Origin of the sequence: Thermodesulforhabdus norvegica, assembly GCF_900114975.1 — a bacterium.
Classification (GTDB): domain Bacteria; phylum Desulfobacterota; class Syntrophobacteria; order Syntrophobacterales; family Thermodesulforhabdaceae; genus Thermodesulforhabdus; species Thermodesulforhabdus norvegica.
The window spans coordinates 1-57,671 of record NZ_FOUU01000008.1 but is presented as its reverse complement, the minus strand read 5'-3'; the positions used below and the strand labels follow the sequence as shown (position 1 = coordinate 57,671).

Genomic DNA, 57,671 nt, shown 5'->3' with positions numbered 1-57,671 from the left:
AGTTATCGCAGGCCGTGATATAATCATTTTCGGAGTTCTTCGGGGAATGGCCCATGCCGGCGCTATGGGAAACCGAAATGCCAAAATATGGGCGCTATCGATTGAACCCAATCAAATTCGAATAGCCGACCTCGTGGCCGTGCCCCCTCATGGAGACCGCCACGCACCGAAGCGGTATGAGGTGGCGGAAATTAGGGATGATAGAATAGAGGTGATAACGTACTGAGCGAGGTGAATATGGCCGGTATAACCTTAGTAGTTACTTCTGGCAAAGGCGGAGTGGGCAAAACCACTACCGTTGCCAATCTCGGGACGGCTCTGGCCCTGAGGGGCAGATCCGTTGTGATGATCGATGCCGACATAGGCCTGAGGAACCTCGATGTGGTCATGGGGCTGGAAAATCGCATAGTTTATAATCTCGTGGACGTCATCGAGGGACGGTGCAGGCTGGAACAGGCCATGATAAGAGACAGGAAGGTAACTTCCCTGTTCCTGATCCCCGCCGCACAGACAAGAGAAAAGGATGCCGTACACCCGGAACAGATGAAAGAACTCTGCGCAAAACTGGAGCAGGAGTTTGACTATATCCTGGTGGATTGTCCCGCAGGTATAGAAAGGGGCTTCAGAAACGCAATCGCCGGGGCTCAAAAGGCGCTGGTTGTGACGACTCCGGAAGTTTCGGCAATTCGTGATGCAGATCGTGTAATAGGCCTGCTTGAGGCGGAAATGATGAAGGACATTCATCTGATAATAAACAGGCTCAATCACAAAATGGTCAGGCGAGGAGACATGATGTCCACAGAGGACATCTGCTCCCTACTGGCTGTGCCTCTTATAGGAGTGGTGCCTGAAAGCGAGGAAGTCGTAATATCCACCAACAGAGGTGTCCCTCTGGTTCACAATAACCGAAGTCAAATAGCCGAAGCATTCCGGCGAATCGCTGCGAGAATCGAAGGAGAAGAGGTACCGGTTCCTCTCGACAACGATCAGGGCGAAGGATTGTTGAGCAAGTTCAAAAGGCTGTTGTGGAGTTCCTGAGGAGGAGGGGAATATGTTTGACACTATTCGACGCTTTTTTGGAGAAAAAAAGAGCGGTGAGGTGGCCAAGAAAAGAATGCAGATAGTGCTACTCCACGACCGCCTTAGCATCGCACCGGAAGTGCTCGACGAGATAAAAAACGAAATTCTAAAGGTACTCAGCCGCTACATGGAAATAGACGACCGAACCATAAAGGTAAGCATAGAACAATGCGAACACTACGCCGCTCTCGTGTCTAACGTACATGTAAAAAGGGTTTACCGGCACGCACAGCAATCAACAACAGGATCGGCATAAAAAAGGGGGTAACTGAAGCGAAATGGCCGTTTCGGTATTCATAGCTGCAACTCTAAGACGCTACTATCCGGACTATGATCCGCTTAAGGGAATATCGATAGAAGTCCCCGAAGGGGCAAGTGTGGAGGAACTTCTGAAGTTACTTGGGATTCCGTCATCGGAAGTAAAAATTATCATGGTCGACGGAACCCATGCCCGCACGGACACCCGATTGAAAGGAAACGAACGGGTTGCCCTTTTTCCTGCAGTTGGAGGCGGTTAGGGAATTGAGCTCAGCCACCTATCTACGGCCCTCTGAAGGATCTCGTAATATTTCTGGTTTCCTCCAAGACCGGTGCGCCCAAAAAAGTAGTTTATTTCCAGAAAGAGTGGATTCCTTCGCTCCAAGTCCTTTTGGGAAAAGATTATATCGAATCCGGCAAGGTTAATTCCCGTTCTTCTGACCAGATAGCTCACCAGGTTGTATGCGCTGATTACCTCACGGCGATCGGCCGGGTATTCTATCCTGCTACCACAGGCCAGGTTGTACCGGAATTCGGTCTCCGATCTCCCCACCCGCCAGTAACAAAAAAATTCATGTCCGACGACAACCACTCTTAGATCCCGACCTTCGGCTTCAACATAGTCCTGAACCAAAAAACCGGGCCAGCCCGCCCTTTCCATACGGTAAAGTTCTTCCAGAATCTTATCTGCATCATCAGGTGATTTGAGGAGATACACATTGCTACCCTCCCCTCCCCAGGACGACTTGACGACGACCGGGTATTCAAGACCCCTCCAGAACCATTTCGGGCACAGCGAAAGTGAACCGAAAATTCGGCTTTTCGGATGAGGCACTCCCAAAAGCCTGAAAAGACGTATCTGGCCCGTCTTGCCCGGATATAAGAACCTGGCGCGGTAATCCGGAAAAACGTTGGGGCAATACCTCAGGGCCGTAAAATACAATTCCGGTCGACAGCCCTGAGGTAATATCACAGCTTTTGCGCGTCTTAACCAGTAAATATCTTCTTCACCAATGGATCTGTCTGCAAGGATGAGATTCACATCTCCTTCGATGACCGGATGATAAGATACGACAACACTACGGCGTACAGTCATGGAGCACAGGAAATCAATCTCTGTCCTTGCCGGCAATAAACACCTGGGGATTTACATTTCCCGACTGCTCACCACCACATTCCGGAATATAACAGGTTACATCAACGAACTCACATTTCTCTTTACAAGACGGACATGAGTCAGGTGCGACGTCGGCATCAATCAGGTAATTGCACTTGGTACATTTCCATTTAGGCATACCTTTCTCCTTTCACTTCGAGACCAGTTCTTTCAATCTTGCTATGATATTACTAATCATTACCCACTAGGGCAAGTAACGGTAACAGGAGAAAACTAACTTAAAGACCGCAGCCGATCGATAATCCTTCGCTCTATTTCACGGTAGAGCTTCTCGTCGTAAAGCTTCTGGCCTTCCGAATCGGTGACGTAAAAGACATCTGCAACCTGAGCTCCGGGAGTACTTATCTTGGCAAGCTGGATGGATATTCCAAGTTTGTACAGTTCGTCGGTTATGGCATACAAAACGCCGGGTCGATCCCATGTGTAAACCTCGACAATGGTAAAGAAGTCAGAGGAACTTTCGTCAACCAAAACCCGATCAGGCCGTTTTGGGACAAACTCCGTCTTAATGAAACGAGAGGGCTTTCGAGACTCAATAAGGTGCTGAAGATAGGCTTCATCCAATATAGCCTTCTGGAGATCGTCTCTTATAGTAGAAAAAATACGCTCCGGATTAACGGGGTCGGCGACCCTGTTCACGGTGATTATGTCAACGGCAATACCGTTGCTTCTGGTATAGATATCGGCAGAGAGAACGTTGACACCGTGGGCCCATAGAACCCCGGCAATTATCGAAAAGAGTCCTCTGCGATCACCGGTTACCACGTTGATCTCCCATAAGGTGGAGTCAACAAGCGTGGATCTTCCATCGTCATCGGAAAATTCCTCTGCAGGCATGGGATGATTGGATGTACGGGCATCAAAGACCACTCCACGGGTTTTCAAAAATTCCCGTTCCATAAAATAGTGCCGCAATATTCTTTCGGGAGGCTGAGAAGCCAGATACCGGTACGACAGTTCATTAAGCCAGCGAGAGATCTCCTGCCTCTGATGTTCCTCACAAAGGGCAAGCACCGTATCTTTTTTCACCTTGATTCTTTCCGCAATGTCCTCCGTCCAGTCTTTCTGCGTTAGCAGGCGTTTTACCTTGCCGTAGAGATCGCTCAGGAGGGCCGCTTTCCAGGCATTCCATGCATGAGGGCCTGTAGCCCTTGAGTCTGCTATCGTAAGCAAATAGAGAAGGTCAAGGCGCCTTAGGCTCCCGATGGTGGCCGCACAATTTGCCACCGGTTTTTCGTCCTCCAGATCCCGTTTGAGGGCCGTCTCCGCCATAAGCAGATGATGCTTGACGAGAAAAACCAGATCCTCAAGCTCCGACTCCTCCAGGTTCATCCGCTCCCCAATCTGCCTCACCATTTCAGCACCTCGAAGTGCATGTCCTTTTCCCTTACCTTTGCCTATGTCGTGAAGCAGGCCGGCAAGATAAAGAACTTTTCTATCCCCTGACGGCAGGTCGTACTCGGTAGCAAGATGGTAAAGCTCCCTGACGGTCCTCAATAGATGCTCATCCACGGTGTAAACGTGATATGCGTCATATTGAACACGATAACGGACGCCGGAAAACTCCGGTATAAACCTGCTTAATAATCCCGTTTCCATCATGATCTTCAGCGCTTCGAAACCATGTCTTTCGCAGGTGAGAACATCAAAAAAACCATCAACCCACCGTGGATCGCTCAACGCACTTCCATCAACCAGATGAAGGTTTTCCCTTACAAGCTTCCCCACCTCATGGTGAAAGTGAAGCCCTCTCGACGCCATAAGGGCGAACAGCTTCATGAGAAGATAGGGCTCATCGTGAACGAACCCGGGATCGACGAAACGGATATGATCTCTTTCGACCACGAAACACCCGTCAATTACCCTGGCTTTATCCGATTTTTTCCTTTTTTCGGGCTCAATCGACCACTCCACCCGTTCCAGAAAAAAACGGAGTACCCGCCTTACACGGGCTGTATGCCTGTAAAGCTCCTGCATGAATTGTTCGACGCGGCCGTGTTCGGCATGAAAACCGTCTCCAACCCCTTTAAAATTCGGATCTCTCCACAGATCGGCAACCTCTTTCTGCTCTGCCAGCGAAAGGCGATCCTGATGTTTTCTGGCTACCCGGTGAAGGCAGAGCCGGACTTTCCATAAGAAATTCTCGGCATCAAGTAACCACTGCAGTTCGTCAGATGACAGAAACCCTTCCGGAAGCCTCTTAATGTCCTTTTCTCTGCCGAAGACAACCGATGTCCACAATATTGCATGAATGTCCCTGAGTCCTCCAGGGCCCTCCTTTATGTCAGGTTCGAGCACGTAGGAACTGTCTCCGAAACGGGCATACCGTCCACTTATGTGTTCTTTAAGCCTTTTCAGAAAAGCCCGTCTGGCCCTTAAGGTGCGAAAATTTTCGAAAAGTGCATTCTTCCATCGCAAATAGAGCTCCCTACTTCCGGCTATGAAACAGGAAGTAAGGTGGCTGGTTAGAACCGAGAAGTCTTCTCGAGCCAGTTTCAGAAGTGAGTTAACGGAAGCCGTGTTATGACCTAATTCAAAACCGGCATCCCACATTCCGTATGTGAGGTCCCTGAGATATTCGTGGAAGATCCTTCCAAGCTTCCTCCGATAGATAAAAAGTATATCCACGTCCGAGAAAAAACTCATTTCGCCTCTTCCCAGCCCTCCGACGCCGACAACCGCCCAGGAACCGGAATGCTCCATTGTTTCAAAATAATCGTGTAGAAGACTTCGAACCTGCCGGGCATACCTGAGGGCGTCGCTTTTCCCGGAAACCCCACACTGAAGCTCTTCCCGAAAACAAGCCCGAATACGGCTGAGCTGATCGACGACCTGAAGGGAAGAAGGACGACTTTTACAGTGCATTCTCACCCCACTCACCCGTGCGAATGCGTACACACTCTTCAATGGGCAGCACGAAAATCTTCCCATCCCCTATTTTGCCGGTCCTGGCCGACTCTCTTATTGCCTCAACAACCTCTCTAACCTGATCATCCGTACAGGCCACTTCAATACGAACCTTGGGCAGAAAATCCACAACATATTCGGCCCCACGATAAATTTCCGTCCGACCTTTTTGCCGACCAAAACCCTTAACCTCCGTTATGGTCATGCCTTTTACGCCGACTTCCGTTAAACGCTCTTTAACGTCGTCCAGCTTGAAGGGTTTAATGACCGCAATCACCATCTTCATGACGAATGTCCTCCTGAGTGTCCTGGTTTATAACCATGAGCTATCGGAATGCGTCGTCCGATCCCAAAGGCTTTCGTCGTGACCTTCAGAACCGGCGGGGCCTGTCTCCTCTTGTATTCATTTCGTTCAACCATTCTGATTATCTCATGAACCGTTGCTTCGTCATAACCAAGAGAGACTATTTCACGCAGGGATTTATTTTCTTCCAGATAGAGCTCAAGGACGGCGTCGAGGAGTTCATAGGGCGGTAAGGTATCCTGATCCCGCTGATTGGGGCGCAACTCTGCCGAAGGCGGTTTTGTTATCACCCGCTCCGGAATCCAGCCGAATTTTTCTTTTAACCTCCTGGCTATCGCATAAACAAAGGTTTTGGGAACATCGCCGAGAACTGCAAGACCGCCGTTCATGTCACCGTAGAGGGTACAATAACCCACTGCAAGCTCCGACTTATTGCCCGTACTCAGCAAAAGCCGCCCAAGTTTGTTAGATATGGCCATGAGCACCAGCCCGCGGAGCCGAGCCTGCACGTTTTCCTCCGTAACGTCGGGAGAAAGCCCGGAAAACACCTCGGCCATGGATGACACGACGGCCTCGTAAAGACCCGTTATAGGGATTACCGCCCAGTCTATCCCGAGCCTCCTGGCAACTTCGTAAGCATCTTCCAGGCTCTCCTTTGAACTGTAAGGACCAGGCAGTCCAACACCCATTACCTTCTCACGACCTATGCTCATTGCCGCAATACAGGCAGTTACGGCAGAATCCACACCGCCGCTCATACCGATCACGGCCCTGTCAAAGCCGCACTTACGCATGTAGTCCCTCAGTCCCAAACACAAAGCATCTATTACCTCGTCAACATCGTCATCGTGGGCGTCCCGGAAATCCCCCATGAGGTTTGCCGTGTTAAAAACCACGAGATCTTCCTCGAAAGAACGGGCCTGTACCACTATATCACCGTAAGGAAGGCAGACCATGCTCCGCCCCTGAAAGATCAGCTCATCGTTTCCACCAACCTGATTGACAAAAACGACGGGTGCGTTAACCTCCCGGGCAACACTCTTCAGAAGGGGTATCATAACGTTTTTCATCTTTCCGTGATAATAGGGCGAAGCCGCAATGTTTATAAGAACGTCCACTCCTATTGTTTTTAAATCGACTACCGGGTCACAGGGATAATAGCGCCGCGGTAAAATTCCATCTCTATTCCAAATATCTTCACATATCGTCAGTCCCAGACGAACTCCACGCCACTCTGCATAGCCCGGTTCCTTACCCGGCTCGAAATACCTTTCTTCGTCGAAAACATCATAAAAAGGAAGAAGCCTTTTATTAACCAGGGCAATTAAACGGCCGTTCTGAAAGAAAAGAAGGGAATTGTGATAACACTTACCCTCCTTTGCTTCATTTTTACTAACGGCACCGGCAATAAGGCCAATCCCCTCACTCATGCGCTCAAGCGCATCCCACCACCGTATGCTTTCCTCAACAAAAGCCGGTCTGTCCAGAAGATCCAGCGGCGGGTAGCCTATAAATGAAAGTTCGGGAAAAATGATCAGATCACAGCCCTTGGTTTTGGCCAGATCGACCATTCGACTCATCTTTTCGATATTTCCCCGAAAATCTCCTATCAAAGGATTTATCTGTCCCATCGCCACACGCATAGGCCATTCCTCTGCCGTTGAATTGGGTTGTTTGCTATGATCGGATTTTATATGATGCAACGGGCGTAAAAAGACAAGGAAAGATAACCCCGGGAGTCCTGATATGGGAGCGATTACGTGCACTCACCACCACGGGGGTCATCACGTCAGCACAGATGAGGCAACCAGAAACAAAAAGCGCTTACTCGTTGCAATGTTTATTAACCTGGTGATTCCCGTTCTTCAGATAGCGGGCGGGCTTTACGCCGGAAGTATGGCCCTGGTCGCCGACGCCACACATAACCTCAGTGACTTTGCGTCGCTGATAATCTCTTACGTAGCCCTGATAATTGCATCCAGAGGAGCAAGCGCAACACATACTTTTGGCTTCAAAAGAGCTGAAGTCCTTGCGGCCTGTGCAAACGTCATTCTGCTCCTGCTGGCCTGCACTTTCATAGTAAAGGAAGCCTTTGAACGATTCATGCAAGGCGGCGTCGTGCTTGGTTCTCTGGTAATCTGGCTGGCTCTTCTCGGAATTGTCGGAAACGGATTATCGGCCTGGATTCTCAGCAGAGGTGCCGAAGGCAACATTAACATCAGAGGAGCCTTTCTCCACATGGTTGCGGACATGCTCACCTCTGTGGGAGTTCTGATCGTGGGCCTGACAATTACAATCCGACCCTGGTTCTGGCTCGACCCTTTAATATCTCTGGTTATCGTCATTTTCATTTTGCGGAACTGCTGGCAAATTCTCAAAGAATCGATTCAGGTCCTCATGGATGCCGTGCCGTTACACATAGACCTTAAAGAAGTAAAGAGGGCTATAGAAAACGTCCCGGGCGTGATAAGTGCCCATTACCTTCATGCCTGGTCGATAAGTCCCGGTGTGACGGCCTTTTCATGCCATGTTGTAGTTCCCGATACCAGAATAAGTGAGCTTCGAGAGACCAAAGAGCGCATTGAGAATATGCTGGCATCAAGGTTCGCCATTAACCACCCGGTATTGCAGTTTGAAGCGGAAGAGTGCGGAAATGGAAGTCTTCTCTGCGAACTTTCCTGCACCTCTGCGCCCGGAAACCCGGATGAACTCGAAAACGAGGAGCCCAAATCGCCGAGGAGTAAAGGGTTTCGTATATTCGGAACCCTTATGAGGATCGCCTTTGGGGGAGTATTCGTATGGGCGTCCTATGATAAGATCCTTAATCCCAGGGAATTTGCAGAGGTGGTTTACAACTACATGATACTTCCTGATGAATTTATCAACATCGTGGCAATCATACTTCCCTGGATTGAGCTCTTTACAGGGTTGAGCCTCATTTTCGGCATCTTCACGAGAGGCAGTTTGCTGATTTCCATTGCCCTTCTGATCGTTTTCACGGGGGCGATTGTAGCCAACATAATCCGCGGGATCGATATAAGCTGTGGGTGTTTCACGACCGACCAGAGTGAGGCATCACAATTAGAAATGTGGCTCGATGTGTTGCGGGACATTGGCCTCATAATATGGGCCGGCTGGCTTTTCCGCCAGGCTTGTCTCGCAAAAGAAATGCCAAAAGAATCTGCTCGAGGGAAAAGTGATAATTAGGAAAAGCTTCCTGGCCCTGATTGTTTATGATAGCATAAAACCGGCGTGAGTGCCGGGCTAAAAGGCGAAATAGCAGGAGGAGACAGTGAAGAGAATCTTAAAATTATCCGGTTTTATATCCATCGTGGGGGCAGTTGTTTTTTCGCTTCTTCCGGTCTGCCTTGCGGCCCAATCGGCAAAGTCGGTCGCCGTGAGCCGTTTCGTAATGCAGGCGCCGGAGGACATGTCCTACCTGCAAAGGGGTGTACAGAATCTACTTGTTTCGCGGCTAACCCTCCCGGGAAAGACCGTTGCCCTACCACTGGATGAGGTTGTTAAACTTCCTGTAACCCCGGGTCTGGAACTGGATGAGACCTCCAGATCTGAACTGAAATCGCGACTGGGAACAGATTATCTTCTGGTAGGAAGCATAACAGGTATAGGAAAATCTGTCAGCATTGATGGATGGCTCTACAATCTGACAGCAGGCGGTCCTCCACAAAAATACACCGCTCAGGGACTCAGTCTGGACGACGTCATTCCCCAGATAAACTTGATGGCTTCCAATATAACCTCCGCAATATCGGGCCTTGCAACGGCAGGTCAAAACAATGCTGCAATAGCCCAGGCAGCAGCAGAATCACAAAAACCAGCATCGCCTCTTGACGTACTGATAAATCCGCTCCTGGAAGGGCAAAACATTTCCTACCTTAATCCTAACTTTATAGAGATTACCCCCGAAGAAGTGTTACAGAATCTCGGTGTCTGGAGAAGTCAGACATTAAGAGAGGGGATCCTGGGAATGGATGTAGGTGATCTGAACGGAGATGGCAGGCAGGAAATAGTTACGGCAAGTTATGAACGGGTATCGGTCTTCGTACGCCAGGGTGCCGGGCTGAAGACCATTGCAACCCACGAAGCCTCCAAAATGCAACGTTTCATCTGGTGCTCCCTTAAGGATGTGGACGGAGACGGAGCCGCTGAGATCATCGTATCGGCCATGAAGAAGAAGAATCTGACGGTAGGAGGCATGTACGACTCAATGGCTCAGGCTCTGTCTGAATTCAGCACGCCATCTTCCCTGATCCTTAAATGGGACGGAGGAAACCTGGTTGAGCTTGAAAAAGACATCCCTTACTTTCTAAACGTTCTGGATTTAGAAGGCGAAAGGATACTCCTCGGCCAGAAGGCTAACCCCCATGGGGGATTTGACGACAAAATCTATGAGATGCAGTGGCAGAATGACAGGCTGAACCCTTCAAGGACCATCGATGTTCCGACAAAGTACTGTAATGTATTTAACTTTACCATGGTGGACGTTGACTCAAACGGTTCTAAAGAGTACGTGGTTATATTGCCGGACAACAGGCTGGCAATTGTCGGATCAAACGGTCAACTGATGTGGAAAAGCCGCCACAGATTTGGAGCAACTACGAACTACATCCTGGGAAAGGTGTCCGACGCAAGATATAATGCCATTGACTATTATTACATTCCAACACCCATAATCGTTACCGATTTGAACGGAGACGGCATAAAGGAAATTGTTGCTAATCGTTCACCGGACTACAGCAGATTTTTGCCTGCGGGCTTTAAATACTACGAAAGCGGTCAGGTCGTTTCTCTTTCCTGGGATCAGGTAGGACTTATCGAAAACTGGGCGACCAGGGAATTGGGCGGCATGGTTACCAGCATTCGTCTGGCCGACACGGATTCGAATGGTGTCCCCGAGCTTCTTGTTTCCGTTGTTCTCGGTAAAGACCTCGTCGCGATCTGGAAAACCGAGACGGTGATGTTTGCCTACGACCTTAACCTGAAGAAGGCAAAGAGATAATCCCATTGCCCTTCAGGTGCTTCGTGATTAACTTAAAGACCTAAAAAAACTTCTGGGAGGAAACGGGATGAAGGAAAAGGTCGAAAAGGTGCTTGAGAAAATCAGACCTATGCTTCAAAGAGACGGTGGCAATGTGGAACTGGTGGACGTGGAAGGGTCAACCGTCAAGGTTCGCCTCACCGGTGCGTGCCACGGCTGTCCCATGAGTCAGATGACTCTTAAGTCGGGCATTGAGCGAATCATCAAGCAGGAGGTCCCCGAGGTTACCGAGGTCGTTGCCGTATGAATTCAACCCTGTTGACAACATAAAGGGTGCGAGTTATATAGGTTAATGTCGTGACGCGGGGTGGAGCAGTCAGGTAGCTCGTCGGGCTCATAACCCGAAGGTCGGAGGTTCAAATCCTCCCCCCGCTACCAGGGAAGTTAAGGACTTAGCGTTGAGGGCTAAGTCCTTTTCGTTTTTGATTCAGGATGGTTCTGTGTGGCAATTATCCACCTTTTTTGGAAGATGCCAGGATCCAGGGGTTGTTGCTGTAGCCGTAGCACCTCGCACACAGCCGATCGTTGCTTAGAGCCTTTCTTTCCGATTCTTCTGACCCTTTTCAGTACGGTCATAACTGTCTGTCGGGTTGGCATCTCTTTTTTGCATTGCTCAAGGATTGATTGGGCTTTCCCAGGAGAGAACCAAGGAGGCGGACACACCTGCCGGAATGGATAAAATGGGTTGAGATGAACCCAGTTTTCTTGACCTTTCGTGAATGTGGGCCTTCTCCCTCGGGTTTTTCGGAAAACACCCGGGCTTTTTGCGCCGTTCACGGACATGCATCTTGGCGAGCCTGGCATAAGCCCGACTTAAGCAAGGAGGATAAAGATGATGGTCAGGAACTGTTTCAGAAAGTGGGTGCTTCCTTGGGCCTGCCTGCTTTCGGTTATTTTTGTCTCAGGAGCCCGTGCAGATCATGATCACTCCAAAAAACAAAGATTCTTCGAGCGGGAGATCGAAGAAAAAGGGCTTTTTCAAGAGGAGGACCACGGAAACGAAGCAACCGGAGAAACGGCGGCTTGGCTTTTTGCCATTGCCAACATCCCTGCCGTCTTGGCACTCACCGCCAGGCACATGTTGAAGCGTAGCCGATCCAGTACGTCGCGCAAGAAATGGGCGGATTTTTATACCTTCAATAGAAGGCGCCTGATGCCGATTCACTACGTGGGAAATCTTTCGGCGCTGGGTATTGCCCTATGGCATTTCGTGCTCTCACGGTGTAGGTCCACCAGCTTGCCCGAATGGGCCCTCGCTCTTCTCCTGGGATTTGCTCTGCTCGGACTCTTGATGAAGTTCCGACTGGGTTTTCCGTCCCTCATCAAGACCGCTCGAACCCTGCACACGAGTCCGGCGGTGGTTGTGATCCTCTTCATGCTACTTTGGGTGGGCCACCAGATGTTGGATTGATCCAACTCATGCGTGGCTTCAGGGAACTGAAACCACAATGGATCTGAAGCAAGTATTCCTCTGGGTGGTAGGTGGAATCGTGGTGATCGAAATCTGTGAACACTTTCTTTTCCCTCTTTTCTGGTATTGGAAGATGAGGTCTCGGCGTTCTTTAGTGGGGCTGAATTCCTATGTGGGAAAGGAGGCCCGCGTTTTGACGTGGGCGGGCAACCGCGGAACCATCCTGGTTGACGGAGAAATCTGGAAGGCAGAAAGCACCGAGGCCTGTAGCCCGAACGACAGGGTTCGAATCACGGCGGCGCTATCTCTCACCCTTTTCGTCTCTCCGATCCGGAAGGCAAGCGCACCAAACGATGTAGCCACCGACATTTGAGGCCAGCTACAGTGAAATTTTCCGCTCTCACGAGTCTCACGAGGGATGTTCTATCGGGCATATCCGCGCTTGTCAGGCCTCCTAGACCGCTTATTGACTCAGTTTCCCTTTCCGAAGGGGCAGTGGGCGTAAGTGACCCTATAGTTAGTTCCAGCAGATGCTTTAGATCCAATCGTTTTTGACGGAACAGAAGGCGGGCATGTCACCTTCTCTCCATTTACCACACGTGAACCCGAACAATTATTACATTAGGCTTGCCTAACTCGGCATTGTAGATATACGACTCCAGAACGGGTGTCAAGGATAAAATGTGTTTAGGCATTGCTAAGTATATTGTGGGTCGCGAGAATGCCCGGGCCAGCCTGATTCCTGCAACTTCAAACAAAGGATACGGACCTCTGTCTCGTCGCCGAATGCAATCAAAAAAGTGTGGTATTAAGTGCGGATATTGATTATCATTCACGACCCGGTGCACTGCTACAATCAAATCCAATAACGGAGGAGGGAACTTCATGTACAGTATTTCCTTTGACGACCAAGATATGATTATCAGAGTTCCCAAAGAGATGGTGGAACCCTATTCCCTTGCCCGATTCCTCGGTGATATCGCTACCAGAGCTCTCACAAAAGAAACATCTTTCGCCGAAGTTTCGGAAGTCATCAAAAGGCAAAAGCGATTAGACGAACTCCCAAAAGGGATAGAACTTCTCAGAAATCCGGATTTTAACAAAAGTACCGCTTTTACCGAAAAGGAACGAGATATTCTTGGCATACGGGGACTCCTCCCGCCTAAAGTGCACACAATCCAGGAACAGATGATGAGAGTACTTGAAAACCTGCGAAGGAAGCCAAACGACCTGGAAAAATACATTTTTATGATCAGTCTGCAGGATAGAAACAAAACCCTATTTTATCGAGTCCTTCTCGAGAATATAGAAGAACTTATGCCCATAGTATATACTCCAACGGTCGGACAGGCCTGTCTGGAATACGGCCACATCTTCAGAAGGCCCAGGGGCATTTTTATAACGCCCCAGGACAAAGGCCGCATAGTAAACATACTCAGAAACTGGCCTCACAAGTGCATCCGGATCATAGTGGTTACCGACGGAGAACGAATCCTGGGGCTGGGAGACCTGGGAGCAGATGGTATGGGTATTCCTGTTGGAAAGCTCGCCCTCTACACGGCCTGCGCAGGCATACACCATTCCCTAAGCCTACCAATAACCCTGGATGTGGGAACGGACAACGAAGCCCTGCTCAACGATCCACTTTACATCGGGATAAGGCAGAAAAGGCTCAGAGGCCCTGAATATGATGCCCTCCTTGACGAGTTTGTAGCGGCCGTTAATCACGTCTTCCCCGGAGCTCTTATCCAGTTTGAAGATTTCGGAAACAAGAATGCCTTCCGGCTTCTGAACAAATACAGAGACAAGGTTTGTTGCTTTAACGACGACATACAGGGCACGGCCGCCGTTACTCTGGCAGGTCTATACTCTGCTTTGAGAATCACGGGTGGAGCTTTGAAGGATCAAAGGATTCTCTTCCTGGGTGCCGGCGAAGCAGGGCTTGGAACCGGGGAACTTATTGTATCCGCCCTGGTAGCCGAAGGCGTCGCCGAGGAGGAAGCAAGAAGGTGTTGCTGGTTTGTTGATTCAAAGGGGCTAATAGTGTCGAGTCGAGAAGATCTAACGGAGCATAAACGCAGGTTTGCCCATGATCATCCCTTCGCTCCAGATCTGCTTTCGGCCGTAGAGCTCATAAAACCCACCGCCTTAATCGGAGTTTCGGGAAGGCCGGGAATGTTCACTCCCGAAATACTGGCTACCATGGCCCGCATAAACGAAAGACCCATAATCTTTGCTCTTTCGAACCCGACTTCCAATTCCGAGTGCACTGCCGAAGAAGCTTATCGTTATACCGACGGAAGAGCCATCTTTGCCAGCGGTAGCCCCTTTGAACCGGTAGAATGGCAGGATAAAAAATTTTATCCCGCTCAGGGCAATAACGTTTACATATTCCCGGGTGTAGGGCTTGGAGTTATTGCATCGTGGTCAAGGCTGGTACCGGATGAAATGTTCTACGTTGCCGCCAAAACGCTTGCGCAGATGGTAGATAAGAGCGATCTCGAAAAAGGCCGTATCTACCCGCCCCTCACCAGAATCAGAGACGTGTCGCTCAGAATTGCCGTATCCGTTGCCGAAGTTGCTTATCGACGAGGGTTGGCCAACCTTCCAGAACCAGAGGACCTTGAGGCCCATATTCGTTCACTTATGTACTACCCTGATTACGAAGAATACGTATAGTTACAGAAACGTACGCGAAAAACCCTGCCCGCCCTTCCATCTGCGGGCAGGGTTTTTCGTCTGCAAGGTTCACTTCAGGTGCGCAACGATCTTATTTTTCATTTCCTCCATCTGACCTTCCGGATAGGGAGTTCCGGGCCAACTGGTCAGAAAGCCGTCACCTTCATACCGGGGAATCAGGTGAATATGGAAGTGATCGATCAATTGACCGGCAGAACGAAAATTGTTCTGTAGCACGTTGAGCCCTTCGCAACCGGTAGCAGACCTAATAGCTCTGGCAACCCTGGCGGCAACAACGGCACACTTCGCCAGGACATCATCGTCGATGTCGAAAATTGTAGCAGCGTGTTTCTTGGGAACGACAAGAGAGTGGCCGGGATTTATCGGATTTATGTCCAGAAAGCTTATAACCAGATCATCCTCGTACAGCTTTGCAGAAGGAATTTTGCCTTCAACGATCTGGCAGAAAATACAGGATCCTGCACCCATAGCGTTGCCCTCCATCTGTTGTGAGCTTATATTGTTATCCGTTCAATCTTCATCAATGGCTATGGAATTTTCCCGGCACAGTCAAGATCATTAAGGAGACGCATTATGGAAATCCTTGCAATCTACGGTTCTCCACGACCCAACGGAAATTCCGATATTATGCTCGACCATTTTCTTAAAGGGGCAGAAAAAGAAGGTGCAATGGTAGAAAAAATTTACGTCAGGAAACTGAAAATTCACGGATGTATAGGCTGTGGACACTGTGACGAGAAAGGATACTGTTTTCGCAAAGACGACATGGAAATGCTCTACAGACCTCTGGCTACCTATCCCCGTATTGTGGTTTCCAGCCCGAACTATTTTTACGGCCTTCCCGGTCAGCTAAAATGCCTGATCGACCGCACTCAGGCACTCTTCATGGCACAACGTCTGCCCGCCGACAAAGACCTGCCCTATCGCCCATTGCCTCTTGAAGGCCGCAAGGGTTTTTTCCTGGGAGTCGGTGCCACAAAAGGAGCACGATTGTTTGATTGCTGCCGTCTTACGATAAAATACTTCTTCGATGCAATTAACGTTGAATATTCAGGAGACATCTGCCAGCGAGGCGTGGACGACAGGGGTGCCATCAGAAATTTTCCCGAAGTATTGCAACGGTGTGAGGAGCTGGGGAGATCATTTGCTTTGTGAAATTCAACGTACTTCCAGGGTTGATTCTCCCAGGAGAGAAAATCTCAACCATTTCAGACCGAACGTCAGAAGGGCCTCATTGTCGTTAAGGCACCTTTCCCTCTCGGCACCGTCGATTATGAAGACCCGGTCAAGCTTTCCCGATTCCATCATTTTTCTGAGAACGTCCAGATCGTATGTAAGGGTATAGACGAATTGCTGTTGAGCCGGCGACAGCCCTCTGCTAAGGGATTTGTGCATCACAGTTCTGGTCCACTCATCGTTAAAACGAAGGTAGCGACCGAGCCCCTGGTCCTCAAGCCACTCCTCCACAGTCCAGGATCGGGATTCCTGAAAACCCCTGCAATGATCTTCCCTGATCACATAAAAACTTTCGATCAATGTTTGATGAACCCCGTGGAACCTGGTTGCTCTGGCAACCGGATAAATTCTACAGGCCGAGGGTCTGTGTTCGTAAACAGCGCAACCCTCCGGCTTCAGGAAAGGACAGAGCCGTTCATCGTCGTCTTTCATTCTCAAGTACAGCACGGGGAATCGAGCGGGTTCCCTGAACTCCAGGTCGGTGTATTCGTCAATGAAACTTCTGGAGGACAGGCCCAGGGCCTTCCTGAGGCGCAGCACATCATAAGGGGTCAGCAGGAGCCTCAGGTTCCGACAGCACTCGGTAAAACAGGGAACGTCAGGATGACAGGCAAAATTAAACCTTGCACCCCACTCCAGAGCTTCTAATTTTTCTTCCGGAACACCCTTACACTGCAAACTGCGAATATACACTCCTATACAACCTCACGCCAAACCGTAAAGTTCCTCCAACTGTCCCTTTATGTAACCGAAAGCAAGCTCCAGTAGCTTTTCATCATTGCTCATTGCTTCGTTGAATTCGGGCTCGGAAATCTCGTGAAGCTTTCTGAACTTCGGGTCCTTTACCATTTCCATGAATATGTCAAGGTCATAGGCAAGAAAAATCAGCTTGCCCAGCCCCGCATCCATTATTCCACCGGGCTTAAAACCGGCAGGCATTATCGATTGATAAAGGGCCTCCATGCGTTCGTAGGGCTCAATGCCCTGAGACGAAAGCCACTCTTTTAAGGTCCAGGATTGAGCTTCCTTTAAGCCAAAGCACTTATCGGCACCTGCAATGAGCCTGTAACTTCCCGGTTTCCTGGGGTTAATATCCAGAGGGTACATTCTGCATGCCCAGGGGCGATCATCGTAGATACGGCAACCTTCATCCGTCACAAGAAGGCAATTCAAAGTCTCGGGATCCATAAGAAGCTGAACAACCGGTACGTGCGTAACCTTTGCCAGAAATGAACGGGTGTAACGCGAAAGGAACTCAGAGGAGCCCATTCCAAGGGCTCTTCTCATTCTCAGCACGTCGTAAGGGGTTAGATAAATATTCACGTCACGACAACACCTGGTAAAACACGGAAGACCCTGGTGACAGGCAAAACATATCGAGTCACCGCCTTCAAGCACCAGTTCCTCTTTGCTTTCAACCATAATCTACCCTCTGCTAAGACCGGAATTTATTCGGACGTGTCAAGTAGATAGGCTTCGAAATCCCTGAACTGAGGGTGACCGAAAATGAACTTTTCGACCACCGCCAGAGCCTGAGGGTCTTTACAGACAAAGCAGGTTATATTACAGGACCTCTCACATACAGGGCAAACGTAATCCTCTTCAAGTTCCTGACCGCAAAAGCAATGAGGTTCCAGAACCAATTCACCTTCCTGCCATGACGCCAGAAAATAATCCCTTCCCTTTCTTCTGATCTCCTTCAGCTTAATCCTGATTGCTTCGGCCATTACTTTTACCTCGTATTCCGCAGGGTAAGCGGGGAACCGACGCCCTCCGCTTACCACTTAAAATAAACTCAGCCTTCAAGGGCTTCTGCAAGAATCTCGGAAAGCTCCGTTACCTGAAGCTGATCATCTTTTCCCATGGTTTTGCAGGCATCCATAAGCATATTCATGCAGTAAGGACAGGCGGTGGTAATCATATCGGCACCTTTGTCCAGGGCATCGGCAATCCTGAGCTCGCCAAATCGTTCTCCCATAGGCACTTCCGCCCAGATGCGCCCTCCACCGCCGGCGCAACAGAGGCTGAGCTCTCTGGCCCTGCTCAACTCAATCAGCTCAATCCCCTCAACGGAGTTCAACAGCCGTCTGGGCGCATCATATATTCCACTGTGACGTCCCAGGTAGCAGGGATCATGATAGGCAACCTTCAGCCGTTTCTCTACCGGAAAAGAAATAGCGCCGCTTTCCACAAGCTGTTCGAGCAATTCCGTGTAATGTACAACCTCCCATTCCCCTCCCAGGGCGGGGTACTCCTGAGTGAAGGTCCAGTAACAGTGAGGAGACGTCGTTATGATCTTTTTTACTCCCCTGGAGTTAAACAATTCAATATTAGAGGTCGCAAGCTTCTGGAAGAGTTCCTCATCACCCAGCTTTCTCATGCTCTCACCGCAACAGGACTCCTCAACCCCTATCACCCCGAAGGAAACCCCAGCATGCTTCAGGATCTTCACTATACTACGGGCTATTTTCGTACTCCGTGGATCATAGCAGGAATGGCAACAGACGAAGAGAAAATATTCCGTCTCGAGGCCGAAGGATGGAACATCCAGACCATCCTGCCATGCCGTTCTTTTCTCACGAGGTCCGGACCAGGGGTTGCCGTTGGCGTGAGCACTTCCCAGAATGGGTCTGAGGTTGGCGGGAGCCATTCCGGCCCCCACTATGCTGGCCCTCATCGATCTTACGTTATCAATTATCTTCACACCCCGGGGGCAATTGCTTTGACACATGCCGCAGGTTGAGCAGGCAAAAAGCACGATTTCGTCTTCGAAACCTTCCATGCCCATCTGTCCGAGCCTCAGCATCCGCCTGATGCTGAACTTTTCGCTTGTCTCACCCGGAACCAGTCTCCAGGGGCAAAGATTCGTACAAAGACCACACTGCATGCACCAGGTGATGGTCTCTGCCCCCATCTCTATAATGTAATCTCTCATTTCCTGAGATACGTATTTAGCTTCCATCGCCTTCTCCTCCCTCACAAACTAAAAGCCCTTGTAGGGATTGGGGCCAAGTTCTTCGAGTTTTTCTGCAAAGTCGTTGAGTATCTGTGGAAGTCGATAGTAATCGGATATCGATACCTCCTCTACTCTTACTCGCTCCGACTCCAGCACAAGCCGATCCAGTGTCTCCTTAATTTTGGTCATCCTGATGTTAGCCAGTTCGCTTCCTTTTATGAAGTGACACTGGTAATCGTCTCCCCGCTTACAACCAAGGAGAAGAATGCCGTCTATTCCCTTGGAAAGAGCATCCGCTATCCAGACTATGTTCATGGATCCAAGACACCTGAGCGGTATAATCCTGACCCAGGGATTGTACTCAAGCCTTCTTAAACCCGCCATATCAAGGGCAGGGTAGGCATCGTTTTCGCAGGCAAGTACCAGAATACGGGGTTTTTCTTCATATTCATCGGGAACGTTAATGCTCTTTATCATGTTCCCTATCATGCCCACGGAGTAGTTTTTAAAGGATATAATCCTTTCAGGGCATGCTCCCATACAAACCCCACAACGACGGCAACGGGTGGGATTGGGCAGAGGATTGGCTTTCTCGTCTTCGTTTATCGCACCAAAGGGACATTCCTCGGTGCATCTCTTGCACTGAGTGCACCTCTGCATGAAAAATTCGGGATAACTCATATCTCCGGCTCGTGGATGAACCGCCATACCCTGAGCGGTAAGCTCAACACACTGGATGGCTTTAAGAGCCGCTCCGGTAGCATCATCCACCGCTCTAGCGTAATCCATCGGAGCCCTCACAGAGCCTGCAGGATATATCCCAGTTCTTCTGGACTCATAGGGAAAACAGATGAAGTGAGAATCGGGAAAACCGTACTTCAGAGCAGGCAACTCGGGTCCCTGCCTGTATTTCAGATTCAAAATGTTGGAGACCAGAATAACATCCGGCGGTACCTGCATTTCATCCTGACCTTCCTGGCTCTGTACCTGACGATAAGGCTCCCCAAAGGCGGTCGTCGGTACCATGCCCGTGGCAAGAACGACAAGATCCACACTTTCGGTCATCACGGGAGAACCCGTTAAAACATCGTCCACGGTAAGCACCAGCTTGCCCGATCCGTCATCTTCTACCGCCTTCACCTCGCCTTTTATGAGAAAGACCTTTTCTTTCTGCATCTCCTTGTAAAAAAGCTCATAAACGCCGTTTGCACGGATGTCCCTGTAAATAACATAAACGGGCATATCGGGATTGCGGTCTTTAAAGTACTTGGCCTGCTTCAGGGCTTCCACGCAACAAGCCGAGGAACAGTAGGGAAGATGATTCTCATCTCTCGACCCTGCACAAAGCACAAAGGCAACACCGCCGATTTCTCCACCATCGGACGGGCGTTTTACGGAATCGCTCAAGAACATTTCCTCAACCTGCTGAAGTGTAACGACGTCCGGAAACTTCCCGTAGCCCAGACCGTCAAGGCCGGAAGGGTCGTAGGGAACAGATCCGGTAGCAAGTACAATCGCGCCAACCCGCTCCCTGGAGCTACCCCCGTTCTTGCGAATGGTCACATCAAACATGCAGGGAGCACCTTCAATAGACTCAACAGTCGCCCCCGTATAAACCTTTATGAGCTCACTTCCGGTAACATAAGATATAAGTTCATCTATGCCAGTATCCTTCAGTTCGTTATAAGGAGGTGAAGAGGGCGGCAGTTTATAAACCCTTTTCAGATACCCCCCCAGCTCGGCTTCCTTCTCTACCAGAACAACCCTGTATCCGGCTTTTGCGGCTTCCCGGGCGGCAACCAGACCTGTGAGACCTCCACCGACCACCAGAATGTCTTTGCTTAACTCTTCGGCTCTAAAGGGTTCAGGAAGCGCCATGTCGTTGATTTTAGTAATTCCCATCCTCAACTGATCTTCCGCAAGCATCTGAGTGTCTTCGTCGTTTGGTGGATGACACCAGACTACCTGTTCACGGAGATTGACCCTTTCCAAAAGCTTATCAGGACCGAAGTCGAAAACATCGTACATCACTCTGGGGGAACAGGCGGCAATAACGACACTGTTTACGCCCTCTTTTTCAATGTCCGATTTTATGATCTGAACCCCTTCTTCACCGCAGAGAAAAGCGTGTTTACGACAGACGGCAACTCCGAATTCGCCCGTTGCGACTTCTGAAAGAGCCTCTAGATCAAGGGCCTCACCTATCCCACATCCTTCGCATATATAAACGCCTATCTTCTTCTCCATTTTGCTACCTCCTGACGGTCATCTGAAGGGCTTTAAGGGCTGCAGCAGTCGCATCCTGCACACAGGTGGCTACATCAACGGGGCGCTTCACACACCCTGCCGGTATAATTCCGGCCTCAACGTTCCCGTTGAGCATAAAGCCGTGTTCATCATAGGTAACGTCAAAAGGAACCTTGGATTCCGCCGTAGAAGGCACCATTCCTGTGGCAAGGACTACCAGATCGAATTCTTCCCTTGTGATTTCGCCGGTAATCTGATTTTCTGCCTGAACCACGGGCTTTCCGGACTGAGAAAGTGTGACTTCTCCGGCCTTCCCCTTTATGAACACAACCCGTTCGTCCTTCTGAACCTTCTTGAAAAAGTCTTCATAACGTCCAAGAGCCCGTATGTCTATGTAGTAGATGAAGACTCCGGCATCGGGATTCTGATCGAGCACATAGGTAGCCTGCTTCAAAGAAGCCAGGCAACACACACCGGAGCAGTAGGGCAGATGATTTTCATCCCGGGATCCTGCACACTGAATAAAAGCAACCTTCTGAACGGGTTCACCCGTAGAAGGCCTTACGATTTTGCCCCCTGTGGGACCATCAGGAGACGCATATCTTTCCATCATGATGTTGGTTATAACGTCGGAGTATTTTCCAAAGCCGTAATAAAGGAGCTTCGAAGCATCGTAAGGCTGCCAGCCCGTCGCCCATATAAGGGCGCTTACATTTAGATCGAACTCCTGTGGCTTCATATCAAGGTCAACGGCGCCATAAGGACAAGCGGCTCTAATCCTTTCCCCTTCCTCCGTACCGACTACTGAGGGATCGATGACGTATCTTAAGGGAAAAGCGAAATCGTGAGGCAGATAAGCCGCCTTCACCCGGTCAAGGCCGTAGTTAAAAGGATTGGGAATGGTCGTTTCGGCAGCCTCCTCGCACTTACCACAGGCCGTGCATTTCTCGTTGACATAGCGAGGATTGATTCGAATGGTCACGTCATAATTTCCGGGCGACCCGGATATTTTGAGAACCTCGCTCATGGTAAAAAAACGGATTCTCGGATTGGTCTTAATTCTCCTGAAATTAATTTCCAGACCGCAATTAGGCGGACATAGTTTAGGAAAGTATTTGTTCATCCGGGCCACCCGCCCCCCCAGATACGGCTCTTTTTCGACAATGTAAACACTACAGCCGGATTCGGCAGCCTCAACGGCGGCACTAAGACCGGTAATTCCACCGCCAACCACCAGGATACTTCTATTGGTCGCCTCGCTCATTACAAAGACCCTCCAGAAAGTTTTTCTTCACATTACCTGTTCCGCAAGTTCGGCCGAACAAAAAGAGATCGCATTCCCATAGCATATTTCCTCACGTAGAGCAAACACCACAAACAAAAAACCCCGCCCTTAAAGGGCGGGGCCTATAGCCTACAGTTTACATCATGACTTCGTTAGACGGGCAGATGCACTACGGGAACCTTCTTCAGGGTCCACTCGCCGGTCTGAGGATTCCACACGGAGTTGACGAAGCACTTCCAGTTTTCTTCATCCATATCCGGAAAGTCGGCACGGAAGTAGTAGCCGGGCCAACGGGTTTCTTCGCGGAACAGGATGTGACGCACATGGCTTTCGGCGATCCACATACGATGTACATTCTCCCAGGCTCTCATGAGTTCATGGAGATCGCGTGCGGCAAGCTTTTCAGAGTCTTCTTTCAGGAACTGGAGCAACTCCAGAGCCCTTTCAAGCATGGGTTTGTTGGTCGTGAACTGAGCCGTTACGCCGCCAGCATACTCGTCCATGATCTTCTGCAGACGGAACATGAACATCTTGGGCATAATGTAGTTGGGGTTGATTTCCGGATCGCTGGAAATGGGTGAGTACTGTTCGAAGATCTGGAGCGGTTTGAGAATCCTTTCCTTGAGTTCCTCGACCTTGGCCATATCGACCTCGGGGGCCTGGTTGTGATCGAGAATGTAAGCGATAGCACCCTTGGCGGCGATACGACCTTCGGCATGAGAACCCGAGGAGAACTTATGGCTCGATGCTCCAGAAGCATCACCGGCGCAGAAGAGGCCCTTTACGGTGCTCATGCGGTTGTAAAGCCCGATATCCTTCCACTGAGCCTTGTATTCTTCAGGCATCAGATCTTCAGGCCCGCAGACCCATGCACCGGACGCACCGGAGTGAGAACCGATGAAGTAAGGCTCGGCAGCAGCAATTTCAGAAGGCTTCTCTTCGGGCTTCACGTTGGTAGCGGCCCACAGGAAGGACTGCGTAATGGTCATATCCAGGAAGTCTTCCCAGGCCTCGGCTTCGAGCTCTTTCATCTTCTTCTTGAAGGCCTTGGGATCATCCTTGTAAGCAGCAGCCAGGTTGGCGATGGCCTCTTCGGTCCTCATGTAAATAGGACCTTTACCTTCCATGATGTCTTCCATACCGAGCCAGTTACGCAGGTTGGCCGGGATGGGCTTACCGGTTCCGTAGGGAGCCCACTTCTTGAGCTCTTCGGCTCTTTCAACCATGTACTCGCCGCCGAACGCGTTGGTCGCACGGGACTTGAACAGCAAGAACCAGGCACCGACGGGACCGTAACCGTCCTTGAAACGAACGGGAATAAAGCGCACTTCCTGACAGGTCATTTCGGCACCGGCCCTGATGGTGAAGTAGGCGGAGGAACCACAGTTCCAGGGCGGATACCAGGCACGACCCAGACCTTCACCTACCGAGCGAGGACGGAAGACATGGACGGCACCACCCATGCACACGATCGTTGCCTTGGCTTTGAAGACGTAGAACTTGGGTTCACGAACGCTGAAACCAACGGCACCAACACAGGTATCGCCGTTCATCAGCGGTTCTACAATAAATACACGCTCAAAGAGCTGACCGTTTTCACCCAGGGTAGCAAGCGCATTCTTGGCCGCTTCGGCAACGATGACCTTGTAGGACTCACCGTTGATCATGATCTGCCAGCGACCCTCATGGACGTATTCACCCTTCTCATCTTTCCAGATGGGAAGTCCCCACTTTTCGAAAAGATGAACGGAGGAGTCAACATGGCGGGCAATGTCGTAAACCAGGTCTTCACGGGAAATACCCATGAGGTCCTGACGAACGTACTTTACATAATCTTCACAGGTATTCTGACCCTTGCCGTAGCCGATGTATTCATTGATGGCCGAAAGACCCATAGCTACGGCACCGGAACGATCCATGGCGGCCTTATCGACAACCGTTACCTTCAATCCATGCTTCTTGGCCCAATAAGAAGCCTCAAAAGTGGCTCCACAAGCGGACATTCCGCCGCCCAGGATCAAAAGATCGGTATCAACAACTACGGTTTCAAAAGGCTGCATATCTCCACCTCCTTAAGGTGTTACCGGTTCTTACTTTTTCAGCGTCGGCAGTTCGCTGGCCAGTGTCGAACCCGGCTCGGTGCAGAGGAGCGGGCTCTTGATGTCGTCGGTCCCCGTCGGCCATTCATCCGGCCAGGGCTGTGCCTGTCCTTCAGGGGTCGTACGAATGGGGAACTTGAAGCGCTTAACTTCACCATTTCTGAATTTGATGGTCCACATAATGTCCTGAGAACCCCGAAGCGGAACAACAGATGCTCCCAGAGGCACAAAGTCGGCATAGCTACGGATGTCAACAGCCTGCTGTGGGCAAATTTTCACACAGTTATAGCATTCCCAGCACAGCTCAGGCTCACGATTGTAAGCCTTCATCCTTTCCTTATCGAGAACCATCAAATCATTAGGGCAGATGTACATACAGGCCGTCTTATCCTGCCCCTTGCAACCATCACATTTCTCCAGAATCACATAACTCGGCATTCTTCCACCTCCTGAATGGTTAACACCACTTATACCTGCCCTCACAAGCCCTTCCACCGGAAGGGCGCACTAATATAGACGCCTTATAAATTTGTGCATTTTTTTTCAAAGTCATTATACGGTGGAAGGCCGGAGTGTCAAGGAAAAAATGATGTATTTCACAAAGCTGAAGCAAAAATTTTGTGCTCTCTTTACATAATCTAACTGCCTGAAATTACTCATGTCCAAGAATCCTCATCCTTTCCCTGGCCGCTTCAATCCGTTCCCGTTCGAGATTTTGTCTTTCTTTTCTCAAAGCCTCCAGTTCCTCCTCCAGTTGAGCAACCTCATCGGGATTCTTGCCCGAGGCCTTAAGTTCCTTCAGACGCCTTTTCAATATCCTGAACCTCAAAGTCAATCCCCGGATTGCCTCCAGAACCTCTTCCTCTCTAGGAGTAAAAACCACCCCACTCCGGGCTCTACAGACAAAACACTCTTTAGAGGCTTCCATCTTATTATCTTTCATGATCTTACACCCTATTTCCAAAGATACAACCGAAGGGAGCAGGAGCCGGCGTCAGTGCAGGCAGTAATAACCGGCCGGTTTTCAAGATCCTCTCTTTGCATCTTCCAACAGCTTTTTGAGCTTATCCCTTTCCGCTCTGGCTTCCTGCAGTCTGGCTTCAAGAAGTAATCTTTCCGATTCCTTACCGGAAAATTCCGCAAGCTTTTTCTCCAGTTCTTCTACTTCCCTCTGTGCTCTATAAAGGTCCTGCGCAAGATTTCGGATACTCATATATGACCACCTTCCCCTCTACCCTGGATTCACCTCTTCACATGACCCTGCTTCCCCACAGAGCCCGCACCGCGAGGTCTCTAAGCCCTATGGGAACGTGTAAAAGAAATCCACCGGGCAGATTTACATAAGGGTTCCTGACGGCAGGGTTCAACCTCATAAGAACCGACAGGGGCATTCCCAGGATCTCGGAAAGCTCCATCAAAGAAACGGGCCTGGTCACCCTCAGGACTTCAACGGCACGAACGGTCAGCCTTTCCTTATCCATGTACTGCGCGTAGAGCAAAGATCTGCCCATTCGAATTGTAGCAAACACCTTTGGAACATACGTACGGGTTTCGCGGGGAAAACATCTCAGCTCCACCAGCCTGAAAAAATCCTTTACCCCGTAGCGCCTGATCTTCTCTTCAACCCCGTACTCGCCGTAGTTATAAGCGGCAAACACAAGATCCCACCTTCCGAACTTTTCGTAAAGTTTTTTCAGGTACCTGGCCACCGCCCAGGTGGACTTGACGGGGTCATAGCGCTCATCCACAACGTTATTCACTCTAAGCCCCAGATATCGCGCCGTAGAGGGCATGATTTGCCATAGCCCTGCAGCCCCGTGAGGTGACAGACTTAAAATCCTGCCGTGGCTCTCCACGAGGCAAAGGAATATCAATTCTTCAGGCACTCCCGCCCTTCTAAAAATGCGGCGCATGGTACCTTCATAAATCCACAGGTTTCGAAGCGCCTCTTCGAGAGAATATCTCCACCGACCTCTGGAAAACCTCTCAACCCAGTAATCAACGGAGGGGTGAAAAAGAGACCGTAAATCGGGCCCATCCAGCCTGTCATTGGAGGAAACAAAAATTGCGTTTTCAAATGCCGTACTCAACAGGGGACTTAACAGAACCCTTTCCCCCGGTTTAACACGGACGCTGCCATCCCCCTCAAAGGCAAAACCACATCCCACTGCAACGAGAATAACAACGCTCACCCCAATAAACCACTTAAAATACCTCATGGCACCTCAGGTTCATTTCAAAGATCTCGCAAAATCAGACTCAGATCTTTTGTTTTTCTCCTTCTGCACTTACAAGACGCCTGCACAGAAAACCCACACCCACAAGTGCAAAATAACAAAGGCCACTTTTTAAGGCCACAGTCAATATAGTCATTCTTTCCGGAAAGTGAAGTAATTTATAGATTATAAGCCAGGATAAACCCATTGCGGGCGTGTACAGAGCGAAAAAACTCCAGGGAACAGTTCCCCTTTCTTTTTCAGACAGGTATCCGACAGTAATGCCCAGAAGAAGAATTTCGCATAGCAGAGTAGCCCAGGAAGATCCGATAATGCCGTACTCGGGAATCCAGTGATAATTCAGGAAGATGTTCAGAAGTGCCGCAAGGGCCGAGCTCCACCAGGCAAAGTGGACGAGGTCCAGGGTAAGACAGAGCATGCTGGAAACCACGGAAAAGCAAACAAGCAGACATACCCAGGCAAGTATGTTAAGTGCCGTTGCAGCAGGAGCGAACTCATCACCGTAGAGCCATCTCATCAAAGGATCGGAAAAAAGCGGCGTAAGCAATGCAAAAGGTCCGAGGAATATTAGCATCAACGAGAAAATCTTTCGGGAAAGCCCTGCAAATTTCCGGGAATTTTCGGAAGCAACCCTGGATACAATGGGCAGCGCCGGGGTGGTGCAAACGATAACAACAGTTGCCGCTATGTCAACGAGCTTGTAGGCCGCATTGTAGAGCCCCACATCTCTGTCGCCTTTAAGCCAGGCAAGCATAAAAGTATCGGCTCGGCTGTTAATCATGGTAAAGATGGAAGAAATACCGAGAGGTACCGCAATACGGAGGTTTTTCTTAAGCAAAACCCGGTTGAGTGAAAATCGGGGTTTCAGCAAGTTCAGGGCCAGCAAAGAGGCCACCAGGGCGTACAGAACATGAGCCGTTAGAAATGCCATCGCGAGTTCGAATGTGCCCGGCTTCTTGAGGGAAAATACAAAACCCGAGGCTCCCAGATAGAATAAACCAAAAGCCCCAGATGCGATGCTGGAATACCACGGTCTGCCAAATATTTGATAAAGTGGATCAAATATCCTGGAAGCCACGAAAGGAACGCTGAGACTGGCAACAATGAGCTCTCTCCGGATGTCCTGGCGTAACAGTCCGCCGAGAAAGATGCCGATGACAACACCGAGGATGGATAGTACTACCCTTAGAGACAGGAAGTTACCCCAGTAGGCCGGGCGCAGTTCCTCGGGAAGACTTGCCAGATCCTTAGCGGCAGTCTCACCCGTTCCGAAATCCACCAGGGTTGCCAGAAGAGAAGCGTAGGTGACGAAGTATGCAAATTGTCCGAGCGTGTCGGCTCCCAGGATTCTTGCTACGAGAAGGAAGACAACAATGTTTGACCCGATAGATACGGCCCGGCCTATGGATTGCGCCGACAAAGAAAAGATAAAATTGAAAAGATCACCGGTTTGAAGGGCTGATCTCACCTTTTCTTCTTCCTTGGAGGTCTGAATCCGAACTCACTGAGGACCCTGATATCCCGGCGCCATTTCTCCTGAACCCTTACGAAAAGACTCAAATAGACATGGCAACCAAGAAAACGTTCTATGTCCTCCCGGGCCAGACGGCCGATCTCCTTGAGCATTCTTCCGCCCTTTCCTATTATGATTCCCTTTTGAGACTCTCTTTCAACATGTATCGTGGCTTCTATGTCAATGCGTTTACGATCGGGGTCTTCGCGAAAGCTTTCCACAGTCACCGCAACGGAATAGGGCACTTCCTCACGGGTGAGGTGAAATACCTTCTCTCTTATAAACTCGGCAACTATAAAGCGCTCCGGCAGATCGGTGATGTAGTCCTCGGGAAAAAATTTCGGCCCCTCCGGAAGAACCCGTTTTATTTCGTCCAGCAAATCCTGAACACCATCTCCAAGGAGTGCAGATACGGGCACAATGGCTTCAAAGGTGTGCTTCCTGCTGTAATAATCCATCAGGGGTAACAAAAGAGCCTTATTCTTCATAAGATCTATCTTGTTTATAACCAGAAACATCGGGGTAGAAACCGAAGCTATCTGATCAAGAACAAAAAGGTCTATCTCCTTCGGCTCCTCCGTTGCTTCGATCATGAAACAGACGGCATCCACATCCTGGAGAGTGGATATGGCCGTATCGACCAGTATTTTGTTGAACATATCTCTGGCCTGATGGATGCCGGGAGTATCCACAAAAACGATCTGGCAGGCATCGGTGTTGTATATTCCTGCAATACGGTTCCTGGTCGTCTGCGGTTTCGGACAGGTAATGGAAATTTTCTCTTTGAGGATCTGATTAAGAAGGGTTGACTTCCCGACATTCGGAGCACCCAGAATTGCAACATATCCGGACCTGAATCCTTCCGTCATATCCACTCCTGCAGCCATGAAAAAACGTGACACCTCGAGGCGTCACGTTTGCAAGTTCCTTAACGGCAACACCGGAAAGATTTACATACCCAGCCGTTTTTTCAGCTCTTCCAGCTCCGTCACGGCACCGGCGGAAGAAGGAGTTGCAAGTGCCTGATCAATCTTATCATCAACGGAAGCTGTCTCGGAAGCAATCCTACCGTACGCTTCAGCCAGAGACTCTTCTTCCTGAACCTTCTGCTTCATGCGTTCCAGCATTGCAAGGGTGCCCGAAGAATCAATCTTTGCGAGTTGTTGATTTATCTTTCTCATTGACTGGGCGGTTTTCGCCCTGGCCTTAAGGGTTATCAGTTCGTTTTCGTACTTGGTAATTTCTCTTTTAAGGTGTTCGACCTTCGCCTGAAGTTGAGTCGCCATATTGTTCTGAGCCTCATAATCGGCTGCAAGCTGAGCCGCTCTGCTTTCGCATTCCTGCTTTCTGGTAAGTGCCTCCATTGCAAGCCTTTCGGCCTCAGACACTTCCAGCTCTCCTTTTTTCGCCTTTTCAAGGAGCATAAGGGCTTTTCTTTCGTAGTCTTTTGCGGCGGCCTTCGCATCTTCCATTTGTTTTTTAAGGCGTATCGCCAGAGCCTTCACTTCTGCAAGGCTCGTAAGGGCTGCAGAAAGGTCCTTTTTCAGATCCCTTATACCCTGCTCGGTAAGCTTAATGGGGTCTTCTAATTTATCTACAACGGAATGCATCTCTGCCTGTCCCACTTTAAACAATCTTTTCAATATGCCGGCCATACCGTCCTCCCCTGATTTCTATAAAACCGGCCGCTGGCCTGCAATAACGGCCAGACGATCTCCGGTCTTCAGTACATATTCATTAGAAGGATTGGAAACAAACCTCCCATCCTCCATTTTCACTCCCACACATAACACATTATTTTCTTTTTTCAATGACACCATAACTTCAAAAAATGTTTTTCCTGCCATATCGGCCCTAACAGGTATCATGTATAGTTCATTACCGTACCTGTTGCTAACGAGCTCACTGACAAGTTCCGTCACTCCGTGATCCAATGCGGCCTGCACGAGTAAATTGGTTCCCAATTCACCCGAGACCACAATCTCATCTGCTCCGGCTCTCTTGCAATGTTCTGCATTTTTACCGTCAACAATCTCAACGCAAACATAAACCTTCGGGTAAAGTGTCTTGATGGTTAAAACCGTAAGTATCGCCTTGGCGTCTCTGGTATAGGGTTCCAGCCGATCTTCCGACAGAACGATGACCGCTTCGGCATCACCGGCCCTTGCTCTGGCTAAGGTATCTTCGTTGACATCGCCGTGAACAAAGAGGAAGTCAGGATCATCTATAACGGGAGATTCCGTCAATTCTGCAATTAGCACAATAGGGATATTTCTGGTCTTAACATCGCTCCTCAACTCAGAATAAACGGCATACCCCCGGTAGCTCCATCCACAAATGATAAAGTGTCCGGCCGTATTCACCACCTGTACTCCCCGTTTTTTTTGCTCCCGGTCTTCTATAAAAAATCCTGCGAGGGTTGCCGTAAGAATGCCCACAAGGCCTATCCCGAAGAACATAATAACTATAGCTATTATCCTTCCCGCCCTGGTCACGGGCGTTATGTCACCGTAGCCCACCGTGGTAACGGTAACAACGGCCCACCATATCGCATCCAAAAGGCTGCTTCTACGCTCAACAACGGCAAAAAGAAGGCCCGAAATAACTATCATGAGGAAAGCGACGAGAAAAACCCTGTGCAATCTCTCGCGCCTAACATAATCCCAGAAGCGTCTTATGAGATAGAGGACGGCGTTCATATAGGAACCGCTAATCCATGAAGGCTTTTAATTCGTCACCGTATTCCACGAGAGCCAATTCAAGTGCCATTATGGAGCCTTCCAGTTCATTAAAATCCAGGCTTTTCAACTGCAATGTGTCCCTGAACAATACCTTTCTTCCCTCCTCATCCAGGGCAAAGGCTCCGTGTATGAGATTACGGTTGATCTGGAGTAATCTCTTGAAAAAGTCCTCTCTGTTTTTCTCCGGCACGGGCATAATAAGCTGTTCCAGAACCAGAATAGGATCCTCACAGTCTATAATAAGATCAAAAATGCCACGCTCTTCATCCCTTACCACCAGAAGCTCTTCATCTGGATGCTCGTCAACGATTTCCATACCCAGGGCCAGAACATATTCCTTCACCTTCAAAAAATGCTCGTTCATCTCTCAACCTCCTCCATAATTTTCCCAAACTCAACTAAAGCAGAACCAGCTCTACCTTAATCTGGTTTTCGAGGGTTAGAATTACCAGGCTTCTTTCTACACCTGACCGCCCCATAAACAATGATCCGGGATTGACCCACCATATGCCACCATCTCTGCTCTGGTAAGGTTCATGAGTATGGCCGAAGAGGACTGCATCGACGTTTGTGAACTCCTTACGAAGGCGTCTTACAAGATCGAAAGAAGCTCCATGGCCGTGTATGATCCCAAGCCGATAGCCCCCGATTTTTATCTGCCTTTTATAAGGAAGAAGCTTCTTCAATTCTGGCGGATCGGCATTACCCGCAACGCCAATAAGAGGATACTTCTTCAGATAATTATAAACATCAATACTTTCCCAGTCGCCCAGGTGTATCACCAGATCGGCATCGGAAAAGAATTCTCCGGCAATCTGCTTCAGGTCAGATGTTACGGTGGAAAGATGGGTATCTGAGACAACAACTATTCGCATTGCTGATCACCGCCGGTCTCTCCCTCGTATTTTACCATCAACGCATCCCAATTATCCGCCAGAATAACGGAGTTACCCACAGTAGTGGAGTCAACAGAGCGAATAACCGATTCGGCCATACAGGAAAAAACCATCCCGTCAAGAGGTGGAATCCAGAACCTCACTCCACAATCCACGAGATTTTTGACTTCTTCTGAAGGAAACTCGTCGGCCCCGGAAAGAATAATCATGTTCACTTCTCTTATGCCGACCTCGATAGCCGAACGGGCAAGTTCCACCGCCGCATCGGTCGTCCCTGTAGAGCTTTCGAGAGGTTCAACCAGCCATCCATCCGATTCGGCCGCTCCGGTAAATCTCCATCTCCGGTCACTGCTGAAGAAATTCACACTACCCGGAAATATCTTAACGGCATCACCGGTATTATGAAAAAGGGTTCCACAATGTGCTTTATCCCTTATCAGATTCATAACCAGAGGCAGAATTTCGGCATGGAGAGTTGAAAAGGCCGCCAAGATTCCCTCTTGAGAAAGCTTTTCCAGAGGCAGGCGGAACCATTCGCCATGAGAAGCTTCTCCTCCCACTACAACGGTAAGTTTTTCCCTTATTTTAGAACAGGCCATCTTCCGGGGGGTTTTGTACTTTTCCCCGGAGTCCCTCCCGGGCCTTATTAACCTGAAGCGAGAAACACAGGCCCTGGCGGCTTTCTTCAAACGGTTCCTGAGGTCATGCTGCCATTCGAAACCCTCATTTGACGTGGGTTTCGGGAAAACATCAACGGCCCCCAGACACAGGAACTCAAAAAGAGTCGCCTCCGAGCCTCTCGGAAAAGCGCTCATTATCACAACGGGTACGCCGAATTTGAGCATTATGTGCTTAAGGGCCGTATCGCCCTTCATAACGGGCATAAAGATATCCAGAACCACCACATCAACAGCTTTTTCTTTAAGAAATTCAACAGCTTCCGATCCGTTCCTTGCAGCACCCACAACGGACAGCTCATCATCCTCGTCAAGCACACTTTTTAACCGCCTGACAAAGAACTCCGAATCATCGACGATTAACACCTTAATCTTCTTCTGAATCCTTTGCTCGTCCTGAATTCTAGCAGCCTCGAGTAGAACGTACTGCCAGTCTTTCTTAACCGTTTTCACTTTCGGCTCTTCGTAAAGAGGAGAAAACTCGCAGACCTGTCCTTCCCAGGTAGCCATACGGTATATTGCTTCTTCACCCTGATGACCTTCCGCCTCCGCATGAAAGATAGATCCACCGTAGACCAGGACAATACCTTCCCGATCACCTGCCTTTACGATTATCCGCACATTATGGCCCGACATGCAGACCATCTGAATAATCTGCGTAAGTTCAACATTTTCAATCCTTCCGGAAAAGCCGGATTTACCGGGAATCATTCGGCCGTCTCTCCCAGGACCCTCTCTCACTATTTCTCAGCAAGCGGTCACGATAGATTAAGATACTTTCCTTTCTATGAGGCCCGATACGTCGAGGATAAGCGATATACTGCCATCTCCGAGAATCGTGGCACCGGCATAACCGTGTATGGCCGCCATGACATCTTCAATCGGTTTTATAACGACCTCCTGATGGCCTATGAATTCGTCTACCACAAGTCCAACCTCGGCGTTCGGTGTACGCACGATGACGACATAATCCCCCTGTCGAGATTCAGATCCGTCGAATAAACGGGGGAAGAACTGCTCCGGGAAGAGAAGCGGGACGGTTTTATCTTCCAGAACAAAGGCATAGGAATTTTTTATTCTTTTCACCGTTCCTTCCCGCAAACTGTAAACCTCAACGACGCTTGATAAAGGTAGAGTATAAGTATCCTTCCCGATTTTAACCAAAAGCGCAGGAATTATTGCCAGGGTTAAAGGAATTTCAATTATGAACTTGGCTCCCTCTCCTTTTTTAGATCTGACATAAACATGACCGTTCAAAGATCGACACTTACTTCTTACAATATCGAGCCCCATTCCCCTCCCGGCACTTTCGTTTGCTTCAAAGGCCGTTGATACTCCGGGAAGAAAAACGGTTTCGAGAAGTGCGGCTTCGGTCATATTCTGGATATCCTTTTCCGTATAATATCCCTCTTTTACCAGGATCTCTTTCAGCTTCTCTGTATCTATACCACGTCCGTCGTCAAAGACCTCGATGTAAACCATCTGATTGCGATAATAGGCATCGATTGTAATGGTACCACGACGGGGTTTTCCGCGCCGCTCCCTCTCCTCGGGCGTCTCAATCCCATGGGCTACTGCATTTCTGAGAATGTGCAGCATGGGTTCGTAAAGTTGTTCAAGAATGTAACGGTCAAGCTCTGTCTCCCCTCCGTGTATAAGCAGCCTCACCTCTTTACCCAGTTGTTTCGCATGATCTCTTACTGCCCTGGGAAAGCGATTAAAGAGCTGCACCAGGGGAAGCATTCGGATCCTCATGACCGAATCCTGAAGCTCGGTCGTAAGCCGGCCGAAAAGGCTCAGAGCATCCTGGAAACGATCCCTCAGAGCGGTTAGCATCCGCCCTTCATCGGACCTTAACCTTCCAATTCTCCTCCATTCCTCTATAAACGCATCGAGCTGACGCACCAGAACATCGAACTCCGACCGCCTGATAACAAGCTCGCCAACCCTATTTAACAACTGATCCACTTTAATCGGGTCCACTTTGAGAAGCTGAGGCGCCAGTACCTCTTCTTCGGGTTCTCTTGGCTCAACTACCTCCTCTACGTCATACTCGAGCTCAGGTTCTCTTTTTTGGTCATCAACCGAGAAAACAACCTCCTCCTCTTCAACAATGTCACTCCAGGCACTGAAAGCTTCCTCAATGTGCCTATCGAGCATGCTCAGAGCATCGGTCAGCTCTTCTTCCTCAACCTCAGGAATCTCCGGTTCCTCTTCTATCTCTTCGGGAACCTCAACGGATACCCCAATCAGCTCCCTGAATCCCGAGCCATCAAACCCGGGGACCATACGCTCCAGGTCTTTTAGATACCGATCGGTCATCTCATACAAGCCATCCGCTGAGAAGTCTCCCTGCAACCCATCGGTAAGGTCCTTCTTCCAGCGTTCAAAGAGATGAACGAGAGGTTCATGGTCCATGTATCTACCGCTACCTTCCAGGCGCTCAAAGACGGTGCTCAACTCCTCAAGATCCGGCTTCTCCTGCCTATCGACGAATCTTCTTAACAGACTGAACAAAGTATCAAGCCTCTCCTGAAGGGTTTCCAGAAAAATTTCATAAAGCTCGGGGTCATATTCGTCGGGATTAATGACGTCGGGGCTTTTTTGCACGTCCGCCGGGGTTTCAGCAGTTTTTTTGCTTTCTTCCGATACGAGAATAACCTCAGGGCTATCGAAGTTATCCACAACGGCAACCACATCAGCCGGCACTTCTTCATCTTCCCCCTTAGTGGCGATCGTACTTAGGCATCCTTTCAGGTAATCAAGCACACGGAAAAGAGCATCCCTTTGAACACCGGAGATCGGTTTTCGATTTTTAACATAGGGCTGGAGAGCATCCTCCAGCCTGTGGAGGATACTCCCCAGATGTTGAAAACCCATGTAATAGGACGAACCTTTAAGGCTATGCACGGCCCGGTACAATCGCCCGAGCACTTCCTCGTCGTCTTCTTTCTCTTCAAGGCGCAGAAGCGCCTGTTCCAGGCTGTCGACGTGCATCCTCGCATCATCGAGAAACTCTTCAACCAGATCGGACACCATATCATTACTCCCTGCAACTCAGTAATATCCTGTGTCAACCTCCGGCTCTCTAAGCCTCATCATCGAGGCCGGATTGAGAAACCCGCTCCGTGCCCGAGCCTTTCGATTCAATTTCACCAACCTTGAACTGAGAAAGGAGCTGGGCGAACTCGGTCATGACGCTGGACAGCCGTTCCGTAAGCTCATGAGAACGTTCGGCACCGATAGCATTGCGGCGTGCAAGGGACGCTACCTGATTCATTGTTTCTTCGAGGTTTCTGGCTCTTTCCTGCTGGCTCGTCGTGAGCTCAACAATGTTCGCTGCTCTCTCGTTGGCCTGTACAACCTCGTTGGTTACCTGCTCCGCTCCACGGGCATTCTCCCGTGTTGCCGCGTCCACTTCCTGAGATATGGTCCGTATTTCCATAACCATCTCGGCCACCTTATCGCGGCGCACAACCTGCTCGCTCGTCAGATTGGCAATTTCTTCGGCAAGAGCGCTTAACCGCTCCATAGCAGCGGCTATTCTCTCTACCTCTTTACCCTGATCCTGAGTGGCAAGATTTATCTCATGAGTGAGAACATTTGTGCGCTCCGAAGCCGTCACTATGCCCTTCAGAACGTCCCTTGACGAATAGGCCAGATTTGTACCCTCTTGTACCTTCTGATAGCTGTCCTTTGCCAAAAAGGCGATCTCCTTGGCGGCCTGTGCCGTCCTTTCGGCAAGCTTTCTGACCTCGTCTGCTACGACGGCGAAGCCCCGCCCGTGCTCTCCGGCTCTGGCCGCCTCTATCGCAGCGTTCAGGGCCAGCAGATTTGTCTGATCGGCGATATCGGAAATGATTTCAACTATCTCGGTAACCCTTTCACTGCTTTCCGCTATAACCTTCATGCGCTCAACCATCTGTTCAATGGTATTCTGGCCGTTCGTGGCCGTTTCATAGGCTTCCTGCGACTGACGGGCCGTTTCCTGAGTGCGCTCAGCTATCTTTCTGATAGCCGATCTCATCTGCTCAACGGCGTGTGCGGTTTCCTCAACGGCTTCAAGCTGGCGACCCGTCTTGCTGGCAATGCTTTCATCGGCTTCGCTCATCTCACGGATGTAGTCGAGAACATGAGCCACCCGCTCGGCCTGTTTTGCCGCCGCCCGGGCAATTTCCTGAGTACTTGCGGCCATCTGTGTGAGAGACGTTGCAATGCCGTCGTAGTACTGCTGGCTTTCCTGAGCGTTCTTCTGGCTTTCCTCGGCAGATTTCCGCATTTGTTCAACGCGGTTCAACACATCCTGAATCTGCTCGGCCTGTTTTTCCGCATTCCTGGCAATCTGCATTGAAATGGTTTTTACCTGCTCTACTGCCTGAGTTACCTGATCACGCCCACGGAAAATACCGATGAAGGTCTGTCGCAACCTGCCCAGAAGACTGTTAAAAGACTTTGCCATCTGGGCAATTTCATCCTGAGACCCCACCTCAACCCTTCGGGTAAAGTCGAGAGTGTCCGTTATTTCGGTCATCGTGTTTACCAGATTGAGAATGGGACGGCTGATCAGGGCCGTAATGATAAAGGCAACGACGGCAATGAAAACCAGATAAAAACCAGTTACGGCGTAAAATTGTACTTTCACACGGGGGAGCATGGCGTAAAGCTCATCGACGTCGGCGCCAAAACCGTAAACCCAGCCCAGGCCTTTAAACTTACCGTAACCCTCTCCCCTCTGCAGGCCGATGACCTTTTCAGCCACCTTACCGGTCCTCGGATTTTTAAACGGGTATCGATGGAGGAGTTCCTTATGCTGTACCGCATCCTTGGGAATGGGAATTCCAAGTTTCTTTAAGGTTACTCCCACCAGATCATCCGAAATATGGCTTATCAAGGTAAGATCGGGTAACCTGATAATAAGGGCGTATCCCGTTTTTCCCCAGGTAAAAGCCCTTACATGCCTTTGAATGAAATCCCAGTTAACAAAACCGACCAGACCGCCCAGGACCGTCTCGCCGGCCCTGACCGGAAAGGCTATAAGCACCGACCGGCCTTTCGTTTCCGGAACCAGCCGTTCAAGCACGCCATAATAGTCCCAGTTCAATATAACGCTATTTCCCTTTTTTATTTCCTGAAACCAGGGAAAATCGGCAAAGCTCAGACCGATTGCCTGGTCCAGGTTTGACGAAATAACGGCTCCAGCAGAATCCACAATGGTCAGCAGATTAAAAGTTCCGTAATTCTGTACCAGCGTCTTCAGGAGATCGTCCGCACCGGCCTGACCACCTCCTATCTCCAGAGCCGTTCTTACCGTTTCAAGCCTGGACCAGGATTCAATGTCGGCCACCCGCTCGCTCATGAGCATGTCAATAGTCCGGCTCAACTGTTTGGCCGAGGACAACAGCGTTGCAGAAACGTCCCTGTCAAGTTGCCCCTTAAAGGTCCTGTAGTTAAGCCATTGGACAACCACAATTGGTAAAATGGTGATGAGAAAAAGCCCCAGCAATTTGGTTCGAAGGCTAACACCCATTCCTCTACCTGCCATGTCGCTCATAATGACCTACTCCTCTGATATCGTGTTTACCCTGGAAGTTCACCCAAGAACTTTGCCAGATTTTATCCAAAAACCCCCTCCCTTACTTTTCCTTAAGGTGCTGTTGCAACAACTTCTTTATAGCTTCTATATCAATCTGTTCCAACTGCTCCCGTTCAACCGGAGCGAGAACCCTCTGAAGGTTCAAAAGAATGATAAGCCGGTCGTCTTCTCTGACGACCCCGTCAAAATATTCGGCCCCCGTATGCTCAAGAACCAGCTCCGGCGTGGGCCTGACGGCACTTTCCGGTATCTTCAATATTTCCGTAACCTTATCAACTATAAAACCTATTAACTTTCCTTCGTGCAGGATAATCAGCACACGGGTATATTTGTCATAAGACACCGGCTCAGCACTCCTCGAAAGCCTCAATCGCTTTCTCAGGTCGATAACCGGCACTATGCGCCCCCTCAAGTGTATGACCCCTTCTATAAAATCGGGCGCATTGGGAACAACGGTTATATTCGGCAACCTGATAACTTCCTGAACCTGAGAAATATCAACGGCGAATTCTTCTTCCGAAACGCTGAAAGTAATGAGTTGCCGCGTCTTCTCCCTTCTTTCCGCCCTCTGCTCTTCAACCGTATCTGTCCACATCGCGAGCCTCCTTGGTTACTGAGCCTGTCCATCCACCAGGGTTGAAGGCCTGTTAACGTAGCTTTCCGGGTTTGCCCAGATCTGGACCATCTCCTCTATTGTGTCCACCTCATAGCCGACTCCGGCCTTTCTTAAAGATTGGGCCAGATCGGGAAAAAGGCAACGCTTCGGGTTAAGGTAAAACAAAGAGCCTCCCATACCCGCGACCCGGACAAAGGAGTTTGCCACATGAGCCAAACCGGAAACCGCCGAAACGACCGGCCTGTAAGAGCCGGACTCAATAGCTTTTGCAGCAATGGCCTCGATAAACTCACCGACGTCATTATACCTTCCACCGGGACGAAACGAAATACGATCATCCTTAATCTCTATGTCGGGAAGCCAATCCGTCCCGAGAAGGTAAACTCCACGGGTCCTGACTTCCACTTCGCCCTCATCCGGCAGGATCTCCATAGGGAGTGAGTGATCTTCTATCATGTACTGATACATATGCTTTAGAGCATGGCGGGTAAGCGGCAATATGAAAATTGTCCTTCCCGCAGGATCTTCCCAGTTACCGTAAGAAAGTGCTTTAAGAAACTGAGAAAAGCTCCCCTCCCCAAAGTAATTAACAAATAGCAACCCTGAATCAATATCGCTACCGTTCCTCCGGGTGTTGTTCGTCCGGCGCTTTCGGACATAAGTGAGCTGTTCCACCTGCACACAGGCCGTTCTGGCAACGCGCTCTAAAATTTCCCTCTCCTTTTGTTCCAGATCGGCGGCGCTGTAGCTCCTTGGTTTTTCGATCACATCCACGGCTCCGAATTTGAAGGCTTCATAGGTCAGCCGGGATGTTTCACCCGTAAAAGCGCTCAAAACGACGACAGGTCTCGGTTTGCGCAGCATTATCCGTTTCAAAGCACCCAGCCCGTCAAGCCTGGGCATTTCAATATCGAGGGTTATGACGTCGGGGTCGGATTCCTCCAGCTTCTCCAAACAGTCTATACCGTCCTTGGCGGTGCCCGCCACCACCAGTCTGTTGTCTCTCTCGAGAATCCGTTTCAAAACCTTCTGAAAGAAGGGGGCATCATCTACCACCAGAACGTTGTGTTTTTTAGCAAATCTGATGGCGCAGGACGCAAGATTCACGTCTTCTTTTCCATCGTCTTTCCTGGGATGATGAACCGAGCTGACATCGCCAAAGCAAATCAGCCTGTAGATATAAGCCAGTGACCGTATGGCGCTTAAAGGCGCAGTGGCGAGAATTTCGTCAACACTTTTACCCTGATCTATCAGGCGGCATATATATTCGTAACCCTTAAAATACCTGTCTGCCTTATCATCCAGAGCACAGTTATCCGGCGCCAGTTCCAGCCTATCCTGAAGGCTTTTTATAAACTCAAAAACGTGCCGGCACTCATCCAGCATAAGGCCGTACTCTCTATAAAGATCGAAAAAAGACCGTCCAATGTTGACCTCGGTAGCACTACCGGGCTCCATGGGTTCAAAAAGGAACTCACCCCGAGCCCAGCTCATCATGTCGAAAAAAGCCTCCGGACCTTCTAAATTCCTGGCCCTGCAGAACAATACGGTTTCTCCTTCCAGCCCTATAACACCTTCCGTTCCTCGAGAAGACCTAAAATTCAAAGTTCCACAGGACTTTCCCGACCTTATAAGCCACATAAGGAGCTCGGCAAAAGAATTCCATTCGGCCTTCTCTTCGCCGCTCCCTGAATCCGACTCCCTTTCCAGACACCACTTTTTGAATTTCTCTTCATTCCAAAAGATGCAGTTCACATCCCCCGTTATTCGAGGCCAGAACCTCGAGTTCATTACCTTCCATTCTCTGCCCCATAGGAAAAAGGGAATGTGGCAGGTCGCAGGATCAAATCTAGTCCGCAAAAGCAACTCTTCTATTCTGTCGCTACCGGATTCGCCCAGAACCCCGGCAATACCTTTTGCTTCTTCAAGAATACCGGCATCAAAGTTTTCCGGGCTTACTAACCGGCAGTATTTGCCGATTTCCCCGGATAAATTGTTTTCTTTATTTCCCAGGAATACAAAATTCAGCTTCAACGCAACCACCCCCAGAGGCCTCAGGGCACCATTTTCTGGATATCAAAAAGAGGGGCAACCGAGGGCAGAGTACCCTCTTCTAACGTCTTCCAGCCCCACAGACCCATCTGTAAGGAAACTTCGTGAGTGACATCCATGGAAGCCAGTGTCTTCTTTATGGATTCTACAATTCCTGCAGGAAGAGATCCGGTAGCACAGAGTAACCACTCAGGATAAAGCACCGTTGAATGCATATAAGGAAAAGCATCGAATTGCCTGTTAATAACGACGATATCGTCCAGATTCACCGCCTTATGCTCCGCCATCTCTTCCAGCGTTCCCGTTCTGACTATACCGGCATCCGCAGCACCGTTAACAACACCAAAAACGACATTCTCATGAGTTTTCACGCTTTTAATTAATGCCAGATCCGTTACCTTGATTCCAAGATCGTTGAGCGTCTTAAGGCCCACCAGGGCGGCCAGAGAATACCGGCTCGGTACCATGACCACCTTACCGGTCAGATCGGCGGGAGCCCCGATACCCGAACCCTTGCGGGCAAAAATTACGGCCCCGTACTCACCTATTCCCTGTCCGGCAACGTTCCAGGCAGGAACGGCAATGGGAATCAACCCCGCTTTTTCCTTCAATGCCCCGTAATTCAGAAGGTTAGTAACAACAAGGGCAGGCTGGCCCGTTTCCACTTCCCGAATAAAATCGTCGTATAACAAAGGGGTTACTTTAAAGGTTTCACCGATATTTTTTGACAAATAAAGGGCAAGAGGGTTCCATCTTTTAACGACCTTCACCGGTTTTGTCGTGTAAACAACAAAAAGGGGATAATTCCTGGCACTGGCATCCGTTGTTAACAGTACAAGACAAAGCCAGACAAGACCTACACAGAGCCTGCGGACTTTATGTGCTACCATCCCTGTAACTCCCATTAATTTGCATACCGTTGAACACCGTCACCGCGCTAGCCCCTGCCTGTATCTCTTCTATTACGAAAAGACGGATAAGTCCACCAAAGGCTTGAAAGAAAAAAAGCCTTATAACCTCTGGATTTTTAAACATGGTTTAATTCTGTTCATTCTCCGGAATTCTGCCTAAAGAACAATCGTTGAAACTTATTTCACAACAAAGCCCTAAATTCAAGAAAATTTGTTCACCAGAGGAAGCATTTCGATATCGGAGGCCTGCAGGAAGCCCACCAGACCCGGGAGTACGGTAGCCTCATGAAAGACCAGATTTCATTTTGCGGGCCACAGGTAAAATTTGTATTATATTGAAACCAAGGAATTAAGAGATCTTCTTTTGAAGAAAATCAAAAGCGAAGGAGGTTTGTCACATGAAGAAGCTGCTGGCAGGCTTGGTTGTGTTGCTGATGGTTTCGGGCTGTGCCACAACGGGATACCCACCGTCCAAGGCTCAGCAGGGAGCGCTTCTGGGAACGGGTCTCGGGGCGGCTACGGGCGCTGCGCTCGGGGCGGCCATTGGAGGAAGCGGCGAGTCTGCACTGCTCGGAGCTGCTGCCGGAGCGGTTGTCGGAGGAATTGCCGGAGGAATGATAGGAAGCTACATGGACAGGCAGGAGCAGGAGTTGAGGCAGGCTCTGGCCAACGTGGAGCAGGCAAGCATACAGCGGGAACAGAACATTCTGGCCGTCACGTTTCGATCCGATATGCTTTTCGACTTCGACTCGGCAGTGCTAAAGCCCGGGGCATATGATGAAATCGACAGAGTGGCAACGGTTTTAAGAAATTATCCTCAAACCCGCATTCGCATAGAAGGCCATACCGACAGCATAGGCTCGGAACAGTACAACCAGATGCTGTCAGAACGCCGTGCCATGGCCGTCCGGGATGCCCTTGTTCAGCGCGGAGTGGATCCCCGCCGGATTGAGGTCGTCGGATACGGGGAATCCAAACCCATTGCCACCAATGCTACCGAGGCAGGCCGTCAGCTTAACCGCAGAGTTACCATCGTCATTATTCCTGTGGAGGCATAACCCGTCGTGACCATTCGTAAAGAGCGATTGCCACGGCGGTAGCGGCGTTTAGAGACTCAACCCGGCCGACCATGGGAATTTTCAGGGATTGGAAAGTATGTGATAAGCCGGAAATTCCCGGGCCTTCGAGCCCGGGAAGCAACCCGAAAGATCCTTCCCCAAATCGGAAGTCCCTGATATCGATCCCTTCCATATGGAGTGCGAAGATCCTGACGAGATCACTTCCGGTCACGACTCTGTTAAGATCCTTTAAGGCCGGTCCCTGTGAAAGGGGCGCTCCGAAAACGACGCCGGCGGAGGAACGAATCGATTTAGGGTGGAAAGGGTCTGCCGATTCCTGAAGAAGAACAATTTCCCCGACGCCGAAGGCTACCGCACTTCTTATTACGGCTCCCACGTTTTCGGGATCCTGAAAGGGTACGAAGAGAGTACATCCAGGGCCAAGGCGTCCACTCCACGACGGCAAAACAGGCCTTGAGACCATCAGAAAAGGGGAATTGGTTTTGAACTGGTCGATTTCCTTAAACAAGCTCTTTGACAGCTCAAGGACACGTATGGAAGAACCCGGTGGCAACCCAACCAAATTCTTGATCCCTTCAGGCACCACAATTCCCGTGACGTATTGACCGTGTCTTTTAAGAACCTCGCAAACAATCTTCTTCCCAAAGACAAGGCTCTGCCGATATTTCTTGACTCCTTTCCCTTTAAGAATACGCTTCATCTGAACGAACAAAGGATTTCTTGGACTGGTTATGCGCAAGGAAGGTAAAAACGTCATAAACAGCATTTCCTTTCATCGGACGGGTCATAACTATCTGTGGACCCCTCATTGGCCTTTATTGTATCTGGACAACCACATCGTGGCCGTTTACAAGCCTTCGGGCCTCACCGTTCAGGGAGCTTCCACCTCCGAGGCTTCACTCTTACGTCTTGTGAAGCTCTGGATCAAGATCAGATTTCAAAAGCCCGGAAACGTCTATGCGGGTCTCGTGCACCGGCTGGACAAGCCCGTGGCGGGGGTTTGCATCTTCGCCAAAACATCTAAAGCCGCCGCCCGGCTGAGTGCCCAATTTCGGGAGCGTATGATATCCAAAGAGTACATCGCCGTAGTTGAGGGAATTCCTGCAAGACGGTCAGGAAGCCTGAAAGACCACATCCGCTGGAACGAAAAGCTCGAAAGAGCAGAAGTCGTCTCAAAGGAAGAAGGAAAGGAAGCGATTCTGGAATACGAAGTCATCGACACCCACAAAGGCATGGCTCTCCTCAGAATTATTCCTGTTACGGGACGCCGTCATCAGATACGGGTTCAGCTCGCAGCCAGGGGTCTGACCATTGCCGGCGACAGGTTATATGGATCGACCCGCAACTTCCCGACAGGCGCAGTAGCCCTTTATGCAAGAAAAATCACCTTCATACACCCGACCCGCAGAGAACCCATTTCGATTGAAGGCCCCGAACCCGAGGGATGGCCGTGGCCGCCAAAGCAGGGAGACAAAAAGTCTTCGGCCCACCCCGTGCCCTGGTTGTGGCGGGACCTTCGGAAGTACATTCCCGCTGAAAGAATATTAACAAAGACCTTGCGCAGTGCCTTTCCGTCGTGATATTAAGCCCTGCGGCTGTAGGCCAACGAAAAGAAGGTTTATTGAGACTTCAGGGGAGGAACTCAGGAAGATGAAGGAAGGAATTCATCCCAAATATTATAATGATGCCGTTATCAGGTGCGCCTGTGGAAACGAAATCCGTGTGGGTTCGACCAGAAAAGAAGTACGGGTAGAAGTATGTTCCAAATGCCATCCTTTTTTTACCGGTAAACAGAAGATCGTGGACACCACGGGGCGAGTTGATCGTTTCCTCAAGAAGTACAAAGATTACAGGATTCAGGAATAAAAGGCGGCTATGTTCGATCGCTTAAGTGCGGTAGAAGAAAAATTCGTTGAGATCGAACGGGCGCTGGCAGACCCTAGGATATTCGAGAAACCTCAGGAGTATCAGAAGCTTGCCCGTGAACATGCCGAGATTGCCCCTCTTGTCGAAACTTACAGAAGATATCGTGAGGTTCTGCAACAACTTGAGGAAAACGAGGGGCTTCTGAGGACCGAAAAAGACCCCGAAATGCGGGAACTGATCAAGGAAGAGCTGGAAGCCCTGGAAGAGAAAAAAGAAGAGCTCCTGAGGGAACTTAAGATTCTTCTGCTCCCCAAAGACCCCAATGACGAGAAAAACGTTATACTCGAAATACGGGCGGGAACAGGAGGAGAAGAGGCCGCTTTGTTTGCGGCCGATTTACTCAGGATGTATGTAAGATATGCGGAAGAAAGAGGCTGGAAGGTAGAAATACTGGATAGCCACCCGACGGAAATGGGCGGTTTCAGAGAGGTAATTGTTAACATAAGCGGAAAAGGTGCCTACAGTCGCCTTAAGTTTGAACGGGGGGTTCACCGGGTTCAGCGGATACCCGTTACGGAAAGCCAGGGAAGGATTCACACATCTGCGGTTACCGTTGCAGTCCTGCCCGAAGCCGAAGAGGTTGATGTGGAAATCGATCCAAACGACCTCAGAATCGATGTTTTCAGGTCTTCCGGACCGGGGGGGCAGAGCGTCAACACGACGGATTCGGCAGTGCGGATTACTCACATTCCCACCGGAATTGTGGTTACCTGTCAGGACGAAAAGTCCCAGCACAAGAACAAAGCCAAGGCAATGAAGGTTCTCCGGGCAAGGCTTTATGAAATGAAGAAGCGAGAACAGGAAGAGAAAATCGCCCGGGAAAGGCGGGCTCAGGTGGGGACGGGAGACCGTAGCGAACGCATACGGACTTACAACTTTCCCCAGAACCGTGTAACCGACCACAGGATAAACCTGACTCTGTACAAGCTAGACCAGGTAATGAACGGTGAGCTTGACGAAATCATAGATTCACTGATCGCCCATGATCAGACCGAGCAAATTAGAAATCTTGGTCTCTAGATGGCAAACCTATGGCGAATTATTGATGTTCTTCAGTGGACGGCGGAATACTTCAAAAACAAAGGGATTGAAAATCCCAGACTGGATGCTGAAGTCCTCATTTCCCACGCCCTCGGCATAGACCGCCTGGGTCTCTACCTGAATTATGACAGGCCTTTAGACGAGGAGGAACGAAGTCGTATAAGGGAATACGTAAAAAGAAGAGCTCTTCGTGAGCCCGTGCACTACATAATCGGAAAGCGGGAGTTTTGGTCTCTTGAGTTCGATGTAGCACCATCGGTTTTGATACCCCGTCCGGAAACCGAAGTCCTCGTCGAAAACGTGCGGGATCGTATCATTGCCAGATCATACTCGACTGTAGTCGATATCGGCACGGGATCCGGTGCAATTGCCGTAGCCCTTGCTCACGAAATACCCTCGATAAAGGTCGTTGCTACAGATCTGTCTTTTGAAGCAGTTCTTCTGGCCGGCCGTAACGCCGTAAAACACGGAGTGAAAGAGCGAATTGACTTCGTGGTTATGAATCTTATGGAAGGATTCGGACATAAAGCCAGATTCGATGTGATTGTCTCGAACCCACCGTACATATCTGATAAAGAGTTTAAGAGCTTACCACCTGAGGTTCGGGATTACGAACCGGCCACAGCATTGCTGGGAGGTGGCCCGGACGGCCTCGACACCATAAGAAGGCTTATGAGAGAAGCATGGCGCTTCCTTAAACCCGGAGGAATGCTCTGTTTTGAGATAGGTTTCGGCCAGTCCGAGGCGGTTCTGCGCTATGCAGCCGGAATAAAAGAATATACCGAAAGGGCTATTATAAAGGATTACGCGGGAATACCCAGAGTGGTATGCCTGGAAAGGGGTTAAGGATAAGAGATGGATAAGCTTGTGATCGAAGGGGGAGTCCGACTTGAAGGTACCATAGCCATAAGTGGTGCCAAAAATGCCACGTTACCTCTTATGGCTTCAACACTTCTGGCACCGGGAACCCACCTTTTTGAAAATGTTCCCCATCTGATGGACGTTCTCACCATGAGAAAGCTCCTTCACCACATGGGAGCCAGGACTGATCACGAAGGAGAATACCTCACCGTGGACACAGCCTCAGTAAAGCTCATGGAAGCCCCTTATGAACTGGTCAAAACGATGAGGGCTTCAGTGCTTGTGCTGGGACCTCTCGTAGCCCGCTTCGGTTATGCCCGCGTTTCTCTTCCCGGAGGATGTGCCATAGGAGCACGGCCCATCAACCTCCACATAAAGGCGCTGGAAATGCTGGGGGCTCAGGTAGCCATCGAACACGGATACGTGGTAGCGAGGGCTAAGGAGCTGAAAGGAGCGGTCATCACCTTCGACCAGGTAACCGTAACGGGAACCGAAAACGTTCTCATGGCCGCATCCCTTGCAAAGGGTACCACTGTATTGGAAAATGCGGCAAGAGAGCCAGAAGTCGTCGCCCTTGCGGACTATCTCAACCTTATGGGAGCAAGGATATCCGGGGCCGGCACCCCGGAGATCGTCGTAGAGGGAGTCTCGGAGCTTAAACCCGGATCCTTCAGGGTCATACCGGACCGCATAGAAGCCGGAACTTATCTGGTCGCCGCAGGTATCACCGGCGGACATCTAATCCTCAGAAACTGCACGGCCGGACATATGGAATCTGTCATCAGAAAGCTTCAACTTGCGGGGCTGATCATAAGGGATCTGCCCGACGGGCTGGAAGTATGGGGGCCGGAGCGTACGATCGCTGTGGACGCAAAGACCTGGCCATACCCCGGATTCCCCACGGACATGCAGGCTCAGTTCATGGCCCTCATGACCATCTCCGAAGGAGTAAGCGTCATCACCGAACAGATCTTCGAAAATCGCTTTATGCACGTCCCGGAGCTCAACCGATTGGGAGCCAACATACAACTTGACGGACGAAGTGCCATAGTAAGAGGCGTTAGAAAACTTCAGGGAGCACCGGTCATGGCCACAGATCTTCGGGCCTCGGCATCTCTCGTGCTCGCCGGCCTGGCAGCGCTGGGCAAAACCGAAGTAAGCCGGGTCTATCACCTGGATCGGGGCTACGAAAGGCTCGACGAAAAGCTGAGAAATGTGGGGGCTCGAATCACCAGGGTCAAAGAATAAGACCCGCTCCATTCCACCCGGAGCCATTTGCAGCATAGCATTTCTGACGGGCTTTTCCGGTATCACCTGGGCCCCGGTGTTTTTTCTCCCCCTGACGAATGCTTTCCGAAAGAAAAGGCCCTCTCTTTATACCTGCTTCCTGCTCCTAACCCTGATTTTATGGCTTATCGCAGGCTTCTCTTTTAGAAACCTTTCAGAACCCCGGGGAAAACGGGTCAGGCTGGCAGAATTCCTCGACAAAGGGAAGATACTGTGGGAAGGGGAAATAGCTTCCTTCGTGGACCTGCGACCTGACGGCAGTCTTCGCTTTACCGCAAAGGTCGTGAAAGTATTCACCAGAGACGGGACCTACAACATCAACGAAAATATAAGCTTTACCCTGATAGAGCATCACGAAACCTGGGCCATCGGGGACCGCTTCGTGGTGAAATCGGAGCTGAGAAACTTCAACATCATTGCAAACCCCGGAGACAAAAACTTTGCCTACACAATGGCGCAGAAGGGAATTTACGGATCTTCTTACGTTAGAGACGACACCTTCATGGTAAGGGTAGAAAGGTCCAGGGAAATCTCCCTCAAAAAAGTCCAGGGCTTCGTTGACCGCATAAGGCAGGATTTGTCTTTCTGGATTACCACAAACCTTTACGGACGAATGGGGGATCATCCGGATTCCGTTAAGATCAACGGATTTCTTCAGGCCCTTCTGCTGGGTTATCGAAAATTTATCAAATGGCCTTTCGACGAAGAGATAATAAATGCCGGCGTAAGCCACCTCATTGCCATTTCAGGGCTTCACCTGGCCTGTGTGGCCGGAATTTTCGTTTTCTCAACCCGATGGGTAATAAAAAAACTATGCCCGGAAGTTTTTCTCGTCCTGCCGGATCCTATACCGGCCGCCATCGTTTCAACTCCGGCCGTGATATTTTACGCAATGTTGACGGGACTGAACCCTCCCGTTTTTAGAGCCCTTCTGTTTTTTGCAATCCCCACCATCTTCCTGCTTGCCTTCCGGAAGCCCGACGCACTCTCACTTTTAACGCTATCGGCCTGTTCGATAATAATCACCTCACCTGACACGGCTCTGACCCCTTCCTTTGCACTTTCCTTTGTGTCGGCAGCGGCAATACTTCTGATCGCCATTCCCCTTTCGCCGTTTCCCCCGGAAAAAGGCGGCGTAGAGACTTATGACATCAGAACACTGGCCCATAAGGTGCGCCACGGAGTGCTGTGGCTCCTCTGGATTTCTCTGGTAATACACCTGACGGTAATGCCCCTCACACTCCACTACTTTAACAGGTCAAGCCTCATGGGGATTTTTTCAAACCTGATCCTGGTCCCCATAGTAGCCTCGGTAATTATCCCGCTGGGGCTTGCCGTGCTCATCTTTAAGTATTTTATACCGCCTTTTGCAGATTTGCTCCTTACACTGTGTTCCCATTCCACCCTTCTCGTAATTCGCCTCATATCCCTTTTCGGCTCTCACACGAAAGCAGTCCTCTGGAGCGTTGCAATATCACCTCAAATGCTAGCCCTGTACTACCTGGCTTTCCTGCTCGTAGTCCGCTATACAAGGGACAAACCGCCGTTTTTTCGAATCCTCCTCCTCGTGCCCTTCCCCCTCTGGTTCGCCACGGCACAACTCATTAACGCCCCGCATGTCCTCGACGAATCGAATTACCTTGAAGTAGTAGTCCTTGACGTCGGGCAGGGAAGCAGCACCTTCATTCGTTTTCCCAACGGCCGCACCATGCTCATCGACGGAGGGGGATCCTACAGAGGCAACTTTGATACCGGCAAATACGTGATTTTTCCCTACCTCGCCAGACGCGGGATAAAACACCTCGACGTAGTGGCCCTGTCTCACCCTCACCCCGACCACGGAGCAGGCCTCGGGTTCTTTCTGAGCTCCTTCCCCGTAAAAGCTTACTGGGAAACTGGTTGCCGGGACGGTGTGGGGTTGGGAAAGAACCTTGAAGATGCGGCAACAAAAAGGGGAATACCCTGTTTCAAGATCGGCAATTTATACGGCACCCATGCATTCGGGGCTTCCAGAGTCCATGTTCTCCACCCCGGACCCGAGGGTCATGAAAACTTTTGCGATAATCTCAATAACTCATCACTGGTAATCCTGGTAGAATACGGCGAAACCTGCATCCTGATCCCCGGAGACGTAGATGCAGGGACACTTGAAGAACTTCCCCTGCCTCTATCTTCCTGCCGCAGGCCTGTTTTGATAGCCCCTCACCACGGAAGCAAATTTTCTTTTTCGTCCTCCTTTTACGACAATCTCAAACCCGATGCCGTCATCATCTCCTGTGGAGCACGAAATGTCTTTGGTTTTCCGCACCCGCTTCTGTTAGACTGGTGCAGACAAAAGGGCGTTGCCTGTTTTAGAACCGACCTGCACGGTGGAGTTTTACTGAAGTCGGACGGAAGGCGGTGGAAGCTAAGCCATTCCATTAAGGAAAAATCATGGAGGCAGGGCAGATGCGGTACTATTTTTTCGGCGACATCCACGGTAACACCTTCGCCCTGGATAGATGTATCCGCCACATCGAGCAGATAAGCCCCGACGTAGTGTGTTGTCTCGGGGATATCGTGGGCTGGTTGCCCTGGGGTAAAGATACCCTGCAGAAAATAGTGGACATGAATATACCCTGCGTTGCCGGAAACCACGACCTTCTCGTGACAGGAGCCCTTATCGACGACCCTCGCCAGATAGACCGCATGCAGGCGACCGCCTACAATGCCGGTACCATCTGGCAGGACGAACAATATATAAGCTTCCTTGAAGCCCTTCCGTTAAGGCTCGATTTTGCCGATTTCAGGGTGGTCCACCACAGCCCCTTTGATCTTCCGGAAAAGATTGAGGCTGTCAGAATAGAACACTTCTCCTACTTGAATACGGAGAGGCTACAGGATTACAGGGCTCTGTGGGTTGATGGCATTCCCGGGCTGGTTTTTTCCGGGCACGACCATATACCAATGATTATCGCCTTCCATGAGGACGGACGGATAGAAAACATGCCCGTTCCAGTGAAGGCAGGCGAGTGGAAGGTCGAGTTAAAAGAAGGAACGCGCTATTGGGTCAAAGCAGGGTCGGTAGGAGGTCCTTACCGGGACGGGGTAGCCGTGGTAAACTCGGTAAGCTTTGACGACGAAGAGAAAACGGTAACCTTCCATCGTATTCGCTACGATACATCAGGATTAATCGACGGGTTGAGGAATCATCGGTTTTTCAGGAATATAACCACAATACAGAAATACATCCGCACGGCCAAAGCATGGGACAGACCTTAGGACTCTACCTGAAAAAATACTGGTTTTTCGTCGGCCTCGTTACGGTTTCCCTTACGACGGTTCTGGACTGCTCGGGAAAAGTCGCCTCTCTTGGAACCCTCTGCCAGGCTTATGGACTGCAGGAAATCGTCATCTTCGCCATTTTTTTCCTCTCAGGCCTGGGGCTTGAGACCCCGGAGTGGCAGGTCGGGCTTAAGGACCTGAGAGCCATAATTGCCGCGCTCTGCATGATCTTCGTTATTTCTCCCGGTCTGGCCTTACCGGTTACCCTGATCGATCTTCCGACGGGATACTGGATCGGCTTTGTTTTGGTTGTAATAATGCCGACCACCCTGAGTAGCGGTGTCGTAATGACGAAAGCTTCCGGGGGAAATGCCGCCACAGCCCTGATCATTACCGTCCTGGCCAATTTCCTGGCAATCTTCACGGTTCCCCCCTATTTAAAAGCCTTCCTTCACGTCAGCAATCCCGACCTGACAGGAGTTATCAATACGGAAGCGCTCATAAAGCGCATGTTCTACCTGGTCGCCTTCCCGATTATCCTGGGCTGTCTTGCTCGAACCCTGGCACGTCGACTCGGGATCCCAAAAGGGTGGATGAATAAGACGGGCGTCATCAACAGCATTTTCATAATCGTAATGGTATGGATTGCCGTATCCAGATCCAGAGACACCTTTCTCGTAAGTGCAGGCAATCTTGCGATTCTGTCGTTTCTCGTGGGGCTTTACCACTCGTTGAATCTGGCCTGCGCGTTCCTGTTGTGCAGGATTATGAGGATACCGCCCGGAAGAGACATAGCCGTGATATTCATGGGCTGTCAGAAGACCCTTACCCTTGCGGTACTTCTTCAGACAACCGTATTTCCACAATACGGAGAATCTCTTCTCATCTGCGTTCTGCATCATCTGATTCATCTTTTCATCGACGGATACCTGGTGGGCCTATTGAGAGACAGGCAACCGGCGGTAAACGCCGCAGCCTAGATTGCCTCCGGGAAGCTTGACGGAATAATCCGCACTCTGCTAGACAATCAGGCACATCAAACTCTTCGTCAGGAGGATTGCTGTGAACTGGAAAAAGGCAGCCAAAAAGAGGAAAAAAATCCGACCGGAAGAAGTGGAGACCCTGACGGACAGGGTGGCTCAGTTCCTTCGAGAACACAACCGCTGGTTTGTTGCGGCCTGCGGCTTTCTGCTGGTGATAAGCGCCCTTTTGTGGGGATACCAGCGATATACGCTCAGGCAAAACGAAGAGGTTGCTTATGCCTATCATAAAGTGCTTGAAGGCTGGGAGATGGGATCCGATCGGAAAGACCTGAATCTGGAGGACCTGGACAGGTCGCTGTCCGATTTTATCAAGAACTATTCCTCTCACCCTCTAAGCACGCTGGCCGAATTCGACCGACTGGCTCTCATGGCAGAACAGGGCAGGTGGGCTTCGGTAAAAGAACTGGGTCTGGAGCTTCTTAAGAAGATCCCCGCCGAAAACCCCCTCTACCCTATTCTGCTCCGCCACATTGCCCTTGCTCATGAAAAATTGGGAGAATACGACAGCGCCGTAAAGTTCTGGGAACTTCTTGCCGGGACGGCACCTTCTCTCTGGCATCGTGACACTTTCTGGCACCTGGGTCGTGTTCTTGCGGCTTCGGGGAATGAATCTGAAGCCGAAAAGTATTTGAAAAAGGCACTTGAGGCCGATGGGGGATTCCCGGCCGATTTTATGATCAAAGCCGAACTCGACAGGATTCAGACCGAACCTTTGAAAAAAGAACAAAAGTAGAAATGGAAAAAGGCACCGTCTTTTTTCCCGAAAAAGAAATCCTTGAAACGCCGGCAGATTACGGAATCGATTTTGAAGACGTTTTCTTTAAAACCGATGATGGGCTGAGGCTTCACGGCTGGTGGGTAGTCCACCCTTTTGCAGACAAGACAATCCTCTGGTTTCACGGGAATGCCGGAAACATCGGAGATCGCGCCCACAACCTGGCTCTCATGTACGGGCATCTTAATGTGAACATATTTATCTTCGATTACCGGGAATACGGAAAAAGTGAAGGTTCCATCTCGCGGGCCGGAACTTATATAGACGCAGAGGGGGCTTACAGGTGGGTAAGGGATTCGGGCATAGAGCCCCGGTCACTTGTCCTTTTTGGGAGGTCCTTGGGAACAGCCCTGGCCGCCTATATCGCTAAAAAGCATCCCTGCGCCGGATTGATACTGGAAGCGGCCTTTACTTCCTCAAAAGATATGATAAGCCTTTATGCCCCGCATCTGGCAGAAGCCTTGCGGGAAAAAGGTTACGATACACTGGGAATTATAAAAGACATAACCGTTCCGGTACTTTTTGTTCACGGAAGCCACGACGAGGCCATACCACTCTGGATGGCTCAAAAGCTTTACGAATCCGCCAATCATCCCAAGGAGCTCTACATAGTTTCCGGAGCCGGTCACAACGACACGTACATAACAGGCGGAAGTGAATACTTTAGGGCCCTGAGAAACTTCCTCGATTCCCTGTAAAAATTTCCCTGCCGCGGGAATCGTTGCCCTTTCCAGACACAGGAGCTATATAAAAAATATGTAGGTGCTTCCGTTAAGGTGGAATTCTTAAAACGAGGAGGTCGACCATGACTCGCCTTCTCGAATCCAGTTTAAAGGAGTACTTTCGGGAGGCCGTAAACGAAGCCCTGCAGGAACTGGACATGGAGATCTCGGAACTGGCCCATTTTTACCTTGCCGATCTTCTTACACGTTTCTCTGAAATGAAAACCGTAAGGGAAACCAATCCTGTATTTCAAAACCGGACCTTTGCAGAACTCTACCTCCAGAGTCACCTGCTAGCTCCCTCACAAAAGGCCGCCGTGCTAAAGCTCCTCGGTGATACTGCACTCTTTCTTACCGGGTTGTTTGGGGACAGCTTTCGGCGGAAACTCGTGGACATAGACTATTACGGAAAGATCGGCCAGGCTTCCTACTCCGCTCTGGTTACCCTGATTGCCTATAGAGTGATAACCTGGGGAGTTGAAGAAGTTTTTGAAGAACTCAGCGAGCGTTTCTGGGACATGAAAGACATCCTGGCGCAGGTCGGGGAGTCAGGGGGCTTTATAGCAAGCCACGATGTGTTGAGAATATACGAAAGGTGGCTGAAAACACACAGTCGCCGCGATGCCAGAAAACTTAAAAGCCTCGGAATTATTCCCATCGATCAGGACCCTTATGCCTTCAAACATTAGAAATATCCCGGAAGGGCCATAAAAATGACCGCCGTGGGAACCGATAACGGTCAGCCCGTTTTTTCCCTGCCCGGCTCTCTTGAGCTTACAGAATTTGAAGCGATCAACTCAGGTATAGGCACAAAATGTGCTTTTCTTGCCTTTTAGCCCATGTTGTGACACTCTAAGCGAGCTTTTCCTGTGGAACGATCATTACGATGAGGCGAGAATATGGGTCTTAATGATGAATACCGGCAGGTATTGCAAAATCTTTATGCTCTTCAGAAGTTCGGCATCAAATTCGGGCTCAACAAGACGGAAAACCTTCTGGAACGGCTGGGAAATCCTCACCGTTTACTGAGGTGTATTCACATCGGCGGAACGAACGGCAAGGGATCGGTTGCCGCGATGATATCCTCCGTTCTTTCGGAACACGGCTATAGAGTCGGGCGTTACACATCCCCACATCTCGTTAGATTTACAGAGCGATTTTGCATTGACGGCAGCGAAGTGTCCCCTGAACTCGTAATCGAATCGTACAGGCGTGTATCTTCATGTTTTCTACCCGACGCGGATCCCCCTACTTTCTTTGAGGTCACCACCGCCATGGCCTTTGACATATTCAAAAGGGCCGAGGTGGATTTTGCGGTTATAGAAGTGGGCATGGGAGGAAGGCTGGATGCCACCAACGTTATAAAGCCCGAGGTGAGCATCATAACCAACGTGGCTATGGACCACCAGGAATTTCTGGGTTGCACGCTTGCTTCCATAGCCAGAGAAAAGGCCGGCATAATCAAGGAGCGGGTCCCCGTTGTGACGGGGGCAAAACAACCCCTTGTTCAGGGGATCATAAAGGCAACATGCTACCGGAAACGGGCTCCCATAAGGCTTCTCGGGGAACACTTTCGTTTCCGCAAAGAAGGAAACCTGCTTCACTACTTCGGCTATTCGAAGCAGATAAAAAACCTTTACCTTTCTCTTGCAGGAGATCATCAGAAGGTTAATGCCAGCGTGGCTCTTGCGGCTCTCGAGGTACTCGAGGAACGCGGGCTTATCAGGCTGAAGGAAGACCTCATCAGGTCAGCCCTGAGAAAAGTTCGCTGGCCGGCCAGGCTCGAGGTACTGGACGAAAATCCGCTGACAATTCTCGACGGTGCTCATAACCCTCAGGGAGCGGAAACCCTTAAACAGGCCCTTCGCACCTCCTTTTCCTTTAAAAACCTTCACCTTGTACTGGGCATTATGGCAGACAAGGACATAAAGGGCATATTCCGGAGGCTCCTTCCCGAAGCCGAGACCGTTATTTTTACACGCCCAAGGTACGTGAGGGCCGCCGACCCCGAAACCCTGAGGAGAATTGCCCGCCCCTACACCTCGAGGTTCTACGTAATACCCGACGTCAGGGAAGCCATATCCTATGCGCGCCGCGAGGCCGAACCGGACGATCTTATTTGCATAACCGGATCACTTTACTTTGCAGGCGAAGTAAAGGAAATTTACGGAGAAAAACCCGACCCATAACGAACTTTTTCCTTGACGACCTGCGATAGTTTTTGATAGAGAACGATGCGCCTGAAACGGTTCCCCGGTAGCTCAATCGGCAGAGCGGGTGGCTGTTAACCACTAGGTTGCTGGTTCGAGTCCGGCCCGGGGAGCCATTTTGATGGCTGTTACAAATTCTTTCAAAGTCTCCTTCCGACTCACCCGCATAAGAGAAAAGGCAGGAAAAATAAAACTCTCTCTTTTTCCTATTCTGGATTAACAATGAGACTCACCCTAAAAGGAAAAATTTTTTGAAAATGGACTTGACTTTTTGTTCTCTTTTGCTATGTATTATTGTGTGATGTTGAACGATGACAAACTCTGGCAGGTTAAAAAGGAGTTAAACCTATGATGGAAGGGTCTTCTGAAATAATGACCCTTGAGGAGACCGCAAAATATTTAAAAATAGGAAAATCTACTCTTTATAAAATGGCAAGGGAAGGCAAAATCCCCTATGTGAAAATTGAACTGGGAAGAAATAACAAAGTAATAATCCGGCTTCCTTATAATCAGGAATTGATAAATAAGCTAAAAACAATTTCTGGAAGGAGATGGAATCCAAAGGAGAAATACTGGGAAGTCCCTTATGATGAAAACTTAATATCAAAACTGCAAGCCCTTTTTGGAGAAAATCTTGTTGTTGACCCTTATTTCTATCTTATGCCTTTACAAAAAGAACTTTTGATAAGAAAGTATTCCAAAAGAACGATTAAGTCTTATATGAAATATAACAGGGATTTTCTATTATTTGCCGGAAAGAAACCAGAGGAAATAGAAAATGATGATATCAAGAAATACCTTTACTATATGGTAGAACAAAAGAAGGTAGCTACTTCTACTTTAAACATTGTGATAAATGCTTTGAGGTTCTTTTATGGAGAGGTTTTGAATAAAAGGTTCATTTACGAAGTAAAGCGCCCAAAAAAGGACAAGAAATTACCTGTAGTTTTAAGCAGAGGAGAGGTTATGAAAATTCTGCAATCTCCTTCTAATATCAAACATAAAGCGATACTTACACTTGTATATTCTGCCGGTTTAAGAGTTGGGGAAGTGGTCAGACTTAAACCCGAAGATATTGATTCTGATAGGAAACTTATCCATATCAGAGGGAGTAAAGGAAGGAAAGACAGATATACTCTCCTTTCAGATATAGCTTTGAAGATTTTAACTCAAGTTTTCCATTTTTTGTAAATGCCTACTGGAACTTCTAGAGTTTTCAAAGATTTATTGTTCCACATAGTGTAACTGTATATATGAATCCGTTTTATTCTTGACGTGTATGGAAGTGGTCTGTAAAATGTAATTGCTATGGGAACAAAAGGAACCGGAACAATAATAGCAAGAAAACGGGGCAACAGGAAATATTACTATTACTCCCGATCGTACCGTGTAAAGGTCGATCCCAATGCTACGGGAAAGACCAGGGGATCGGGAAAGAGCAAGGTTGTGACCCAGCAGGTTTACCTGGGCACTGCAGAAGATATATTGAAGCTGATTGAAGAAGCCCG

General features: G+C 49.8%; 57 protein-coding genes and 2 tRNA genes (1 of these 59 running past the window's edge). 29 read left to right on the top strand and 30 right to left on the bottom strand.

What is annotated here, in order from left to right:
- The 4 genes in view from minC to BM091_RS10810 are tightly spaced (at most 22 nt apart) and all read left to right on the top strand, a layout consistent with a single transcriptional unit that may run on beyond the window.
- A protein-coding gene (minC, locus tag BM091_RS10825) for a septum site-determining protein MinC (RefSeq protein ID WP_093395744.1) crosses the window boundary here: on the top strand, positions 1 to 226 show its 3' end. The gene continues 443 nt to the left of window position 1, outside the view; only the last 226 of its 669 coding nucleotides appear in the window; its start codon lies beyond the left edge, outside the window; the stop codon is at positions 224 to 226.
- An 11-nt stretch (positions 227 to 237) separates the two neighbouring features.
- Positions 238 to 1,038, top strand: a complete 801-nt coding sequence (minD, locus tag BM091_RS10820) for a septum site-determining protein MinD (protein WP_093395742.1) — start codon at positions 238 to 240, stop codon at positions 1,036 to 1,038.
- Between the two features lie 13 nt (positions 1,039 to 1,051).
- On the top strand, positions 1,052 to 1,336 hold the full coding sequence (minE, locus tag BM091_RS10815; protein ID WP_093395741.1) for a cell division topological specificity factor MinE: 285 nt from the start codon (positions 1,052 to 1,054) through the stop codon (positions 1,334 to 1,336).
- Between the two features lie 22 nt (positions 1,337 to 1,358).
- On the top strand, positions 1,359 to 1,598 hold the full coding sequence (locus BM091_RS10810; RefSeq protein WP_093395739.1) for a MoaD/ThiS family protein: 240 nt from the start codon (positions 1,359 to 1,361) through the stop codon (positions 1,596 to 1,598).
- Here the strand turns inward: BM091_RS10810 and BM091_RS10805 are convergent.
- From BM091_RS10805 to BM091_RS10785, 5 genes are all read right to left on the bottom strand, one after another.
- Positions 1,595 to 2,434 (bottom strand): ATP-grasp domain-containing protein, encoded by an 840-nt coding sequence (locus BM091_RS10805; RefSeq protein ID WP_093395738.1) that lies wholly within the window; start codon positions 2,432 to 2,434, stop codon positions 1,595 to 1,597. The genes BM091_RS10810 and BM091_RS10805 overlap by 4 nt on opposite strands.
- 13 nt (positions 2,435 to 2,447) lie before the next feature.
- Complete coding sequence (locus BM091_RS10800; protein ID WP_093395736.1) at positions 2,448 to 2,633, bottom strand: rubredoxin-like domain-containing protein; 186 nt, start codon at positions 2,631 to 2,633, stop codon at positions 2,448 to 2,450.
- Between the two features lie 95 nt (positions 2,634 to 2,728).
- Positions 2,729 to 5,380 (bottom strand): [protein-PII] uridylyltransferase, encoded by a 2,652-nt coding sequence (gene glnD, locus BM091_RS10795; RefSeq protein WP_177193618.1) that lies wholly within the window; start codon positions 5,378 to 5,380, stop codon positions 2,729 to 2,731.
- Positions 5,370 to 5,708, bottom strand: a complete 339-nt coding sequence (locus tag BM091_RS10790; RefSeq protein WP_093395733.1) for a P-II family nitrogen regulator — start codon at positions 5,706 to 5,708, stop codon at positions 5,370 to 5,372. Before BM091_RS10790 ends, glnD begins: the two co-directional genes overlap by 11 nt.
- Positions 5,705 to 7,369, bottom strand: coding sequence for an NAD+ synthase (locus tag BM091_RS10785; protein ID WP_093395732.1), 1,665 nt, complete (start codon positions 7,367 to 7,369; stop codon positions 5,705 to 5,707). Before BM091_RS10785 ends, BM091_RS10790 begins: the two co-directional genes overlap by 4 nt.
- Before the next feature lie 103 nt (positions 7,370 to 7,472).
- Between BM091_RS10785 and BM091_RS10780 the strand changes: the two genes are divergently transcribed.
- From BM091_RS10780 to BM091_RS10750, 7 genes are all read left to right on the top strand, one after another.
- Positions 7,473 to 8,933: a cation diffusion facilitator family transporter gene (locus tag BM091_RS10780; protein ID WP_093395730.1), complete on the top strand. Its 1,461-nt coding sequence runs from the start codon at positions 7,473 to 7,475 to the stop codon at positions 8,931 to 8,933.
- Between the two features lie 85 nt (positions 8,934 to 9,018).
- Entirely contained in the window at positions 9,019 to 10,746 is a 1,728-nt protein-coding gene (locus tag BM091_RS10775) for an FG-GAP repeat domain-containing protein (RefSeq protein ID WP_093395729.1), read from the top strand.
- A gap of 67 nt (positions 10,747 to 10,813) precedes the next feature.
- Positions 10,814 to 11,032 (top strand): NifU family protein, encoded by a 219-nt coding sequence (locus tag BM091_RS10770; RefSeq protein WP_093395727.1) that lies wholly within the window; start codon positions 10,814 to 10,816, stop codon positions 11,030 to 11,032.
- A 54-nt stretch (positions 11,033 to 11,086) separates the two neighbouring features.
- Positions 11,087 to 11,163, top strand: a tRNA-Met gene (locus tag BM091_RS10765).
- Between the two features lie 454 nt (positions 11,164 to 11,617).
- Positions 11,618 to 12,196: a hypothetical protein gene (locus BM091_RS10760; RefSeq protein ID WP_093395725.1), complete on the top strand. Its 579-nt coding sequence runs from the start codon at positions 11,618 to 11,620 to the stop codon at positions 12,194 to 12,196.
- Between the two features lie 37 nt (positions 12,197 to 12,233).
- Positions 12,234 to 12,569, top strand: coding sequence for an NfeD family protein (locus BM091_RS10755; protein ID WP_093395723.1), 336 nt, complete (start codon positions 12,234 to 12,236; stop codon positions 12,567 to 12,569).
- Positions 12,570 to 13,081: 512 nt separating this feature from the next.
- Complete coding sequence (locus tag BM091_RS10750) at positions 13,082 to 14,875, top strand: NAD-dependent malic enzyme (protein WP_093395721.1); 1,794 nt, start codon at positions 13,082 to 13,084, stop codon at positions 14,873 to 14,875.
- A 69-nt stretch (positions 14,876 to 14,944) separates the two neighbouring features.
- Here BM091_RS10750 and BM091_RS10745 read toward each other — a convergent pair whose 3' ends face one another.
- Positions 14,945 to 15,364, bottom strand: coding sequence for an HIT family protein (locus tag BM091_RS10745; RefSeq protein WP_093395719.1), 420 nt, complete (start codon positions 15,362 to 15,364; stop codon positions 14,945 to 14,947).
- A 105-nt stretch (positions 15,365 to 15,469) separates the two neighbouring features.
- Here BM091_RS10745 and BM091_RS10740 point away from each other — a divergent pair, with 105 nt between their 5' ends.
- Entirely contained in the window at positions 15,470 to 16,051 is a 582-nt protein-coding gene (locus tag BM091_RS10740; RefSeq protein ID WP_093395717.1) for a flavodoxin family protein, read from the top strand.
- 3 nt (positions 16,052 to 16,054) lie between these two features.
- Here BM091_RS10740 and BM091_RS10735 read toward each other — a convergent pair whose 3' ends face one another.
- The 23 genes from BM091_RS10735 to BM091_RS10625 all read right to left on the bottom strand — a co-directional run bounded on the left by BM091_RS10735 (position 16,055) and on the right by BM091_RS10625 (position 41,934).
- Positions 16,055 to 16,810 carry a YkgJ family cysteine cluster protein gene (locus BM091_RS10735; RefSeq protein WP_177193617.1) on the bottom strand — a complete coding sequence of 252 codons (756 nt, stop codon included), beginning with the start codon at positions 16,808 to 16,810 and terminating at the stop codon, positions 16,055 to 16,057.
- A 27-nt stretch (positions 16,811 to 16,837) separates the two neighbouring features.
- On the bottom strand, positions 16,838 to 17,554 hold the full coding sequence (locus tag BM091_RS10730) for a YkgJ family cysteine cluster protein (protein WP_093395713.1): 717 nt from the start codon (positions 17,552 to 17,554) through the stop codon (positions 16,838 to 16,840).
- 26 nt (positions 17,555 to 17,580) lie between these two features.
- On the bottom strand, positions 17,581 to 17,859 hold the full coding sequence (locus BM091_RS10725; protein WP_093395711.1) for a hypothetical protein: 279 nt from the start codon (positions 17,857 to 17,859) through the stop codon (positions 17,581 to 17,583).
- A 68-nt stretch (positions 17,860 to 17,927) separates the two neighbouring features.
- Positions 17,928 to 19,094: a (Fe-S)-binding protein gene (locus BM091_RS10720; protein WP_093395709.1), complete on the bottom strand. Its 1,167-nt coding sequence runs from the start codon at positions 19,092 to 19,094 to the stop codon at positions 17,928 to 17,930.
- Between the two features lie 21 nt (positions 19,095 to 19,115).
- On the bottom strand, positions 19,116 to 21,335 hold the full coding sequence (locus BM091_RS10715) for an FAD-dependent oxidoreductase (RefSeq protein ID WP_093395707.1): 2,220 nt from the start codon (positions 21,333 to 21,335) through the stop codon (positions 19,116 to 19,118).
- 4 nt (positions 21,336 to 21,339) lie between these two features.
- A complete protein-coding gene (locus BM091_RS10710; protein WP_093395705.1) occupies positions 21,340 to 22,599 on the bottom strand; it encodes a CoB--CoM heterodisulfide reductase iron-sulfur subunit A family protein in 1,260 nt (419 codons plus the stop codon).
- Positions 22,600 to 22,772: 173 nt separating this feature from the next.
- Positions 22,773 to 24,680: an adenylyl-sulfate reductase subunit alpha gene (gene aprA, locus BM091_RS10705; protein ID WP_093395703.1), complete on the bottom strand. Its 1,908-nt coding sequence runs from the start codon at positions 24,678 to 24,680 to the stop codon at positions 22,773 to 22,775.
- A gap of 30 nt (positions 24,681 to 24,710) precedes the next feature.
- Positions 24,711 to 25,157, bottom strand: coding sequence for an adenylyl-sulfate reductase subunit beta (gene aprB, locus BM091_RS10700; protein WP_093395701.1), 447 nt, complete (start codon positions 25,155 to 25,157; stop codon positions 24,711 to 24,713).
- Positions 25,158 to 25,371: 214 nt separating this feature from the next.
- Positions 25,372 to 25,662, bottom strand: a complete 291-nt coding sequence (locus BM091_RS10695) for a hypothetical protein (protein WP_093395699.1) — start codon at positions 25,660 to 25,662, stop codon at positions 25,372 to 25,374.
- 81 nt (positions 25,663 to 25,743) lie between these two features.
- Positions 25,744 to 25,932, bottom strand: a complete 189-nt coding sequence (locus BM091_RS10690; protein WP_093395697.1) for a hypothetical protein — start codon at positions 25,930 to 25,932, stop codon at positions 25,744 to 25,746.
- A 37-nt stretch (positions 25,933 to 25,969) separates the two neighbouring features.
- Entirely contained in the window at positions 25,970 to 26,938 is a 969-nt protein-coding gene (locus tag BM091_RS10685) for a lytic transglycosylase domain-containing protein (protein ID WP_093395696.1), read from the bottom strand.
- 40 nt (positions 26,939 to 26,978) lie between these two features.
- Entirely contained in the window at positions 26,979 to 28,424 is a 1,446-nt protein-coding gene (locus tag BM091_RS10680) for a flippase (RefSeq protein ID WP_177193616.1), read from the bottom strand.
- Positions 28,421 to 29,338, bottom strand: coding sequence for a GTPase Era (era, locus tag BM091_RS10675; RefSeq protein ID WP_093395692.1), 918 nt, complete (start codon positions 29,336 to 29,338; stop codon positions 28,421 to 28,423). Before era ends, BM091_RS10680 begins: the two co-directional genes overlap by 4 nt.
- Before the next feature lie 81 nt (positions 29,339 to 29,419).
- Complete coding sequence (locus BM091_RS10670; protein ID WP_093395690.1) at positions 29,420 to 30,124, bottom strand: PspA/IM30 family protein; 705 nt, start codon at positions 30,122 to 30,124, stop codon at positions 29,420 to 29,422.
- An 18-nt stretch (positions 30,125 to 30,142) separates the two neighbouring features.
- On the bottom strand, positions 30,143 to 31,168 hold the full coding sequence (locus tag BM091_RS10665) for a potassium channel family protein (protein WP_093395688.1): 1,026 nt from the start codon (positions 31,166 to 31,168) through the stop codon (positions 30,143 to 30,145).
- A gap of 10 nt (positions 31,169 to 31,178) precedes the next feature.
- On the bottom strand, positions 31,179 to 31,574 hold the full coding sequence (locus BM091_RS10660; RefSeq protein WP_093395687.1) for a YbjN domain-containing protein: 396 nt from the start codon (positions 31,572 to 31,574) through the stop codon (positions 31,179 to 31,181).
- Positions 31,575 to 31,608: 34 nt separating this feature from the next.
- Positions 31,609 to 32,085 carry a metallophosphoesterase family protein gene (locus BM091_RS10655; RefSeq protein ID WP_093395685.1) on the bottom strand — a complete coding sequence of 159 codons (477 nt, stop codon included), beginning with the start codon at positions 32,083 to 32,085 and terminating at the stop codon, positions 31,609 to 31,611.
- Positions 32,076 to 33,494 carry a response regulator gene (locus BM091_RS10650; protein ID WP_093395683.1) on the bottom strand — a complete coding sequence of 473 codons (1,419 nt, stop codon included), beginning with the start codon at positions 33,492 to 33,494 and terminating at the stop codon, positions 32,076 to 32,078. Before BM091_RS10650 ends, BM091_RS10655 begins: the two co-directional genes overlap by 10 nt.
- 57 nt (positions 33,495 to 33,551) lie before the next feature.
- Positions 33,552 to 35,822: a chemotaxis protein CheA gene (locus BM091_RS10645; RefSeq protein WP_093395681.1), complete on the bottom strand. Its 2,271-nt coding sequence runs from the start codon at positions 35,820 to 35,822 to the stop codon at positions 33,552 to 33,554.
- Between the two features lie 49 nt (positions 35,823 to 35,871).
- Positions 35,872 to 38,334: a methyl-accepting chemotaxis protein gene (locus BM091_RS10640; RefSeq protein WP_093395679.1), complete on the bottom strand. Its 2,463-nt coding sequence runs from the start codon at positions 38,332 to 38,334 to the stop codon at positions 35,872 to 35,874.
- A gap of 82 nt (positions 38,335 to 38,416) precedes the next feature.
- On the bottom strand, positions 38,417 to 38,971 hold the full coding sequence (locus BM091_RS10635) for a chemotaxis protein CheW (protein ID WP_093395677.1): 555 nt from the start codon (positions 38,969 to 38,971) through the stop codon (positions 38,417 to 38,419).
- A 15-nt stretch (positions 38,972 to 38,986) separates the two neighbouring features.
- Positions 38,987 to 41,026, bottom strand: a complete 2,040-nt coding sequence (locus BM091_RS10630; protein ID WP_143083137.1) for a response regulator — start codon at positions 41,024 to 41,026, stop codon at positions 38,987 to 38,989.
- Between the two features lie 20 nt (positions 41,027 to 41,046).
- Entirely contained in the window at positions 41,047 to 41,934 is an 888-nt protein-coding gene (locus BM091_RS10625; protein ID WP_177193615.1) for a phosphate/phosphite/phosphonate ABC transporter substrate-binding protein, read from the bottom strand.
- A 419-nt stretch (positions 41,935 to 42,353) separates the two neighbouring features.
- Between BM091_RS10625 and BM091_RS10620 the strand changes: the two genes are divergently transcribed.
- Complete coding sequence (locus BM091_RS10620) at positions 42,354 to 43,013, top strand: YiaD family glycine zipper/OmpA-like lipoprotein (protein WP_093395672.1); 660 nt, start codon at positions 42,354 to 42,356, stop codon at positions 43,011 to 43,013.
- Here the strand turns inward: BM091_RS10620 and BM091_RS10615 are convergent.
- Entirely contained in the window at positions 42,994 to 43,791 is a 798-nt protein-coding gene (locus BM091_RS10615) for a TrmH family RNA methyltransferase (protein WP_177193614.1), read from the bottom strand. The two genes, BM091_RS10620 and BM091_RS10615, sit on opposite strands and share 20 nt — an antisense overlap.
- On the opposite strand from BM091_RS10615, the gene BM091_RS10610 reads away from it, so the two are divergent.
- From BM091_RS10610 to BM091_RS10540, 16 genes are all read left to right on the top strand, one after another.
- Entirely contained in the window at positions 43,766 to 44,614 is an 849-nt protein-coding gene (locus BM091_RS10610; RefSeq protein WP_093395668.1) for an RluA family pseudouridine synthase, read from the top strand. The genes BM091_RS10615 and BM091_RS10610 overlap by 26 nt on opposite strands.
- A 70-nt stretch (positions 44,615 to 44,684) precedes the next feature.
- Positions 44,685 to 44,900 (top strand): 50S ribosomal protein L31, encoded by a 216-nt coding sequence (rpmE, locus tag BM091_RS10605; protein WP_093395667.1) that lies wholly within the window; start codon positions 44,685 to 44,687, stop codon positions 44,898 to 44,900.
- A 9-nt stretch (positions 44,901 to 44,909) separates the two neighbouring features.
- A complete protein-coding gene (gene prfA / locus BM091_RS10600; protein ID WP_093395665.1) occupies positions 44,910 to 45,980 on the top strand; it encodes a peptide chain release factor 1 in 1,071 nt (356 codons plus the stop codon).
- Entirely contained in the window at positions 45,981 to 46,847 is an 867-nt protein-coding gene (prmC, locus tag BM091_RS10595; RefSeq protein WP_093395663.1) for a peptide chain release factor N(5)-glutamine methyltransferase, read from the top strand.
- A 9-nt stretch (positions 46,848 to 46,856) separates the two neighbouring features.
- Positions 46,857 to 48,110, top strand: coding sequence for a UDP-N-acetylglucosamine 1-carboxyvinyltransferase (murA, locus tag BM091_RS10590; protein ID WP_093395661.1), 1,254 nt, complete (start codon positions 46,857 to 46,859; stop codon positions 48,108 to 48,110).
- Positions 48,076 to 50,676 (top strand): DNA internalization-related competence protein ComEC/Rec2, encoded by a 2,601-nt coding sequence (locus BM091_RS10585; RefSeq protein ID WP_093395660.1) that lies wholly within the window; start codon positions 48,076 to 48,078, stop codon positions 50,674 to 50,676. The genes murA and BM091_RS10585 overlap by 35 nt, the downstream gene beginning before the upstream one ends.
- Positions 50,598 to 51,410: a metallophosphoesterase family protein gene (locus tag BM091_RS10580; RefSeq protein WP_177193613.1), complete on the top strand. Its 813-nt coding sequence runs from the start codon at positions 50,598 to 50,600 to the stop codon at positions 51,408 to 51,410. Before BM091_RS10585 ends, BM091_RS10580 begins: the two co-directional genes overlap by 79 nt.
- Complete coding sequence (locus tag BM091_RS10575) at positions 51,395 to 52,393, top strand: bile acid:sodium symporter (protein WP_093395657.1); 999 nt, start codon at positions 51,395 to 51,397, stop codon at positions 52,391 to 52,393. Before BM091_RS10580 ends, BM091_RS10575 begins: the two co-directional genes overlap by 16 nt.
- An 82-nt stretch (positions 52,394 to 52,475) precedes the next feature.
- A complete protein-coding gene (locus BM091_RS10570) occupies positions 52,476 to 53,189 on the top strand; it encodes a YfgM family protein (protein WP_093395655.1) in 714 nt (237 codons plus the stop codon).
- A gap of 2 nt (positions 53,190 to 53,191) precedes the next feature.
- Complete coding sequence (locus BM091_RS10565) at positions 53,192 to 53,929, top strand: alpha/beta hydrolase (protein ID WP_093395653.1); 738 nt, start codon at positions 53,192 to 53,194, stop codon at positions 53,927 to 53,929.
- Positions 53,930 to 54,036: 107 nt separating this feature from the next.
- Positions 54,037 to 54,642, top strand: a complete 606-nt coding sequence (locus BM091_RS10560; RefSeq protein ID WP_093395651.1) for a hypothetical protein — start codon at positions 54,037 to 54,039, stop codon at positions 54,640 to 54,642.
- A 24-nt stretch (positions 54,643 to 54,666) separates the two neighbouring features.
- A complete protein-coding gene (locus tag BM091_RS14435; protein WP_281243985.1) occupies positions 54,667 to 54,789 on the top strand; it encodes a hypothetical protein in 123 nt (40 codons plus the stop codon).
- Positions 54,790 to 54,852: 63 nt separating this feature from the next.
- The gene (locus BM091_RS10555) at positions 54,853 to 56,142 is read left to right on the top strand and encodes a bifunctional folylpolyglutamate synthase/dihydrofolate synthase (RefSeq protein WP_093395649.1); all 1,290 of its coding nucleotides are present in this window, start codon (positions 54,853 to 54,855) and stop codon (positions 56,140 to 56,142) included.
- A 61-nt stretch (positions 56,143 to 56,203) separates the two neighbouring features.
- Positions 56,204 to 56,279: transfer RNA gene (locus BM091_RS10550), tRNA-Asn, on the top strand.
- A gap of 232 nt (positions 56,280 to 56,511) precedes the next feature.
- Entirely contained in the window at positions 56,512 to 57,354 is an 843-nt protein-coding gene (locus BM091_RS10545; RefSeq protein WP_093395647.1) for a phage integrase N-terminal SAM-like domain-containing protein, read from the top strand.
- 117 nt (positions 57,355 to 57,471) lie between these two features.
- Positions 57,472 to 57,671, top strand: a 200-nt coding sequence (locus tag BM091_RS10540) for a hypothetical protein (RefSeq protein WP_143083135.1), incomplete at its 3' end; no start/stop codon positions are given.

What these genes read in the sequence shown, in the direction of transcription:
- minD (WP_093395742.1), top strand. Translation starts at nt 238, where the DNA reads ATGGCCGGTATAACCTTAGTAGTTACTTCTGGCAAAGGCGGAGTGGGC.
- minE (WP_093395741.1), top strand. Translation starts at nt 1,052, where the DNA reads ATGTTTGACACTATTCGACGCTTTTTTGGAGAAAAAAAGAGCGGTGAG.
- BM091_RS10810 (WP_093395739.1), top strand. Translation starts at nt 1,359, where the DNA reads ATGGCCGTTTCGGTATTCATAGCTGCAACTCTAAGACGCTACTATCCG.
- BM091_RS10805 (WP_093395738.1), bottom strand. Translation starts at nt 2,434, where the DNA reads ATGACTGTACGCCGTAGTGTTGTCGTATCTTATCATCCGGTCATCGAA.
- BM091_RS10800 (WP_093395736.1), bottom strand. Translation starts at nt 2,633, where the DNA reads ATGCCTAAATGGAAATGTACCAAGTGCAATTACCTGATTGATGCCGAC.
- glnD (WP_177193618.1), bottom strand. Translation starts at nt 5,380, where the DNA reads ATGCACTGTAAAAGTCGTCCTTCTTCCCTTCAGGTCGTCGATCAGCTC.
- BM091_RS10790 (WP_093395733.1), bottom strand. Translation starts at nt 5,708, where the DNA reads ATGAAGATGGTGATTGCGGTCATTAAACCCTTCAAGCTGGACGACGTT.
- BM091_RS10785 (WP_093395732.1), bottom strand. Translation starts at nt 7,369, where the DNA reads ATGCGTGTGGCGATGGGACAGATAAATCCTTTGATAGGAGATTTTCGG.
- BM091_RS10780 (WP_093395730.1), top strand. Translation starts at nt 7,473, where the DNA reads ATGGGAGCGATTACGTGCACTCACCACCACGGGGGTCATCACGTCAGC.
- BM091_RS10770 (WP_093395727.1), top strand. Translation starts at nt 10,814, where the DNA reads ATGAAGGAAAAGGTCGAAAAGGTGCTTGAGAAAATCAGACCTATGCTT.
- BM091_RS10760 (WP_093395725.1), top strand. Translation starts at nt 11,618, where the DNA reads ATGATGGTCAGGAACTGTTTCAGAAAGTGGGTGCTTCCTTGGGCCTGC.
- BM091_RS10755 (WP_093395723.1), top strand. Translation starts at nt 12,234, where the DNA reads ATGGATCTGAAGCAAGTATTCCTCTGGGTGGTAGGTGGAATCGTGGTG.
- BM091_RS10750 (WP_093395721.1), top strand. Translation starts at nt 13,082, where the DNA reads ATGTACAGTATTTCCTTTGACGACCAAGATATGATTATCAGAGTTCCC.
- BM091_RS10745 (WP_093395719.1), bottom strand. Translation starts at nt 15,364, where the DNA reads ATGGGTGCAGGATCCTGTATTTTCTGCCAGATCGTTGAAGGCAAAATT.
- BM091_RS10740 (WP_093395717.1), top strand. Translation starts at nt 15,470, where the DNA reads ATGGAAATCCTTGCAATCTACGGTTCTCCACGACCCAACGGAAATTCC.
- BM091_RS10730 (WP_093395713.1), bottom strand. Translation starts at nt 17,554, where the DNA reads ATGGTTGAAAGCAAAGAGGAACTGGTGCTTGAAGGCGGTGACTCGATA.
- BM091_RS10725 (WP_093395711.1), bottom strand. Translation starts at nt 17,859, where the DNA reads ATGGCCGAAGCAATCAGGATTAAGCTGAAGGAGATCAGAAGAAAGGGA.
- BM091_RS10720 (WP_093395709.1), bottom strand. Translation starts at nt 19,094, where the DNA reads ATGGAAGCTAAATACGTATCTCAGGAAATGAGAGATTACATTATAGAG.
- BM091_RS10715 (WP_093395707.1), bottom strand. Translation starts at nt 21,335, where the DNA reads ATGGAGAAGAAGATAGGCGTTTATATATGCGAAGGATGTGGGATAGGT.
- BM091_RS10710 (WP_093395705.1), bottom strand. Translation starts at nt 22,599, where the DNA reads ATGAGCGAGGCGACCAATAGAAGTATCCTGGTGGTTGGCGGTGGAATT.
- aprA (WP_093395703.1), bottom strand. Translation starts at nt 24,680, where the DNA reads ATGCAGCCTTTTGAAACCGTAGTTGTTGATACCGATCTTTTGATCCTG.
- aprB (WP_093395701.1), bottom strand. Translation starts at nt 25,157, where the DNA reads ATGCCGAGTTATGTGATTCTGGAGAAATGTGATGGTTGCAAGGGGCAG.
- BM091_RS10695 (WP_093395699.1), bottom strand. Translation starts at nt 25,662, where the DNA reads ATGAAAGATAATAAGATGGAAGCCTCTAAAGAGTGTTTTGTCTGTAGA.
- BM091_RS10690 (WP_093395697.1), bottom strand. Translation starts at nt 25,932, where the DNA reads ATGAGTATCCGAAATCTTGCGCAGGACCTTTATAGAGCACAGAGGGAA.
- BM091_RS10685 (WP_093395696.1), bottom strand. Translation starts at nt 26,938, where the DNA reads ATGAGGTATTTTAAGTGGTTTATTGGGGTGAGCGTTGTTATTCTCGTT.
- era (WP_093395692.1), bottom strand. Translation starts at nt 29,338, where the DNA reads ATGACGGAAGGATTCAGGTCCGGATATGTTGCAATTCTGGGTGCTCCG.
- BM091_RS10670 (WP_093395690.1), bottom strand. Translation starts at nt 30,124, where the DNA reads ATGGCCGGCATATTGAAAAGATTGTTTAAAGTGGGACAGGCAGAGATG.
- BM091_RS10665 (WP_093395688.1), bottom strand. Translation starts at nt 31,168, where the DNA reads ATGAACGCCGTCCTCTATCTCATAAGACGCTTCTGGGATTATGTTAGG.
- BM091_RS10660 (WP_093395687.1), bottom strand. Translation starts at nt 31,574, where the DNA reads ATGAACGAGCATTTTTTGAAGGTGAAGGAATATGTTCTGGCCCTGGGT.
- BM091_RS10655 (WP_093395685.1), bottom strand. Translation starts at nt 32,085, where the DNA reads ATGCGAATAGTTGTTGTCTCAGATACCCATCTTTCCACCGTAACATCT.
- BM091_RS10650 (WP_093395683.1), bottom strand. Translation starts at nt 33,494, where the DNA reads ATGATTCCCGGTAAATCCGGCTTTTCCGGAAGGATTGAAAATGTTGAA.
- BM091_RS10645 (WP_093395681.1), bottom strand. Translation starts at nt 35,822, where the DNA reads ATGGTGTCCGATCTGGTTGAAGAGTTTCTCGATGATGCGAGGATGCAC.
- BM091_RS10640 (WP_093395679.1), bottom strand. Translation starts at nt 38,334, where the DNA reads ATGAGCGACATGGCAGGTAGAGGAATGGGTGTTAGCCTTCGAACCAAA.
- BM091_RS10635 (WP_093395677.1), bottom strand. Translation starts at nt 38,971, where the DNA reads ATGTGGACAGATACGGTTGAAGAGCAGAGGGCGGAAAGAAGGGAGAAG.
- BM091_RS10625 (WP_177193615.1), bottom strand. Translation starts at nt 41,934, where the DNA reads ATGGTAGCACATAAAGTCCGCAGGCTCTGTGTAGGTCTTGTCTGGCTT.
- BM091_RS10620 (WP_093395672.1), top strand. Translation starts at nt 42,354, where the DNA reads ATGAAGAAGCTGCTGGCAGGCTTGGTTGTGTTGCTGATGGTTTCGGGC.
- BM091_RS10610 (WP_093395668.1), top strand. Translation starts at nt 43,766, where the DNA reads ATGCGCAAGGAAGGTAAAAACGTCATAAACAGCATTTCCTTTCATCGG.
- BM091_RS10615 (WP_177193614.1), bottom strand. Translation starts at nt 43,791, where the DNA reads ATGACGTTTTTACCTTCCTTGCGCATAACCAGTCCAAGAAATCCTTTG.
- rpmE (WP_093395667.1), top strand. Translation starts at nt 44,685, where the DNA reads ATGAAGGAAGGAATTCATCCCAAATATTATAATGATGCCGTTATCAGG.
- prfA (WP_093395665.1), top strand. Translation starts at nt 44,910, where the DNA reads ATGTTCGATCGCTTAAGTGCGGTAGAAGAAAAATTCGTTGAGATCGAA.
- prmC (WP_093395663.1), top strand. Translation starts at nt 45,981, where the DNA reads ATGGCAAACCTATGGCGAATTATTGATGTTCTTCAGTGGACGGCGGAA.
- murA (WP_093395661.1), top strand. Translation starts at nt 46,857, where the DNA reads ATGGATAAGCTTGTGATCGAAGGGGGAGTCCGACTTGAAGGTACCATA.
- BM091_RS10585 (WP_093395660.1), top strand. Translation starts at nt 48,076, where the DNA reads ATGTGGGGGCTCGAATCACCAGGGTCAAAGAATAAGACCCGCTCCATT.
- BM091_RS10580 (WP_177193613.1), top strand. Translation starts at nt 50,598, where the DNA reads ATGCGGTACTATTTTTTCGGCGACATCCACGGTAACACCTTCGCCCTG.
- BM091_RS10575 (WP_093395657.1), top strand. Translation starts at nt 51,395, where the DNA reads ATGGGACAGACCTTAGGACTCTACCTGAAAAAATACTGGTTTTTCGTC.
- BM091_RS10565 (WP_093395653.1), top strand. Translation starts at nt 53,192, where the DNA reads ATGGAAAAAGGCACCGTCTTTTTTCCCGAAAAAGAAATCCTTGAAACG.
- BM091_RS10560 (WP_093395651.1), top strand. Translation starts at nt 54,037, where the DNA reads ATGACTCGCCTTCTCGAATCCAGTTTAAAGGAGTACTTTCGGGAGGCC.
- BM091_RS14435 (WP_281243985.1), top strand. Translation starts at nt 54,667, where the DNA reads ATGACCGCCGTGGGAACCGATAACGGTCAGCCCGTTTTTTCCCTGCCC.
- BM091_RS10555 (WP_093395649.1), top strand. Translation starts at nt 54,853, where the DNA reads ATGGGTCTTAATGATGAATACCGGCAGGTATTGCAAAATCTTTATGCT.
- BM091_RS10545 (WP_093395647.1), top strand. Translation starts at nt 56,512, where the DNA reads ATGATGGAAGGGTCTTCTGAAATAATGACCCTTGAGGAGACCGCAAAA.